Raw genomic sequence first — 56,485 nt, 5'->3', positions numbered from 1 at the left:
GGTGAAGCTGGCCGACGGTATTGCCGGTGGCCGCCTGGACAGCAGCATCGACGCCTCCGGCAACGACGAGGTGACCCAGCTGCTCCGATCAATGCAGCGCATGCAGGCACAGTTGCAGGCGGTGATGGCGGCGCAGGGCGAGCTGGCCCGCCAGCACGATGCGGGTAGCCTCAGCTACCGCATGGATGAGAGCGCTTTCCCCGGCGACTACGGGCGCATGGTGCACGAGACCAATGCGCTGGTCGGCTCGCACGTGCAGGTGCAGAACCGGCTGATCGAAGTGATGAAGCACTACGCCCGTGGCGACCTGTCGGTGGACATGGATCCGTTGCCGGGCGAGAAGGCGGCGATCACCCAGGCCATGGACGAGACCAAGACCAGCCTGTCGGCGATCAACAGCGAGATCCGCCGGCTGGCGACGGCCGCGGCGGCGGGCGATTTCAGCCTGCGCGGCGATGAAGATCGCTTCGCCTATGATTTCCGCGACATGGTGGCCGGGCTCAATCGCCTGATGCAGACCACCGACGAGAACCTGGTGCAGGTGTCGACGCTGCTGCAGGCGATCTCGCGCGGTGACCTCACCGTGCGCATGCAGGGCGACTTCCACGGCGTGTTCGCCCGCATGCGTGATGACTGCAATGCCACCGTCGATCAGCTCAAGCAGATTGTCGGCCGTATCCAGTCCAGCGCGTCCAGCATCAACCTGGCGGCAGGCGAGATCGCCTCGGGCAACACCGATCTGTCGCGGCGCACCGAGCAGCAAGCGGCGAACCTGGAAGAGACGGCGGCGTCAATGGAGGAACTGACCTCCACCGTGAAGCAGAACGCAGAGCACGCACGCCAGGCCAACCAACTCGCCATCGGTGCGCACGGTGTCGCGTCGCAGGGCGGCGAGGTGGTCGGCCAGGTGGTGACCACCATGTCGGCCATCGAAGCCTCCTCGAAGAAGATCGCCGAGATCATTTCGGTCATTGATGGCATCGCATTCCAGACCAACATTCTGGCGCTTAACGCTGCAGTGGAAGCCGCTCGTGCCGGCGAGCAGGGCAGGGGCTTTGCGGTGGTGGCCAGTGAGGTGCGCACACTGGCGCAGCGCTCGGCCGGCGCGGCCAAGGAGATCAAGGGCCTGATCGAGGATTCGGTCGGCAAGGTCGCCGATGGATCGGCGCTGGTCCGCCAGGCCGGCACCACGATGGGCGAGATCGTGGCGTCGGTGCAGCGCGTCACAGACATCATGGCCGATATCTCAGCCGCATCGCAGGAGCAGAGCTCGGGCATCGAACAGGTCAACCAGGCCGTGGTGCAGATGGACGAGACCACCCAGCAGAATGCCGCGCTGGTGGAAGAGGCCAGCGCCGCAGCGCGTTCCATGGAAGAGCAGGCCAACCTTCTGACCGAAGCGGTGTCGGTGTTCCGCACCGGGGCAGCCGTGGCAGCCGTATCGGTCCCGCGCGCGCTTGCGGCGGTAGCGGCCTCGGTCACGCCGGTGAGACGCCCGGCGGTGCTGTCATCGCGCATCGAGCCGACGTTGGCTGCCAATGCGGGTGGTTGGGAAGAGTTCTAGCAACAGCGCATGCCGGTAGGGAGACGGCGCCCATCGCGATGGCTGATCGCGATGGGCGCAACTTTCTTCCTGAACGCGCGATGGCCGATGAGGCGGCGGACACGCGTATTTCACTTCAGATTGCCAGCCCCGGGAGGAGACTTGCGCCATACCGGACCTCAGGAGATGGCCATGAAGACCTCGACCCGACTGCTTGTGCTGGGCACCCTGCTGGCAGCAACGTCCGTTGCCGGCGCGCAGACCTACGGGCCGCGCGACGAAGGACGCAAGTTCAACGATGGCAGCCGAGTGGTCTGCAAGAACGTGGAAGTGCAGCGCAACTCGCGCGATCCCAACCGTATCGCCGGTACCGCTACCGGCGCGGTGATTGGTGGTCTGCTGGGCAACCAGGTGGGCGGTGGCAATGGCAAGAAGCTGGCCACCGTGGCCGGTGCCGTAGCTGGCGGCGCGGCCGGCCGCCAGATCCAGGGCAACAGCCAGCAGAAGAACGGCGACCGCGTGGTCGAACGCCGCTGCGAACGCGTCTACCGCTGATCGGTTACAGCCAGACCTCGTTTCCCCTTCCACACCGCAGTACGTATTCCCCGAACGCCGGCCCCGTGCCGGCGTTCGGCGTTGAGCGGCCCCGTATCGCGGAGCGCAGCCCGGTGTCTATACTGCGCGGACTTCAACGGATGAACGCCCAGTGAACGAATCACCCCTGGCTGAGTCGCGCGCGCCGGCTGTCGAGGTCGATCCAGCACCGGAAGCTGCAGCGCGCTTCGGCCGACTGCGTGAGCGTACCGACGAGCTCGAACTGTTCATCTCTGGCCTGCTGGCGTTCGCACTGTTGGCGGTACCAGGCTACCTGTTCGATGCGTGGGCACGCAGCAGCCTGCACACGGAAGGCATGTACTTCCAGGTTCTGTGGTTTGGTTTCAGCATCAGCGTGGGCATGTGTTACGTGCTGGCGGTAGCGCTGATCGCGCACCTGACCGTGCGCGGCTACTGGATAGGCCTGATCGGGCTGAAATCGCACTTCCCCAAGGGCATCGACTGGGAACGGCTGCCGCAGATGGGCCCGGTATCCCGCGCCTTCCTCAAGGCCCGCGACGGCGGCCTGGACGGCAGCATCGAACGCGCTGATCGTTTGGCCACCATGCTCTTTTCCACCACGCTGCTGGCGGTGCAGACGCTGGCCGGCACCCTGGTGATGGCCGTGCTGACGTTGTGCGTGGCGATGGCGATCAGTGCGCTTGCCGGCGGTTCCGACCGTGTGGCCATGATCGTGGTCGGTACCGTGCTGGCCAGCCTGCTTGTGCTCGCACTGGTTCCTGCACTGCTGGAGCGTGTCATTGCGCGCCGGCAGCGGCGCGACCAGGCCTATCACGGCCTGCAGCGGTGGCTGCAACGCTTCCTGGCGGGCCTGCAACGGATTCCCCTGCTGCGCCTGATGCAGACCATGCAGCTGACCCTGCAGAGCAACCTGCGCTCGCGTTCGTTCATGGCGGTCTATCTGCTGGCGGTGATGGTGGCCATGGTGCTGGGCGCGGTGCAGGTGCTGGGCTCGGTGAAGTTCTCGCTGTTCAACCGCTACCAGGTGATGACCGACGAGGCCGTCGAACACGGCATGTTGAGCGCGCACTACGAATCGATGCGTTCGGCGCACGATCAGCTGCTGCCGTATCCGATGATCCCTTCGGACACGATCAGTGGTTCACGCCTGCGTGTGTTCATTCCACACCGCCCCCAGCGCGACAACCCGCTGGCGCGCCAGCACTGCACTGCCTCGCCCGCCGCACGCGATGAAGCGACCGGCGCAAAGGCCGCCAGCGCAGCGGTGGAGTGCCTGTCGCGGTTGTGGCGGGTGCAGCTGGATGGCACGCCGGTTGACCTGCACGACTTCATGCCGATGGAGCGCCGCGATCTCGACATGCGTGGCCTGGTGGGCTATCTGCCCATGGCGACGCTGGCACCCGGACGCCATGACCTGAGCCTCGTCTGGAATGCCGAAGGGGGCGAACGCGGCCCGGAGCGACGCCGCGAGTACCGCATTCCGTTCTGGTACGCGCCCGACCCCTGAATAGGGGACGGAGGGGATCAAGTCGCAATCCCTCAACCTTGCCGTTTACGACTTAATCCCCTCCGTCCCCGTTGGGGCGAGGAGGCGCCAGGCGGCGAGGCTGCCGTAGAGCAGCAGCAGGACGGTGAGGGTGATCAGTTCGTGGCTGACGTCGGCCAGGCGGGCGTCCATCTGGTTCAGGCGCACCATCAGGTTGATGCCCGAGGTGGTCGGCAGCAGCTGTGCCAGCCAGACCAGCGGTTGCGGCGTCATCACCGCCGGCCATGACAGGTTGGCCAGGAAGAACAGCGGGATCGAGGTGGCGATGATGTACTGGAAGGCGCGCTCGCGGGTGCGGAAGAAGCTGCCGACGAACAGGCCGAAGGTCACCGTCGCCGCAATGAACAGCGTGCCACCCAGCAGCTGGCCCAGCGGGTTGCCACCGCGTGGATAGTCCTGCACCCAGGCAGTGAAACCGGCATACCAGAACAGGCCGAACAGGCCGATCAGGCCGAAGCCCAATGCCATGCCCGCCAGCGTCGGCAGGTCGAAGCGCAGGCGCCGGCCGAGTGCAAGGCGGCGGCCGCCGAGCAGGACGCCGATGCCCATCAGCAGCGTCTGGTGCACGATCAGTTCGGCCACGCCGGGTACGATGGCGCTGCCATAGCCTTCTTGCGTGTTGTACAGCGGGCGCTGCACAAGCGTGACCGGCGGTGCCTGCGGTGGACCCATGAAGGCGGCCTGGCCGACCACGGCATCACGCCCGAACGCACCCAGCGCATCAGCTACGCTGCCCAGCACCCAGCTGGCGCGGCCCAGGTAGGCACCGTTGCCAAGCAATACCAGCTTGGCCGGATGGCCGCGCAGGATGTCGCGCTCCAGGTTGGCCGGGATCACGACGATGCCTTCGGCATGGCCGGCTTCGAGCTGCCGGCGTGCGCTGTCGACGTCCGCCGGTTGCCCGACCACGCGCGCGACGCGCAGTGCGTCGAGCTTGCGCAGCAGCTCGCGGCTGGTCGCGCTGTGGTCTTCGTCTACCACCAGCACCGGCAGGTTGCCGGCCACCTGGTGCCGGTAGGCGGCTGGATAGAAGAACGAGTACAGGATCACCGCACCGACCATCACCACGATCGCGTAGCGGTCGCAGAGCACCGCCATCAGGGTCTGCCGCAGGCTGCGCCAGAGTGTGCTCATGCGTCCGTCCCCGCAGGCTGCGCGGCTTCGGGCGTGCGCGCGAAGGCGATCAGGCGCAGGCCGCCGATGCCACCGGCCACCGCCGTCATCAACAACAGCGTGGCCAGCGGCCATGCCGAAACCTGCAGCGGCGAACCGATGAACTGCTGCTGGGTCTGCAGCTTGATGTAGGCGCTGAGTGGCAGCAGTTGATGCCAGATGCGGGTGAACAGGGGGCCATCCAGCACCGGGAAGGTGGCGCTGGAGAATGCCAGCGCGGTGCCGATGCTGAGGCCGACCGCCGACAGCGCGGTACCCATGTCGCGGGTCACGCCGACGAAGAACAATGCGTAGGCGGCGGTGGCCAGGTAGAACAACGGTTGCGCGAGCACCAGCAGAAGTACGCTGCCGGCCACGCCATCACCGCGCAGCCAGGCGAGGTAGCCGATGCCGAGCGCGCCATACAGCGAGAACAACAGGATGTACGGCGCGACCTTGCCGGCAATCGCAGCCCACGCCGTGCGGTCCAGCCAGGCGGGCAGGGTGCCGTCGCGGATCTCGCGGCCGATGCTGCCAGCCACGGCAAGCGCCAGCACCAGCGACAAGACTGCCGGGAAGATCAGCGGCAGCAGGAACAATTCGTAGCTGCGCGCCGGGTTGTAGAGGATGTCCGACTGCACCGCGATCGGTGCCGCACGCAGCTTGCCCGGACCGACCTGCAGGCCGATGCGCTCGCGCAGCAGGCGCGCGTTCCAGGCCGATACCGCATCGCCGATATCGCGCGCCGCAGATTGGCCGGTGGTCATGTAGGTGGCGTTGTAATAGGCGAACACCGTGCCCTGTCGCCCACGCAGCGCCTGCCGGGTGACATCGCGCGGCACCAGCACGATGGCGAACACGTCCAGCCTGCGCAGCTGCGAACGGGCGTCTTCCAGGTCCACCGGCTGGCTGGCGATGCGCACGCCGGGGCTGGCATCGAGCATGCGCAGCAGCAGGCGGCTGTCACTGCTGTGGTCGAGGTCGACCACGGCGATCGGGATGTCGCGCATCACTGAAGGCGTGAACATCCACGCCATCACCGCAAGCATCAGCAGCGGCAGCACGGTGACCAGCAGCAGGTCAGCGCGGTTGCCGCGCAGTGACTGCAGCTCGCGCCGCCAGCTGGCGGCGAAGCCGCCGCGGCCCGGGCTCAGTGCTGGGCCCATGCGAACAGCACGCTCATGCCGGGGCGGAAGCCCTCGATGCGGCGTACCGGGCGCACCCGCACCTCGAAACTGCGGACGTCGTAGCCGGACGACTGGCGGGTGGTACGCCAGGTCGCATAGTCGCCGGCAGGGTTGATGAAGTAGACCTCGAACTCGCCGTCCAGGCCGAGTGCCGGCACGTTGCCCTGCAGCTTGCTGCCGACCTTCAGGCCCTGCATCTGTGATTCGCGCAGGTTCATCGCCACCCACATGCGATCGATGTCGACCAGGGTGAATACCGGGTAGCCGGCCGGCACCAGTTCGCCCGGGTCGGCCATGCGCTTGTTGATCTCGCCCGCCACCGGCGCGCGTCCTTCGACTTCGGCACGGGCGGCGTTGACTTCGGCCACCGCGCCCTGCGCCTGCTGCACCTGGCCCTGCGCGGCACGCTTGTCTTGCTCGCGTGCGCCGGCCAACGCCATGTCGTACTGCGCGCGTGCGGCACGCGCCAGTTCGCGCGAGCTGGTGGCCTGGGCCTGCGCTTCATCGCGCTTCTGCCGGGTCATCACCCCTTCGTTGAACAGGTTCTGCACGCGCTGGTAGGTGGCCTCGGCCAGCGTCGCACCGGCTTCTGCGCGCTTCCAGTTCGCTTCGGCGGCGCGGATGTCTTCGCTGCGCGCGCCCTCGTCGGCCTTGTCGGCCACTGCCTGTGCGGCGGCCAAAGCGCCGTGCGCCTGCTGTTCCTTGGCGGCCACTTCGGGGCTGTCGAGCAGGAACAGCACCTGCCCGGCCTGCACGCGGTCGCCCTCGCGCACCTTCAGTTCGGCCACGCGCGCGGTGATCTTGGCGGCCACGTTGATGGTGTCCGCATCGGCCATGCCCTGGATCTGATCGGCCGGGCTGCGCCAGGCCAGCCACAGGCCGAGCACCACTGCGACCAGCAGGACCACCAGCAGGATCGGTCCCAGCCGTCGCTTGCCCGGGGGCGTTTTCGCTTCGTCGTGCAGCACATCACTCATGGTCGATCACCTCGTCCGCACGGCGCCGGTATTCTTCAAAACGGTCCATCTGTCCACTGACCTCCAGCAACTGTGCCAGCGCAATATCGTATTGGTAGGCGGCCTGCGCGCGCTCGACACGGGCACCGCCCAGGCCGAGCCGTGCGTCGATTACATCAAGCGAAGTAGCCTGGCCCTCGCGGAACGCCAGCTCCTGCAGGCGCAGGTTTTCCTGTGCCTGGGCGATGCTGCTGTCGAGCAGCACGTACTGCTGGCGCGCAGTCTCCAGTTCATTCCAGGCCTTGCGCACGCCTAGTGCGACCTGGTTCTCGGCTTCGCGCAGGCCGGCTTCGGCCTGCTCCTGCTGCGCGCGCGCGGCGCTGATCTGCGCCGGCCGAGAGTTCGGCGACAGGAAGGTGTACTTCAGGCCGATGCCGAACGCCCAGTCCGGATCGGTCAGCATCTCGTCGCGGCGGCGGAAGTCGTATTGGCCGAAGGCGAAGATCTGCGGCTTCAGCTTGGCCTGCTGTACACGTACGCCTTGTTCGGCCTGCGCCACCATCGCTCGCAGGCGCGCGATCTGCGGCTGGCGCGCCTGCGCCGTGCGCTCGAAGCTGGTCACGGGTTCCAGCGGCACGCGCTGCACGAACAGCGGCGACACCGGCTGCACCTCGCCGCCACTGCGCAGCAGCGTGGCCAGCGCGGCCTTCAGCGTGGCCAGGTCGTTCACCGTCTTCTGGTACTCGCGCTCGGCCTTGTCACGGGCCACGGTGGCCTGCAGGCGCTGGGCACGGGTGGCGAAGCCCTCGCGTTCCAGCTTTTCTGCGTCTGACAGGTGGCGATTCAAGCCATCGCGCACATCACGGCGTACGTCCACCGCCTGCTCGGCAAGGCGCTGGCCGAAATAGGCCTGTGCCAGCTGCACGGTCAGCGATTGGCGCTGTGCCTCGCGCTCGGCACTGGCCTGTTCGTGGGCCGCGCTCGCGGCACGTTGAGCGGCCGGAATCACGCCGCCGGTGTACAGCGGCAGCACCGCGGTGACGACGGGACGGGTACGCCAGTCGCGCTCGGTGAACGACAGTGGTGAATCGATGCCGAAGGCTTCAGCCACGGGGGCCAGCGAGCCCAGTGGCAGGGTGAGGGTCTTCTGGAACTGCAGGCGGCGCACTTCACCGGTGATCTCCGGCAGGCGCAGCAGGCGGGTGGCGTCCTGCAGGTCCTGCTTGTTGCGTACCGCTGCATCAGCGGCTGCCAGTGCATCGGAGACCTGCTCCAGGCGTTGCCGCGCCTGTTCCCAGTCCAATGCAGGTGCGTCGTTGTTGTTCTGCGCGGACGCAGCAATTGGCAGGCAGGTCGCCAGCGCCAGCGCCAGCGCCAGCGCGGCATTCGCCCGGTGCATCCTTGTACGTCGGCCGATCACGCCCATGCCGTCCCAGTGGTAAAGAAGTGCGCAAACGGTAGTGCGCGCGGCGTGAAGCCCGGGTCTGCGATCATCGGATTGTCCTCAACGAAGGATGGCGCTGGCCGCAGTGCGCAGCGCCTGGGTGATGTGCTGCAGCGTACTTGAGCGCACGGCGGCATGCTGCCAGTACAGCGGCACATCGAGCCAGCGGCGGGGTTCCAGTACCACCACCCGGCCGGCGCGCACGGCGGACGCGACCAGGGTTTCCGGGGCCATGCCCCAGCCGAGTCCGCACGCAGCGGCTTCGACGAAACCGGTGGAGGAGGGCAGGTAGTGTAGCGGCGGCTGCAGGCGGGCGCGGGTCAGCCGTCGCACGAAGCGCCATTGCAGTTCATCTTTGCGGTTGAACACCAGCATCGGTGCGTGCGCCAGGGTTGCGGCCTGCATGCCATCGCTGAAGTACCGGCGGGCGAAGCCGGGCGAAGCAATTGCCTGGTAGCGCATGGCGCCCAGCGGGTGCACGTTGCAGCCCTTCACCGGTCGGCCTTCGGCCGTGACCGCACCCAGCACGCTGCCATCGCGCAGCAGTTGCAGGGTATGGTCCTGGTCGTCCATGCGCAGGTCGAACAGGTAGCCATGGCGCTGGTGGAGGTCGGCGACGGCCGGCACGAACCATGTATCAAGCGAGTCATCGTTGACCGCCAGAGGGATTGGCATGCGTCCGGTGTCGCTGCCGCGTTCGGGCAGCAGCTCGGCCAGGGCCTCGGCTTCCAGGGCCTGCATCGGTCGCACGCGGCGCAGCAGCGCCTCACCGGCGGCGGTAGGCCGGCACGGGGCCTGGCGCACCAGCAGCACTTGGCCGAGCCGGTCTTCCAGTGCCCTGATCCGTTGCGACAGTGCCGACGGGCTGATCGACAGGCGGCGTGCCGCAGCCTCGAAGCTTCCTTCTTCCAGCACGGCTGCGAATGCGGACAGTTGCGGATGTACCAGGTCCACGCCGGCGCCTCTTCAGTTTTTCTGTACAGGATAAAGAAAAACAAGATTGCCTGAAGGTGGCCATCGGCCGCACCCTGCGCATCCTCCTGCTGCCTGGCCCGTTCTTGATGTGGATCACCGCTTTCGCTGCCGGCCTGTTCGCAGGCGCCGGTCTCATCATCGCCATCGGTGCGCAGAACGCCTTCGTGCTGCGCCAAGGCCTTCAGCAGCGGCATGTGGGCAGGGTGGTGCTGGCCTGCGCCGGCGCGGATATCGCGTTGATCCTGGCCGGCGTGGGCGGCATGGGCGCACTGGTGCTGCAGTGGCCGCTGCTGCTGCAGGTGCTGCGCTTCGGTGGCGCGGCGTTCCTGCTCTGGTATGGCGTGCAGGCCGGGCTGCGCGCGTGGCGCGGTGGCAGCGTACTGGCCGCCGCCGAGGCGCAGGCCGGCAGTGCGCGCCAGGTGCTGCTGACCTGCCTGGCCTTCACCCTGCTCAATCCGCACGTCTACCTGGATACCGTGGTGCTGCTGGGCAGCCTGTCCACGCGCTATCCGGGTGACCTGCGCTGGGCCTTCGGCGCCGGGGCGTGCCTGGCCAGCGTGGCCTGGTTCTGCGCGCTGGGCTATGGCGCGCGACTGTTGCAGCCGGTGTTCCGCAGGCCAGGTGCCTGGCGGGTGCTGGATGCCGCCGTGGCGGCCTTCATGTTCTGCCTGGCGACACTGTTGCTGGTGCGCCCGCTCTAGGCCGCGTCCACCGCGCACAGAGGCGCTTCGCCGGGGCGCAGGGTCAGCACGCGCACGCCGTTGCGGGTTACCGCCACCGTGTGCTCGAACTGCGCCGACAGCTTGCCGTCGCGGGTGTAGACCGGCCACTCGTCCGGCTGCTGGCGGATCGCCGGCTTGCCCTGGTTGAGCATCGGTTCGATGGTGAACACCATGCCGTCTTCCAGCACCATGCCAGTGTTGGGATGGCCGTAATGCAGGATCTGTGGTTCCTCGTGCATTTCCTGACCAATGCCGTGCCCGCAGTATTCTTTCACCACGCTGTAGCCGTGGCTGCGCGCGTGGCGGGCGATGGCGTGGCCGATGTCGCCCAGCCGCGCGCCGGGGCGCACCGCGGCGATGCCTTCCCACATCGCCTGGTAGGTGGTCTGTACCAGCCGGCGTGCGGCGTAGTCGACCTCGCCGACCAGGTAGGTGGTACTGGAATCAGCGATGTAGCCGTTCTTTTCCAGGGTGATGTCGAGGTTGACGATCTGGCCGTTGCGCAGCACGTCGGTGGTGCTGGGCACGCCGTGGCAGATGACGTTGTCGATCGAGGTGTTGAGCACGTACGGGAAGCCGTACTGGCCCTTGCTGGCCGGCCGCGCCTGCAGCTCGTCGACGATCATGCGCTCGACGAAGTCGTTGATCTGCATCGTGCTGCGGCCCTGCAGCGGCAACCGGTCGAGTGCGGCGAACACCTGCGCCAGCAGGCGCCCGGATTCGGCCATCAGCTCAACTTCTTCCGGCCGTTTGATGATGCCCATGGACTCAGGCCTGACCTGGCGCCAGCAGCGGCGGCTGCACCCCGGCCGCGCGCAGTTCGCTGGCGACGATGTCCTGGAAACTCAGCGTCGGGTTCATTTCGCACAGCATGCCGACCCGGATCCAGAAGTTGGCCTGGGCGTTGATCGAGCGGCTGGAGACGGTGCAGGCACGGCGCAGCTGGTCGTGCAGGGTGTCATCGATGTTGACGATGCCCATGGGCGGTCCTCGAGGAGTGGATATACGAAGCGTATATGTTTCGTATATTCATCTCAAGCTCGCGTCGTTCAGTCCACGTGGGTGGCGAAGCGCAGCCGGTTGCCGTCAGGGTCGCGCAGCAGCATCTCGCGGCTGCCCCATTCGGTGTCATGCGGCGGCTGTTCGATCGGCACGCCGGCCGCGCTGAAGGCGCGGTACAGGGCGTCGACATCCTCGACGATGAAGTACACCGCGCCGCCCACCTCGCAGTCGCCGCTGTGTTCGGTGAGGAAGATCGTCTGGCCATCGCGGGTGAGCTGGGCGAACAGCGGGAAGCCGGGCTCGAAGCGGTGTTCCCAGTCGACCACGAAGCCCAGCCCCTGCACGTAGAACGGCAGGGTGGTGTCGGCGTGGCGCATGCGCAGCTGCGGGATGACGGTCTGGGGCATGGCGGCGGCTCCGAGGTGGGAACCCAGTGTAGAGCCGAGCCATGCTCGGCTGCTGCTCGCGGTCCCCTCAGTGGAGCATGGCTCGACTCTACAGAAGGCGCCAGCCGAGCGTGGGCTCGGCTCTACCGGCTCTGGTAGTTGCCAACCTTGGTTGGCATTGCCGGCCAGCGGTCAGCAGGCCATCGGGACCGAAGCCATCGCGGCCAGCAGTTCGCGGTTCACCTGCTGGTGACGCGCCTGCCAGGCGGGAAGATCGTCGGCGCTGATGTCCGGCTGGCCATCCAGCGACGACAGCCAGCGCTTGAAGCGGCTCTGGTAGTTGGCCAGCGAGACTTCGCCGGTAATGTCACTGCCAACCAGGCCGCCGGCGCGCAGTGCCTCGATCACCACCAGCGCGTCCTCCAGCTGGAAACGGCCCTGGTCCCAGTTGCTGCGCGCGACGTCCTCGGCGAACACGTCCTTGTCGATCGACAGGTAGGTGGGTTGTGGCGACTTGGCCTGTTCGGCAGCGAACGCAGCCACCAGCGCTTCGGGGTGCTCGAAGCGGCGGAACGCATGGCCCATGCCGAGGCGATGGCCCCAGCCCACACCCACGTCCATGCACCAGTAGGTCAGGCGACCGCCCATCAGCGGGCGCCAGTGGTTCTCCCAGGCATGGCAGAGGCCGATGTCGCTGGAGGTGATGCCGAGCACATGGATGTGCGAGATCTGCGGCAGCTTGCTGGCGGCGTTCACCCACGAACCGCAGTGCATGCCGAACGGAAACCGCATGTTGTCCGGATGGTTGTCCAGCACCACCAGCTGGAACGGCGTCTGTGCACGCATGCGACGCAGCAGCGGCAGGCTGAGGTGATGGAAGTCACCACTGCCGAGCATCACTGTGCCGAGCTGGGCCGGCAGCGGCGCAAGCACCTCGGTGCTGAAGCGATCCAGGGTGCCGTTGCTGCAGGCAAATCGCAGCGGGTCGTGCCACTGCGGCAGCGCCAGGGTCTGCGCCTGGGCCAGTGGCAGCACGCCACCGTCCAGGTTGAGGATCAGCGGGGAACGCAACGGCATCGCTCAACCGCCTCCATCAGGTTCGCCCTGCAGATGCGGGGCCAGCCTGCGCAATGCGGCGCGCAGCAGCGGTGAGCGGGCGTGGATCGCGTGCCGGGTGGAGGTGAAGCTGGCCCCCAGCTCGGCCTTGATCCGCGAGTCGGTCCAGCCGGCCACGTAGTGGCTCAGGCCGTGCTGCAGGGCGTACTCGAGGTTGTGCATCCAGCTGACCGCGTACAGGTTGTGCTCGCGCGACTGCGGGTACGCCAGGCCGATGTACTTGTCCACCAGCTTGCCGGCATGCACGTAGCACAGGTTCCAGCCGATCAGCTGGCCCTCGTGGCGGTACAGGAACATCCGGCCCTGCCCCTGGCTGTCGGCCAGCAGGTGCTGCAGGTAGGGCAGGTCGAGCTGGTCGAAGTGCACCGCGCTCTGCGCATACACGCCCAGGTACAGCGCATGCAGTTCGGCCTGCAGCCGTGGGTCGGCCAGGGCCGGATCACCGGTGGCGATGCAGTCGATCTGCAGGTCGTCGCGCGAGCGCAGCTTGCGCCGGATGTTCTTGCGGCGCGAGGACGACAGGCGGCCGAGATAGCCGTCGATCGAATCGAAATCGATCGCCACCCAGGCCAGCGGCATGCCTTCCAGTTCAACGAAGCCGCGTGCCAGCAATGCCTGCAGGAAGGCGGCGCTGTGCGCATTGGCCGCGTCGTCCAGCAGCGGTGAATCGATGGCCAGGTCCTTGACCACCAGCAGCCGGGTATCGCCGATCGCGTGACGCGTCACGTCCTCGGCCAGCGCCTCCGGCGCGACGTGTGCCGGCAGCGGGGTGTACTCGGTGCTGGTGGCACCGACGAAGCGGGTCTTCCAGGTGATCCACGGCCGCCACAGGCGCGACAGCGGCAGGCCGAGCAGCTTGCTGCGCAGCGCGTCGTCCATCGTGGTGGTCAGGTCGAGCGGTGCACGGAAGGTCGGCAGGCCGCTGGGAAGGCGGCCTGCCTCGAATCCGAGCGGCGGGTGGGCCAGGAAGCCCTCCAGCAGCGCGGCCGGTTCCAGCGCGGTGCTGGACGCACGTGACGTCATTTCCATCGGCACGGGAACCGGCAGCGCATCCGGCCTCAGCCCTTGGCCTTGGTCAGCGCCTGGTCGAGCAGGGTGATCGCCAGGTCGATCTCTTCGTAGCTGATGTCCAGCGACGGCGCGAAGGTGATCACGTTCTTGTACCAGCCACCCACGTCGAGCACGAGGCCCATGCGCTTGCCGTCATGCAGCAGGTCGCCGGCCAGGCCGATGTCGACCATGCGGTCCAGCAGTTCCTTGTTCGGCGTGTAGCCGTCGGCCTGGCAGATTTCCGCGCGCAGGGCCAGGCCCAGGCCGTCGACGTCGCCGATTTCCGGGTGACGCTTCTGCAGGCCACGCAGGCCGTCGAGGAAGTACGCGCCCTTTTCCGGCACGGTGCGCTCGTAATCCATTTCCTTGCCCAGCTTCAGCACTTCCAGGCCCAGGCGGGTGCCCAGCGGGTTGGAGTTGAAGGTGGAATGGGTGGAGCCCGGCGGGAATACGGTCGGGTTGATCAGCTCTTCGCGTGCCCACAGGCCCGACAGCGGGTTCAGGCCGTTGGTCAGCGCCTTGCCGAACACCAGCACGTCCGGGGTCACGCCGAAGTGCTCGATCGACCACAGCTTGCCGGTGCGCCAGAAGCCCATCTGGATTTCATCGACCACCATCAGGATGCCGTACTTGTCCAGCACGCGCTTGAGGCCGGTGAAGAAGTTGCGCGGCGGGATGACGTAGCCGCCGGTACCCTGGATCGGCTCGACGTAGAACGCGGCGTACTCGGCCTGGCCGACCTTGGGATCCCACACGCCGTTGTACTCGCTTTCGAACAGGCGCTCGAACTGCCACACGCAGTGGTCGGAGTACTCGTCCGGGGTCATGCCCTTCGGGCGGCGGAAGGGATACGGGAACGGGATGAACATCGCGCGCTCGCCGAAGTGACCGTAGCGGCGGCGGTAGCGGTAGCTGGAGGTGATCGACGAGGCACCCAGGGTACGGCCGTGGTAGCCGCCTTCGAAGGCGAACATCAGGCTCTTTCCGCCGCGCGCGTTGCGCACGATCTTCAGCGAATCCTCGATGGCCTGTGCACCGCCGACGTTGAAGTGCACGCGGCCATCGAGGCCGAACTTCTCGTGCATGTCCACGGCAATGGTCTTGGCCAGCTGCACGCGGGTCGGGTGCAGGTACTGGCTGGCGACCTGCGGCAGGGTGTCGATCTGGTCCTTCAGCGCGTCGTTCAGGCGCTTGTTGCTGTAGCCGAAGTTGCAGGCCGAGTACCACATCTGCAGGTCGAGGTAGGGCACGCCCGCACCGTCGAACATATAGCTGCCTTCGCCACGCTGGAAGATCTTCGGCGGGTCGACGTAGTGGACGGTGTCGCCGAAGGAGCTGTAGCGGGCTTCGTCGGCCAGCAGCTGCGCATCGGAGGCAGCGGCGTCGGCGTTCTTGTCAAAAATGTTCATGCAGTTCGGTTCCGTGAAGGACGTTCGAAAAGGGGGCAACGGGGGAGCGTGGCTGGAAGGGAGTGCTCAGGCGGTGGCCAGCAGCAGGGGCAGTACGTCGGGCTGCGGGCTGGCGTCGATGCGACGTGGCTGCAGCAGGCTGCCATCGAGCAGGCGCGGCAACAGCGCGATTGCATCGTGGAAGGTGTCGATGGCGGCATGCTCGATGCCGGCATTCGTGCAATGGGTGATCAGGCGGCGCTTGGCGAACACGAAGTCGGCTTCTTCGGACACGCAGAAATCCGAGCTGCCGTCGCCGATCATCAGCACGCGCGGTGCTTCGTTGGCACGTGCCTGCGCGGCGCAGGTGCACTTGCAGGTGCCGCTGCGGCAGCCCTCGGCCTGGTAGGGTGATTCCAGTTCCCAGTGGTCTTCGCACCAGCGCAGGTGGTTGGCCACCACCGGCAGCCGCGACAGGCCATGGTTGGCGAGGATGCGGTGGATCGCATAGTCCAGGCCGTCGCTGACGATGCGCAGCGGCAGGCCCAGCTGCTCGGCGCGGGCGACGAAGGCGACGAAGCCCGGGTCGATCTGCACCTGGTCCAGGTGCGCATCAAGCGTGGCCGGGTCCAGCTTCAGCAGCCGCACCTGGCCCTGCATGCATTCGCGCGAACCGATCTTTCCGGCCTTCCACTGGTCTTCCAGCGCCTGCCAGCCCGGCTGGCCGTACTTCTCCAGCAGCGAGTCGATGACATCTTCGAGGCTGATGGTGCCGTCGAAGTCACACAGGATGCTCCAGTGCATGGGCAGGTCCGTCGATGAAAGAAGCGACCGGCACGATGCCGGGGCAGACTCAATGTAGGCAGGCCGCCTTTCTCGTTCCTTTCCTGTTGAAAGGCTTCATCGACGGACTGGGAAAACGTTCAGGAAGGTGCATGGATGAATGCGCGGAGCGCAGGCCACGCATGCACGTGCGGGTCAGGCGCGGGCCAGGACCTGCAGTATTTCGGCCGTCTCTTCACGGGTCTGCCAGGCGCTGTTGCCAAGGGTCAGCATGCGTGCGGCGAAGTCGCGTGCGTTGGGCACTTCGGCGGCCGGCACGATGCCGCGCAGGTACGCGTAGTCGGGCAGGGCATGGATGAACATGCGGCTGGCGCCGAGTCCGCGTGGCCACAGGTCTTCCAGTACGGCATCGCGGGCCCGCTGGCTGGGCAGCAGCAGCATCAGCATCGGCCAGGTTCCGCCGGTACCGGCCAGCCCATCGACCACTTCCACCGCCGGCAGCTGTGCCAGCTGCACGCGCAGTTGCAATGCACGCAGGCGACCTGCCTGCAGGAATGCAGGCAACCGCCGCGCGGCATGGGCTCCGATGTTCTGCCGCCACTGGCTGACCCGGTGCTGCGGAATCTCCAGCGGGAAAATGTCACCGACCGCTTCTTCCAGGTCGCCACGCTGCAGCGCACTGCGCAGTGGATTTCCATACACCATCGATAGGAGCGATGGCCGATAGCAGGCGGCCAGGCCGAGCAGCTGCACGCTGCGCAGCAGTTCCCAGCGCAGGCTGGAATGCACCTGTTCGGCGGCATGTGCGGCCAGCGCGGCACGCAGCTCGTCATCGCGGCTGACCAGCAGGCCGCCTTCGTGCAGGCTCAGGCCCTTGCCGGCGGCCATGCTGAAGAATCCGATATCACCGCGCAAGCCGACACTGGTGTTGCCGACGCGTGCACCGAGCGCCTGCGCGGCATCTTCGATCACCCACGCGCCAGCGCCGCGTGCAACCTCGCAGGCCAGCTCGACATCGGCGATGCGCCCGCCCAGGTGGGTGGGCAGGATCGCCAGCGTGCGTGCATCGGCCAGGCGGCTGAGCTGGCCAGGATCGAAATCGAAGTGGCCGGGGCGGGTGTCGCACAGCTGCACGCGCAGGCCCAGGCTGTGCACCGCGATCGGCACAAGCGGGCAGGTGTAGCCCGGCAGGATCACGGTGTCGCGCTTGGGCGCGCGTCTGCGCAGCGTGCGCAGGGCGATCAGCAGCGCGTGCGTGCCGGAACAGGTCAACTGCAGCGGCGGTGTGCCGAGCTGGCTGGCCAGGATCGCGCGAAGGTCGCCACCGCCGGGGAGGAAGTCGCTGGCCTGCATGGGCAGGCCGGCGGTGGGCGGCAGCTCGCGCGCGAACAGGCTCATCGCAACGCGCTCATGCGGTACTTTCGGCAGGGCTATGCGGATCGTCCGCTTCGGCACGGCCCAGGCAGACGATGCCGGCCACGATCAGGACCGCACCGACCAGGTGATGCAGGGTCAGCGGTTCGTTCAACAGCCAGGCCGACAGCAGCAGCACGCTGATCACTTCCAGGTGCGAAGCCGCGAATGCTGGGCCGATCGGCGCATGCCGCAGCAGGCTCATCCAGGTGAAGAATGCACCGACGTAGCCAAGGATGGCACCGTACACCCACGGCTGCGACAGCACGCGCAGCAGCCATGCCGTGTTGGCCTCGACCGGCAGCGCGGCATCGCCGGCGTACTTGAAACACAGCTGGGCCAGCGTGTCGAAGGCCATCAGCAACGGGAAGCCGATCACATACAGGCGCCTCATGAGCCCGCTCCCACCACGGCCACGCCGGCGGTGACCAGCAGCATGCCGGTCACCCGCAGCGGGGTGAGCTTCTCGCGGAACAGGATGCGGCCGGCAATCATCAGTGCGACGATGTTGATCGAGCCCAGCAGCACGCCCTTGGACAGCGGAACCAGTGACAGGAACGCGATCCAGGCGACGAACTCAAGCACGTAGCAGGCGATGCCGATCCACAGCCACGGGCGGCTGAGCATGTGTTTCCAGCGTTGCAGTCCTTCGCCGTCCTGCGGGTCGCTGGCGGCGGCCTTGAAGGCAAGCTGGCCACCGGTATCGAGCACCACGTTGGCCAGCCACAGCAGCGTGGCAAGTGCCCCCATCTCAGGCCACCGCCTTGAGCACACCCGTACGCTCACCGATCTCGGTGAAGAAGCGGGCGCTGCGGCGGATCACGTCGCGGCGTTCGCGGTCGATGGTGATCATGTGGTAGCTGTCTTCCAGTACCACCAGCTCCTTCGGGCCGCTGACCCGCGACATCACCAGCTCGGCGTTGCCCATGCTGGCCACGTCGTCCTCGCGGGCGTGCATCACCAGGCACGGCGCGGTGACCTGGTGCAGGTGGCGGCGGGTCCAGTGGCTGAGCGCGCGCATTTCGGCCAGTGCGTGCCAGGGGTTGCCCGGCAGGCCAGCGGCGGCGCTGTCGCCGGACAGCATGGCGGCGCTCACCTGCGCACGCAGGCGCTCGTCACGCAGGCCGTACGGTGGTTCTTCCATGAACATGCGGTCGCGGCCGATGTTGAAGCGCTTGAACCACGGCAGCAGGAACGAGAAGCGGGCCACGGCGGGAATGTTCCAACCGTCGTAGCGGAACGTGGCGCCGTATACGCCCACGCCGGACACCCACTCCGGGCGACGTGCCGCCAACGCCAGCGAAAGTACCGCGCCCATCGACAGGCCACCGACGAACAGCTGGTCGACCTTGCCGCGCAGGTTTGCCGCCGCATCTTCCACGCCCTGGTACCACTGTTCCCAGGTGGTCGCCAGCAGGTCATCCACGGTGCCGCAATGGCCGGGCAGCTGCACGCCGTGCACGGTGAAACCGGCGTTGTTCAACCCCTTGCCCAGCATGCGCATTTCCGCCGGGGTGCCGGTCAGGCCGTGGACCAGCAGCACGCCCTGCGGGCCACCGGGGAGGAAGAAGTCGTGCGATTCGGTCACCTGGCGGCTCCGGGACGGCAGTGGGGATGGCAGGATCGCAAGCGCGATTTTCACCAGCCTTTCAGCGCCCCTGGCCGGGTCAGGGGGCCTTCAGCAGCGGCAGCGTGATGGCGACCTTGAGCCCGCCACCCGGGCGGTTGAGGAAGCTCAGGCGACCGCCGAAGTGCTCCACCGCCTCGTGCGCGATGGCCAGGCCCAGCCCGGTGCCGCTGGCAGTGGTGCCAGGGGCGCGGAAGAAGCGCTCGCCGAGGCGCGGCATCACGTCTTCCGGGACGCCTGGGCCGTTGTCTTCCACATAGAGTTCGACATCATTGTCGTCCAGTGCGTGCACGCCGACTGTGACGGTGGCTTCACGGCCCGCATAGCGCAGGGCGTTGTCGATCAGGTTGTCCATTGCTTCCTGCAGCATGGCACCGTTGCCCAGCACGCGCAGCGGCTGGGGGCTGCCGCGGTATCCGAGATCGATGCCATCACGGATCGCTTCCGGGACCCGCATGCCGACCCACTGCGGTATCAGTTCGCACAGGTCGAGTGCTTCCACGGTATCCGGCACGGTCTGTGCTCGGCTCAGCGCCAGCAGCTGGGTGCTGACCCGCGCGGTGCGCTGGTTGAGCCGGCGGATGTGCTGCAGTGCCTCGCGCACCGTGTCCGGGTCGCCGTGCGCCAGCGCCTGGTCCACGTGCAGGGCCATTCCGGCCAACGGCGAGCGCAGCTGGTGTGCAGCGTCGGCGATGAAGCGGTTCTGCAGGGTGATCATTTCCGCCTGGCGCGCGAACAGATCGTCGATGGTGCTGATCAGCGGCTGGATCTCTTCCGGCACGTCGGCATCGGAAATCGGCGCCAGCTCGCCGCGGCGCTGCGCCAGCCGGGTCCTCAGCGGGGTCAGGATGCGCAGGCCGTAGGTCACGCCGAACCAGACCAGCGCGGCGGTGCCCAGCGCCAGCATGGTCATCAGCGGAATGATGATCATCAGGATCTCGCGTGCGCGCTGGCGACGGTCGGCCATGCTCTCGGCCACGGTCACTGCCAGCTGGTCCTGCGGATCATTCATCGCCTGCGTGCAGACAGTGGCCATGCGTACCTGCTGGCCGTTGAGGTGACCGTCGTACAGGGCCGGATGCACGCCGGTGCAGTCCTGCGAAGGGGCGTACGGGCTGAAGTCTGCATTGCCGCTGAGCGTACCCTTGCGGCTGCTGTCGACGTTGAAATAACGATGGCCGTCGGGGTCGTACTCGATCAGGAAGCGCGCCTGTGGTGACAGGTCGCTGGTCACCGGCATGGTGCTCAGCATCTGCGCGAACGAGTGGGTGTCGTCGATCAGGTTGCGGTCGTGGATGCGGTTGGAATAGTCCAGCGCAACGTAATAGGCCAGGATCGTGTTGAAGGTGAGCAGGCCCAGCATCGGCAGCGCCAGGAAGGCGAGCAGGCGCCGGCGCAGGCTGGGCGGTCCACTGATCACGGGGTGCTGTCGTCCTGCGCGTCTTCCAGCATGTAGCCCAGCCCGCGCACGGTGCGTATGCCCATCCCGCCGGGTTGCAGCTTGCGGCGCAGGCGGTGCAGGGCGATGTCCAGGCCGTTGTCGGTCAGGTCCTGGCCCCAGTCGCACAACGCTTCCACCAGCTGCGCGCGCGATACGATGCGCTCGGCGCGTACCGCCAGCGCTGACAGCAGGCCGAATTCGCGCGCGGTCAGTTCCAGCGACTGGTCGTCGATCCACACCCGGTGCCCGGCCAGGTCCAGGCGCAGGCGGCCGATGCGCAGGTCCGGGTTGCCATTGCTGGTGACCCGGCGCAGCTGGGCACGCACGCGTGCTTCGAATTCGTCCAGCGCGAACGGCTTGACCAGGTAGTCGTCGGCACCCAGGTCGAGCACGCGCACGCGTTCGGCCAGGCCGTCGCGGGCGGTCACCACCAGCACAGCCAGGCCATCACCGCGCTGGCGAAGGCGCTGCAGCACGTCGCGGCCATCCAGCTGCGGCAGGCCCAGGTCCAGCACCAGCAGTGCGTACTGGGTCGAGCCCAGGGCAGCGTCGGCGTGCGCGCCATTGTCGACGTGGTCGACCACGTGCCCCTGCCGGCGCAGCGAGGCGCACAGGCCGGAGGCGATGTCCGGGTCGTCTTCAGCAATCAGAACGCGCATGCGCGGGGCTCCTGTAACGGTCAGGCCCACCGGATGGACGGGGTGGGCCTCTCGGCTGCCGAGGGTAGCCGCAAACCGGGTGAAGGTGGAACGCGGCGGCGGCGCCGTACGCCGTCGCGCTGTCCGTCCATTCAGTCCTGAAGGCCGGGCTCGCCCTGCGCCAGCGGCACCCGCGAACCGTCCAGCAGGCCACGGCTGAGTTTGCCATCTTCGATGAACAGCAGTTCGCCGTTCTCGCCGTTCTTGATGCTGCTGTCGATCGCGATCACGCGGTCGCCATGGAAGCTGCTGACGTGCGGCATCGAGGTGTGGCCGACCACGATGCGCGAGAGCTTCAGGCGGTCGAGCACGTTCTGCACCCCTGCGGTGTCGAGGCGGCCATCGAAGTAGCCGCGGTACCAGATCGGGCTGGTCTTGCCGTCATACAGCGGAGCGGTGGCCGGATCGGCTTTCACTTCGGCCTTGGGCAGGCCCAGCGAGGCCTGGTAAGCCGCGTTGGTGCGTGCCGGGTCCAGCGCCAGCTCGACGGCTTCGGGCGAGATGCCGCCATGCAGGAACAGGGTGTCACCGATCTTCAGCAGTACCGGGCGGGTACGCAGCCACTGGCCGATCACCGAGTCGGGACCGTACAGCTGCGGGTAGCTGCGACCAAGCAGCTGGGCGCTGCGCAGGTACTTCGGGTTGACGTAGCGCAGGTCGTCGTACAGCACCATGGTTTCGTGGTTGCCGAGCACGAAGTGCACCGCGCCACCGGCCGCAGCTGCCTGCTGCTGCAGGCCGTACAGCAGCCAGAATGCCTCGGTCACCTGCGGGCCGCGGTCGAAGACGTCGCCGGCGATGACCAGGGTGTCCTTGCCCAGCGCCCAGCGGTCCTGTGCGTCGATGACCCGGTTGGCGCGCAGCAGGCGCACCAGCAGCCCATATTGGCCGTGGATGTCGGACAGCGCGACGATGCGAGGGACCGCCGGCAGTATGGAGACCGAGGCGGCATTGGGTGCGTCTACGTGCACGGTATGCTCATAGCCGCAGCGTGCTGCGATATCGGTCCCCGCCTTGCTGATGGGCAGGGTGCGCGACTCGACCTTGTCCGCACAGATCCACTTCGCCTGCAGTTGCTCGCCCTTGCGGAACACATACGGTCCATCGGCCTGTACATGGTCGGCCGGTGCGGCGACCTCGCGGGCCTGCGTGGTTCCGGCCGCGCAGGCCAGCAGTGGCGCCAGCAGGGCGGTCAGCAGGGAAGGGTGATAGCGCGACATCGGCGGCATCCAGCAGCGGAAAGATCCGATGCTACCCGGCGCTGGCGTTCCCTGGTGTGCGCGAGTGGGCGGGTCAGGCCCCGCCGCCAGCATCCTTGAGCTTGCGCACGTGGGTGTGGGTGGCCTGCAGCGGCTCGCCGTTGCGGCCGTGTGGCTGCATGTAGGGCAAGGGCCGCCGCGTACTCGATTCGATCAGTTGGGAATGGGGCTCACCGGCCTCGAAGCAATGCCGCTCGCCCCACTGGCGCAGCGCGACCAGCAGCGGAAACAGTTCCAGTCCGGCGGCAGTGAGCACGTATTCCTGGTAGGCCGAACCGTCGGAGGCCGGTTGCAGCTGCAGGATGCCGGCATCGACCAGCCTGCGCAGGCGGTCACTGAGGATGTTGCGTGCCGCGCCGAGGCTGCGCTGGAAGTCGCTGAAGCGGGTGACGCCGTCGAACGCGTCGCGGATCACCAGCAAGGCCCAGCGATCACCGAGCAGGTCGGCGCTGCGGGCGACGGGGCAGGGGCTGTTGGCGTGCATGGGTGTATCTCCAAATGTGGTTGCAGTTTAAAACCTTTGGCGCTAGCCTGCATGAGGTTTCAAATTGCAACTACATTATGAGCCCCGCTCCGATGCCCCGCTCCCTGCTGGTGCTGCTGGCAATCGCCGCCGGCGCCAGCGTCGCCAATGTCTATTACGCGCAGCCGTTGCTGGACCAGCTTGCGCGCACCTTTGCACTGGACCGTGCAGTGGCCGGTGCGGTGCTGGCGGCTACCCAGGCGGGCAGTGTGCTCGCATTGCTGGGGCTGTTGCCGCTGGCCGATCGCGGTGATCGGCGACGCCTGCTGCGGTTGCAGCTGATGGTGCTGGTGCTGGCCTTGCTGTGGCTGGCGACGGCCCGCACGGCGACCTGGCTGTTGTCGGGCATGCTGCTGACCGGGCTGCTTGGCACGGCGCTGACGCAGGGGCTTATTGCCTACACGGCAACACTGGCTCCGCCCGAGCAACGCGGACGCATCGTGGGCGTGGTGCAGGGAGGTGTATTCATCGGGCTGCTGATGGCGCGTGTGGTGTCGGGTACGGTGGCGGCAGCATTGGGCTGGCAGGCGGTGTATCTGCTGTCGGCGCTGGTGATGGCAACCCTGGCGGTGCTGTTGTGGCGGCGCCTGCCCGCAGTGCCGGTGCCGGAAGTCCCCCCACGCTGGCGCGAGCTGCTGGGCTCGATGCTGGGCATGCTGCGTACCGACCGAACGCTGCGCGAGCGTGGGCCACTGGCACTGCTGCTGTTTGCTGGGCTCAACGTGTTCTGGGCGGCCGCCCCGTTGCCGTTGTCGGCCCCGCCTTTGCATTGGTCCACCGCAGCCATTGGCTGCCTGGGCCTGGCCGGCGTGGTTGGTGCGTTGATGGCGGCGCGGGTCGGGCACTGGATGGACCGTGGATTCGCACATCGGGTCAGCCTCGGAGCGCTGCTGCTGATGCTCGCCGCGTGGTGGCCGCTGCTGGGCCTGCCGCAGTCGCTGGCGTTGCTGCTGCTGGGCGTGGTGGTGCTGGATCTGGGCGGTCAGGCACTGCACGTCGCCAACCAGGCGCTGCTGCTGCGCGCGCCCGGTGAACAGCATGGACGCCTGGTGGCGCTGTACATGCTGTTCTATGCCGTGGGCAGCGGTGCGGGCGCGGCGGCCGGGCCCTGGATGCAGGCGCGCCATGGCTGGTCGGCGGTCTGCATGCTGGGGGCCGGCATCGCGTTGCTGGCGCTGCTGTGGTGGGCGGCGTGGCGAGTGGTGGCGCTCAATGCATCGGCCGCGGTGCGAAGCGGTAGAGTCGACTGTTAGTCGACTGCTCTTCCGTCACTTTGCGAAAAACCCCGCGCTGCGCGCGATAGTCGACTGACAGTCGACTCTACACGCCACCGGGATGTTTCATTTCCGCCGGTTCACCGCTGCAGCGCACGCCGTCCCGGCGCATCCTGCAGGGCGTCGCTGGCTACCACCACCCGGTTGCGGCCACTGCGCTTGGCCTCGTACATCGCAGCGTCGGCGCGTGCCATCAGCCGCTCGTAGTCCGGGTGGCCGTCATGGCCCGCCACGCCGATGCTGGCGGTCAGTTCCAGTACCTGCCCGTTGGCCAGCGCCACCGGCGAGTGCGCGATCTGCCTGCGCAGGCTTTCGGCAATCACCCCGGCCTGTGATTCGCTGGCCGCAACCAGCACCACCACGAACTCCTCACCGCCATAGCGGAACAGATAGTCGCTGCCGCGTGTCAGCTGTCCCAGCAGGCCAGCCACGTGCTGCAACGCTCGGTCGCCGGCATCGTGGCCGTGGCCGTCGTTGATCGCCTTGAAATGGTCCAGATCGAGCAGCAGCAGCGAGAAGGGCGTGCGATTGCGCGTGGCCAGCTCGATTTCCCGGCGCAGCACGGTGGGCAGGAAGCGTCGGTTGAGCAGGTTGGTCAGTGCGTCGCTGCCGGCATCGAGCTCGCCGATGCGTTCGAACAGCAGCGTCATCAGGGTGCGAATGCTGGCGAGATCCTCGCGGATCGACGGCAATGTCGCCAGGCGCTGCGCCGGAGTATCGCCGCTCGCGCGCTGCAGGTGGCTGTCAATGCGGGCCATCAACTGGCCCACCTGCTGCGTTTCGCTGCTTTCGCCGAAGCTGGGGATGCCCTTGTGGGTGAACCACAGGCCGAATTCGGAGGTGGCCAGGCTGGCGCTGTCGCTGCCCTGCACATGGCCGGCCAGCGCGTAGAGCAGGGCGTTTTCCCAGTCCAGCAGCAACGCGCGCTGGCGCTCGCGTTCGGTGCTGACGTTCTGCACCAGCGAGAACAGCCGGTACGCCGCATCGGCACGGCTGGAGCGTTCGCGCGCGTGCGTGTAGGCCAGGGTCATGCCTTCCATGGCGATGTCCATGATCGCACTGAGGCAGTCGATGGCGGCGAACGCGGTGGCACTGTCCGGTGCATCGTCGCGCAGGCGGACGAACAGCTCGTGCTTGAGCACGCGCGCGCCACGAGTCACCAGATCGACCGGGATGCCAACCCGCGCATGCACGTCGCCGATCACCCGCTGTGAGGCGACGGTGGCGGCGATGCCGGCGGCGTCGGTGGTCAGCAGCTGCACCAGCCAGCGCTGCATGGCCGGCTGCAGGCGTTGCTTGACCTGTTCGTGGGACAGGAAGCGGCGCGCGCGGCCATCCTGCAGCAGCACTTCATAGAAGCGCCCGGCGAGCGCCGGTGGCGCGTCCGCGGCGGCGGCGTGCAGCAGCGCAGTGGCGGCGGGGCCGGCCTGCTGCAGGCACAGCTGCCACGCCTCGGCCAGCGGTTGGCTGGCTTCATCCAGTTGGGGTGTTTCCACGTCGATCTCTGACTGCGTACGACAAACCACGGGTATCGGCCGCGGTGGCGTGCGGTTGATGGCGGGTTAGCCGGCCAGTTTACGCGCGGTGCAGGGTTGCACGGTGCGCAAACCACATCGGGGCCGCTGCGGCAATGAGTGAACGCATTTGAGAATCAATCGCATTGATGGGAGAATGCGCGCACGGAGCGGGGTGCAGGTGCCTGCAGCAACGTTCCGCGCCTCCCCCTCGTCGTTGCCTCAAGCCCTTTGCCAGAGGCCCCGTTGCCCTGCCAGAAGGTTCAGACCATGTCCCCTGCCGTTGTCCTTTCGCCGCGCCCGCTGGCGCTCGCCGTTGCCGCCCTGTTGGCGGGCGGTGCCCTGACCGCCCATGCCGAAACCGACGCCACCGATATCGACACGGTGCATGTCACCGCCTCGCAGATCGCGCGCCAGGCGCTGGGCACCTCGACCATCACCGCCGAGGACATCGCCAGGCGCCCGCCGGCCAACGATATCGCCGAACTGCTGCGCACCATGCCGGGCGTCAACCTGACCGGCAACAGCGCCTCGGGCCAGTACGGCAACAACCGCCAGATCGATCTGCGTGGCATGGGCCCGGAAAACACCCTGATCCTGGTCGATGGCAAGCGCATCGGTGCCCGCGATGCAGTACGCATGGGCCGCAGCGGCGAGCGCAATACCCGTGGCGATACCAACTGGGTGCCGGCGGAGATGATCGAGCGCATCGAAGTGCTGCGCGGTCCGGCGGCGGCACGCTACGGCTCCGGTGCTTCCGGTGGCGTGGTCAACATCATCACCAAGCGCCCGACCGGTGATCTGACCGGCGCGGTCGACATGTACGGCCTGGTGCCCGAGCACAGCGCCGAGGGCGGCAGCGAGCGCGTCGGCCTGCAGCTGAGCGGGCCGATGACCGACACGCTGTCGTTCCGCCTGTACGGCAACCTCAACAAGACCGACGCCGATTCGCTGGATCTCAACCGCCAGTACGCCACCAATCCGAACGCGGTGCCACCGGCCGGTCGTGAGGGCGTCAAGAATCGTGATGTCAACGCGCTGCTGCGCTGGGACGTGACCGCCAACCAGGTGGTCGAGATCGAAGCCGGCACCAGCCGCCAGGGCAACATCTACGCCGGCGACCGCGCGGTCAGCACCACGGGTACTTCGACCGGCATCGATCTGGCTGCGCTGGCCGACGGCAAGGCGGAAACCAACCGCATGTACCGCAACACCGGCGCAGTCACCCATCGTGGCCGTTGGGGCGATGTGACCTCGCGGGTGACCGCTGCGGTGGAGGCGGTGAACAACTCACGCATCAATGAAGGCCTGGCCGGTGGCCCGGAAGGCAGCTTCAACGGCACCGACTGGTCGACTTCGCGCCTGCGCAACTACCAGCTGGATGGCGAAGTGAGCTTCCCGACCACGCTGGGCGGCGCCGAGAACATCTGGACGCTGGGCTTTGAATACCTGGACAGCCGCCTGACCGACCCGTACTCGATGAGCCAGTCCAGCACCAGCGGCGGCGGCTTCCCGGGCCTGTCGGCCGATCGCGCGCGCGGCAAGTCCGATGCGCAGACCACCGCCGTGTTCGTCGAAGACAACATCTACCTCGGTGAGCGCTGGATCGTTACCCCGGGCCTGCGTTTCGACCACCACAGCCAGTTCGGCAACAACACCAGCCCCAGCCTCAACGCGCAGTTCCGCATCAACAGCGACTGGGTGGTGAAGGGCGGTGTCGCACGTGCGTTCAAGGCACCGAACCTGTACCAGTCCAATCCGGACTATCTGTACTACACCCGCGGCAACGGCTGCCCCAATGCGCTGCCGAGCCTGGGCGCCGGTTGCTACATGCGCGGCAACGCGGACCTGAAGGCAGAAACCAGCCTGAACAAGGAGCTGGGCATCGAGTGGGCACCGCAGAGCGGCTGGCAGGCGTCGTTGACCTACTTCCACAACGACTACAAGGACAAGATCCAGGCCGGCTACACCCAGATCGGGCTGACCGCCGACACCAAGGGCCGCATCTTCCGCTGGGAGAACGCGCCGAAGGCGATCGTGCAGGGGCTGGAAGGCAACCTGGTGATCCCGCTGCTGGGCGAGCAAGGCAACCGCCTGAAGTGGAGCAACAACTTCACCTACATGGTGGAGAACGAGAACAAGACCACGCGCCAGCCGTTGTCGGTGATCCCGAAGTACACGATCAACACCATGCTCGACTGGCAGGCCACCGACAAGCTGTCGCTGCTGCTGACCGGTACGTTCTACGGCAAGCAGGAACCGGCTACCACCAACATCAACAACGACCCGCGCTGCACCGGCACGTGCGATCCGTCGGTGGCGCTGCAGGACCGTGGCGCCTACAACATCTGGGGCGTGAGCGCGCGCTACAAGGTGACCGACACGGTCAGCTTCGGTTTCGGTGTGAACAACCTGGCCGACAAGCGCCTGTTCCGCGAGGCCAACAGCAGTGATGCTGGTGCGGCGACCTATAACGAGCCGGGCCGCGCGTACTGGGCCAGCCTGCGCTTCGGGTTCTGACCCGATGAGACCTGCGCCGGGGCGTTCCCCGGCGCAGCCTGAAGCCTACTTCACCTGCCGGCAATCGCGCAGGTGGACGCCACCGGTGTCCATCTTGTCGACCACGCCTTCCAGTTTCACCCAGTCGTTCTCGCGCAGGGTAGCGCCCAGTGCCATCTGGTCCGGCGCAAGCGCACAGTGCACGGTGAAGTTGGCGTTGTTGTCTTCGTTCGACTGGCGCCCGCCGATGCCACCGATGCCTTTCATCTTGGTGACCAGATAGCCCACCTCGAAGGTCTTGGCGAAGCGGTTGGGCTGGGCGGTGTAGACCTGGCCGTCAATGATGAAACGACGGCCGAAATACTTGACGAGCAACGGCTGGTACATCGCATCGGTATCCGGCGGGGTACTGGTGCCGGAGAACAGTGCCCTGAGCGGTGCGGTGTTGATTTCCCGCTGCAGCCGCTTGGCGTCCTTGCCCATTTCGGTGGACATGCCGACCGCGGTGGCCTGGATCGGCTTGTCGAAGCCGCTGGAGACACGTACGGCTTCGGCGATCGCCTCGCCTTCGGGGCCGGTCTTGAGCTTGTCCAGCCAGCCGCACAGCGCGCTGCGTGCGTCCTCTTCCTTGGCGGTCTGTCCGCGGGACAGCTTGGTGCCGACCACCACGTTGCCGCCATTGGAAGCGGTGATGATGCTGACCAGCGGCATCTTCGTGTCGGTCTGCAGCACGTACATCTGGCCTTCGGTCTCGGTGATGACATCACCGCTGACGAAGTTGTTGCCCTCATCAAGCGCTGCCTTGCGGAGCTGGCCCAGGGCACTGCGGGGCTTCAGGCCGGGAAGGGTGACTTCGGAGGTGAAGAACTGGCCATTGCGGGGATCGCCTACCGCCTGGAAGTTCTGTTGGCAGGTCTTGGCCGAGGCGCCTGCGGCCATACCCAGCGCGCAGGCCACAGCGACGGCGACCCAGGGGGTCTTGGTAGTCCACATGTTCCAGATTCCTTGTGCTTGGGTGTCCATTGCGGGCAGCAACGCCGAAGCGATCTGGCCGCCCGTTCCCCGTCCAGAGGGGCTACGGCCATCATAGTGTGGCCCGGCGCAGGCGCAACCTTCAGCGACCGGCGCCGTGGATTCTGCAATGTTATAAACACCGTGATAGTTTCCCCACGGTCGCCAGCGTAGCCTGCCTCCATCGCAAAGGAGCTGTTGCCATGGGCCACGACCACGACCACCTGCCGTCCGAGATCCGCCACGAGAAGCCCTTGTGGTGGGCGCTCGGCCTGACCTCCACCTTCCTCGTCGTCGAGGTGGTGGGCGCGTTCTGGACCAACAGCCTGGCGCTGTTGTCCGATGCGGCCCACATGGCCACCGACGCATTGGCGCTGATGATCGCACTGATCGCGGTGCGGCTGAGCCGGCGCCCGCCGGATGCGCGCCGCACCTATGGCTACGCGCGCCTGGAAGCACTGGGCGCGATGATCAACGGCGCGATGCTGTTCGTGGTTGCCGGCTACATCCTGTGGGAAGCCGTCGGGCGCTTCAGCAAGCCGCAGGAGATCGCCTCCACCGGCATGCTGGTGATCGCGGCTGCGGGCCTGGTCATCAACCTGATCTCGATGCGCCTGCTGCAGGCCGGCAGTGGCGAGAGCCTCAACGTGAAGGGCGCCTACCTGGAAGTGTGGGCGGACATGCTCGGCTCGGTGGCAGTGATCGCCGGTGCGTTGCTGATCCAGTTCACCGGCTGGAAGCCGATCGATCCGATCCTGGCCGTGCTGATCGGCCTGTGGGTGCTGCCGCGCACCTGGGTGCTGATGCGCGAGGCGATCAACGTGCTGCTGGAAGGCGTGCCCAAGGGCATGGACGTGGCCAAGGTGCGCGACAGCCTGTCCGGGCATGCCGCGGTGCTGGACGTGCATGACCTGCACGTGTGGGCGCTGGCCTCCAGCACGCCAGCGCTGACCGCGCATGTCGTGATGCGCGACGGCACCGATGCCGATGCGCTGCGCCGTGAGCTGGGCGCGCGCCTGCACGATGATTTCGGCATCGAGCACGTGACGCTGCAGATCGAGGCCGACCACTGCGGCGAGGCCTGCGGTGAACCGCCGCCGGCCAAGGGCGGCGAGCACGAGGGCCATGAAGGTCATGACCACGGCGAAGACGCACAAGGGCATCGCGGCCACGTGCATCGCTGATCGAAGATGACGCGCGCGCCGGGAGAGGCCCGGCGCAGCTATTCGTCCCGTCGCGAGGCCAGCCGGTCCGCCAGCCGGGTCGGCTCCGGCAGCCGGTAACCGCGCAGGGTGCGCTGCACCCAGTCCAGCGCGGTATCGGCACTGACCCGATGGCCGCCGGCCACGAACAGCGGCTTGCAGCGCACCTTGCTGCGCAGCACCCAGCCCAGTTGTTCATCGCCATCCCGCAGTGGCGCATGCGCGCCGGCCTCGGCGCCCGGCTCGATGAACCGGCCCACCAGTTTCGACTTTGCGACGCCGATGCTGGGCAGGTCGGTGACCACGCCCAGGTGCGCGGCCACGCCCAACCGGCGTGGATGGCTGATGCCGTGGCCGTCGACGAACACCAGGTCCGGCGTGCGCGGCAGCAGCGTCAGCGCGGCCAACAACGCTGGCAGTTCGCGGAAGCTGAGCAGGCCGGGGATGTACGGCATCACCGTTGGAATCCGCGCGATCTCCTGCGCCACGGGCTGCAGCGTATTCGCGTCCAGCAGCACCGCTGCGGCGCGGGTGGTGGCGCCGTTGTCTTCGAAGCCGACATCCAGCCCGGCCAGCCAGCGCACATCGCGGGGCAACCGGTCCTTGCGCTCCACGCGGCTGGCAAGCTGGGTCTGCTGCGCGCGGGCAGTGGCGACGCTGCCTTCCCAGCGTCCGGGGTCGATCACCGTATTCATTGGCCACAGCATGGCATGGGCAACGCCACGGCCCGGTGAGCGGCGCCCGGGGCTACAATGGTGGCCTGCCTTTCCTCGCGTTGGAGACCCTGCAGTGACCCGTAAACTCGTACTGTTGCGCCATGGCCAGAGCCAGTGGAACCTGGACAACCGCTTCACCGGCTGGGTCGATGTCGACCTGACCGAGCAGGGGCGCCGGGAAGCGGCCGCCGCCGGTCGCCTGATGCGCGAGGAAGGCCTGCAGTTCGACGTCGCCCACACCTCCGTGCTGAAGCGCGCCATCCACACCCTGCAGGGTGCGCTGGCCGAGCTGGAGCAGGACTGGCTGCCGGTGAACAAGTCCTGGCGGCTCAACGAGCGCCACTACGGCGGCCTGCAGGGCCTGGACAAGGCCGAGACCGCCGCCAAGCACGGCGAGGACCAGGTCAAGGTGTGGCGCCGGTCGTACGACATCCCGCCGCCGGCCATGGACCTGGAAGATCCGGGCCACCCGATCCATGACCGCCGCTATGCCGGCCTCGATCGCAACGCGTTGCCGGGCACCGAATCGCTGGCCACCACCCTGGACCGCGTGCTGCCGTACTGGCATGACGCCATCGCGCCGCAGCTGAAGGACGGCAAGACCGTGCTGGTCACCGCCCACGGCAACTCGCTGCGCGCGCTGTACAAGTACCTCAACAACGTCTCGCGCGAGGAAATCCTCGAGCTGAACATCCCGACCGGAATTCCGCTGCTGTTCGAACTGAACGACGATCTGACGGTGAAGTCGTTCCGCTACCTGGGCGACCCGGAAGCGGCGCGCAAGGCCGCCGAAGCCGTGGCCAACCAGGGCAAGGCGAAGTAAGGCAGAAGGCCGGCGCAAGCCGGCCTTCTTGTTTTTGTAGAGTCGAGCCATGCTCGACTGCTTTTTGGGCCTCTTGCCACAAGTGGCATGAAACCGGAACGGAGAGCAGTCGAGCATGGTTCGACTCTACAGAGAGGCGTCCTGTGACCTTTGGCCGGTCCCCGCGCTGGGCCTTCCCGGCTACCCTGTGAAATTACCCGCAGGAGAGCCTCATGAACTTCCGCAACCTGGCCCCGCTGGGCCTGACCATCGCCATTGCTGCCTCGCTGGCCGCCTGTGGCAAGAATGAATCCGCGCCGGCTGCCAACGCCGACGCCAAGCCGGCCTTCGACCAGTCGCAGATCAAGACCCCGCTGATCTCGCTCAACAGCGCCGACCTGGATCCGGCCATTTCGGCCTGTACCGACCTCAATGGCTTCGTCAACAGCAAGTGGCTGAAGGCCAACCCGGTGCCGGGCGACCAGACCACCTGGGGCAGCTTCGAGATCCTGCGCGAGCGCTCGCTGGAAGTGCAGCACGCGCTGGTGCAGCAGGCCGCCGCCAGCCAGGCCAAGGCCGGTTCGGTGGAAGCCAAGATCGGTGACATCTGGAAGACCGGTAACGACGAAGCCAAGATCGAAGCCGCCGGCCTGGCGCCGCTGCAGCCGCAGCTGGACAAGATCACTGCACTGAACGACACCGCCGCCATCACCCAGTACCTGCGCGACAGCCAGGCCGAGGGCAAGGGCGTGCTGTTCTCGCTGTTCGCCAATGCCGACTACAAGGATTCGGCCAACGTCATCGCCTACGTGGGCCAGGGTGGCCTCGGCCTGCCGGAGAAGGGCTACTACTTCGACGACGCGCAGGCCAAGATCCGAGACGCCTACGTGGCCTACATCGCACAGGTGCTGACCCTGTCCGGCGTGGACGCGGCACAGGCCGCCGAGCAGGCCAAGGCCGTGATGGCCTTTGAAACCCGCCTGGCCAAGGCCTCGATGTCGCGCATCGAAATGCGTGACCCTGCCAAGCGCTACAACCCGCTCAGCGCCGCCGACGCCGACAAGCTGACCCCGAACTTCAGCTGGACCGCGCTGTTCGACACCCTGAAGGTGCCGGCCGCGCAGAAGTTCTCGCTGGCCCAGCCGGGCTTCTTCGGTGAAATGGACAAGATGCTGGCCGACGTGCCGGCCAGCACCTGGCAGGCCTACCTGCGCTTCCACACCATCGACGATGCTTCGCCGTACCTGAGCAGCCAGTTCGAGAAGGCCAATTTCGATTTCTACGGCACCACCCTGCGTGGCCAGAAGGAAATGCAGCCGCGCTGGAAGCGCGTGCTGGAGTCGGTCAACGGTGGCATGGGTGAAGCCCTGGGCCAGCTGTATGTCGACGCCGTGTTCCCTGCCGAATCCAAGGTGGCCATGCAGCATCTGGTGGAAAACCTGTCGCAGGCGCTGAAGGCGCGCCTGGAGCAGCTGCCGTGGATGGGCGAAGAAACCAAGAAGAAGGCACTGGAGAAGTGGGCCAGCTTCACCCCGAAGATCGGTTATCCGGACAAGTGGCGTGAGTGGACCGGCCTGCAGACCAACGGCGACAGCTACCTGGGCAACATGCAGGCCGCGCGCGCGTTCAATTACCGCTACATGCTGGACAAGATCGGCAAGCCGGTGGACAAGACCGAGTGGGGCATGACCCCGCAGACCGTCAACGCGTACTACAACGCCACCAAGAACGAGATCGTGTTCCCGGCCGCCATCCTGCAGGCGCCGTTCTTCGACGCCAAGGCCGATCCGGCGCTGAACTACGGCGGCATCGGTGCGGTCATCGGCCACGAAATGATGCACGGCTACGACGACTCGGGCAGCCAGTTCGCCGCCAACGGCAACTTCGACAACTGGTGGACCGACGCCGACCGCAAGGCCTTTACCGAGCGTACCGACCAGCTGGTCGCGCAGTTCGACGGCTATGAGGCGGTGCCGGGCGTGTTCGTGAAGGGCAAGCTGACCCTGGGCGAGAACATCGGCGACCTGGGCGGCCTGACCGTAGCCTACGACGCGCTGCAGATGGCGCTGAAGGAAGACCCGAAGGCGAACGTCGAAGTTGATGGCCACAGCCAGGACCAGCGCTTCTTCATGAACTGGGCCACCGTGTGGCGCCGCAACTTCACCGACGGTGAGCTGCGCGTCCGCCTGAACACCGACCCGCACGCCCCGGCCAACTTCCGTGCCAACGGTGCGCCGTCGAACATGCCGTCCTATGCCGCTGCATTCCAATGCAAGGCGGGCGATGCGATGGTGCGTGCAGACGACAAGCGCGTGGTGATCTGGTAATCGATCGCACGTGATGCGTGGTGCGAAAGGCCCGGCGAATGCCGGGCCTTTTGTTTTTCACGGCCGGTAGTGCCGGGCCATGCCGGGTTGGCATCTCATGCCAGCTCGGGCTCCCGCGCCAGCATGCGATGGAAGCGCTGCAGCACGTAGGGATCCACCAGCCCGCCGGACTGCGCTTCGATGATCCGCAATGCGGTTTCATGCTCCATCGCATCGCGATACGGGCGCGCGCTGGTCATTGCATCGTAGGCATCCGCAACGGTGACGATGCGTGAGCCCAGCGGAATGCTCTCGCCTCGCAGGCCGTCGGGATAGCCGCTGCCATCGAAGGCCTCGTGATGGGCGCGGATCAGCCGCGCAACCGGCGCCGCGTCGCTGCGGCCGGTGGCCAGGAAGATGTGTTCGCCGCGTACCGGATGCTCGCGCATGATCGCGCGCTCCTCATCGGTATGCCGGCGCGGTGCCAGCAGCACATCGTCGGGAATTCCGATCTTGCCGATGTCATGGAAGCGCGCGGCCAGGCCGATCTGCGCGCAGCCGTCGTCGTCAAGATCGCAGTGCGCGGCCAGGCGATGCGCGAGCAGGCCGACGCGGTCACAGTGGTGGCGGGTGTAGGCATCGCGCATCTGCAGCGACATCGAAAGGGCATCGATCAGGCAGGCCTGCGCGTGCAGCAGGTCGGGGGCGGGTACGGCGTCAGGAAACATGGTCATCCGCCCGCACCGGGTGGGGACCGGTGCGGGGTATTCGGGGGCGATCAACCCGGGGCGAGGGTGGTCAGAAGGGCGCGGGCCGCATTGAAGCGGTCTTCCGGCAACGGCAGCGGGTGCTTGATGCGCAGCTTGTCGGGCCCTTCCATGGCGTACAGGTTCGGTTGTTTCTGGATCAGCTGGATCACCGCCATCGGGTCGATGTTCGGCTTGGATTCGAACACGATGCGGCCACCGTTCTCGCCCAGGTCGAGCTTGCGGATGCCCAGCGTATTGGCCTTGAGCTTCAGCTCGGCGATGGCGAACAGGTGCTTGGCCGCATCCGGCAGCAGGCCGAAGCGGTCGATCATTTCCACCTGCAGCTCGCGCAGCGCGTCGCTGTCGCGCGCGCTGGAAATGCGCTTGTACAGGGTCAGGCGGGTGTGCACGTCCGGCAGGTAATCTTCCGGAATCAGCGCCGGCACATGCAGCTCGACCTCGGCGCCACGCACTTCTTCGCCGGCATCCAGGTCGGGCAGCTTGCCCTGCTTGATGCTGCGCACCGCGCGCTCCAGCAGCTCGGTGTACAGGCTGAAGCCGACCTCGGCCATCTGCCCGCTCTGGTCCTCGCCGAGCAGTTCACCGGCACCGCGGATCTCCAGATCGTGCGTGGCCAGGGTGAAGCCGGCGCCGAGCTCGTCCATCGAGGCGATCGCTTCCAGGCGCTTCTCGGCGTCCGGGGTGATCGATCGACGGTCCGGCGCCACCAGGTAGGCATAGGCGCGATGGTGCGAACGGCCGACGCGGCCGCGCAGCTGGTGCAGCTGGGCCAGGCCGAAGCGGTCGGCGCGGTTGATGATGATGGTGTTGGCGTTGGGGATGTCGATGCCCGACTCGATGATCGTGGTCGACAGCAGCACGTTGAAGCGCTGCTTCTGGAAATCCAGCATCACCTTTTCCAGCTCACGCTCGGGCATCTGCCCGTGGGCGATGCCGATGCGCGCTTCCGGCACCAGCTCGGACAGCTCGCGCTGCATGCGGCCGATGCTTTCCACGTCGTTGTGAAGGAAGTACAGCTGGCCACCGCGCGCCAGCTCGCGCTGGAAGGCTTCGCGCAGCAGTGCGTTGTCCCACTGGGTGATGAAGGTCTGCACGGCCAGCCGGTTCGGCGGCGGCGTGGCGATGATCGACAGGTCACGCAGGCCGGCCATGGCCATGTTCAAGGTGCGCGGGATAGGCGTGGCGGTCAGGGTCAGCAGGTGCACGTTGGCGCGCAGCGCCTTCAGCGCTTCCTTCTGGCGCACGCCGAAGCGCTGTTCCTCATCGACGATGACCATGCCCAGGTCCTTGAACTTCACGTCCGGCTGCAGCAGGCGGTGGGTACCGACGATGACGTCGATGGTGCCGGCGGCAACCTTCTCCAGTTCGGCCTTGATTTCCTTGGTGGTCTTGAAGCGCGACAGCACCTCGACCTTCAGCGGGTAATCGGCGAAGCGGTCGCGGAAGTTGCGGTAATGCTGTTCGGCCAGCAGCGTGGTCGGCACCAGCACCGCCACCTGCTTGCCGGCGCTGGCAGCGGCAAATGCCGCGCGCACCGCCACCTCGGTCTTGCCGAAGCCGACGTCGCCGCAGACCACACGGTCCATCGGCTGGCTGCTGGCGAGGTCGCGCAGGGTGGCGTCGATCGCGGCCAGCTGGTCTGGCGTTTCCTCGAACGGGAAGCCGGCCGCGAACGGCTCATACATCGCGCGGTCCACCTGCAGTGCAAGGCCGGCACGCGCCTGGCGGCGGGCCTGGATCTCCAGCAGTTCGGCAGCCACGTCGCGCACCTTCTCGGCGGCCTTGCGCTTGGCCTTGCTCCACTGCTCGCCACCCAGCGAATGCAGCGGCGCGGTTTCCGCGGAGGCGCCCGAGTAGCGGCTGATCAGGTGCAGCTGGGCGACCGGTACATACAGGCGGTCGCCCTTGGCATATTCGATTTCGAGGAACTCGCCGGGCATGCCGCCGACGTCCATCGCGATCAGGCCCCGGTAGCGGCCGACGCCATGGTCCTCGTGCACGATCGGCGCGCCCTCGGTCAGCTCGCCGAGATCGCGGATGATCGCTTCCGGCTCGCGGCCGGCACGGCGCGTACGGCGGGTGCTGCCGGCGCGCTCGGGGAACAGCTGGCGTTCGGTCAGCACCGCAATGCGCGGATCGTCCAGCGCGAAGCCATCCTCCAGCGGCGCCACGGCGATCGCGAAGCGCGCATCGTCGGCGAGGAACGCGGGCAGGTCGGCCACCACCGGTGGTTTCAGCTCGGCGGCCTGCAGCACTTCCAGCAGGGCTTCACGACGGCCGGGCGAATCGGCGGCGATCAGCACGCGGCCCGGGTAGTGGCCGAGGAAGGATTTCAGTGCGTCGCCGGCCGGTGCGTCGCGCGCGGCCACCGGCAACGGCGGCAACGGCTGGTCGCCCAACGGGTGCGCGTCGGCGATGCGTGCGTGGTCAGCAGCCCACACCTCGATGCGCGGTGCATCGTTCAGGCGCTCGCGCAGCAGCTCCGGCGACAGGTACAGCGCCGACGGCGGCAGCAGCGGCCGTTCGACGTCGTGGCGGCGCTGTTCGTAGCGCTCACCGGTCTGCGCCCAGAACGCTTCGGCGGCTTCGCCAGTGCCGGCGCAGACCACCGGCAGGCTGCCGTCGGGCAGGTAGTCGAACAGGGTTGCGGTGCGTTCGAAGAACAGCGGCAGGTAGTACTCGACGCCGGCCGGGGCCAGCCCGGACTTCAGGTCCTGGTACAGCGCGCTGCGCCGGGTATCGACATCGAAGCGCTCGCGCAGCGTGGCCAGCACGCGGGCGATGCTGGCCTCGTCCATCGGGACTTCGCGGCCGGGCAGCATGTGCACCGCTTCGACCTTGTCCAGCGAGCGCTGGCTTTCCGGGTCGAAGGCGCGGATCGAATCGATGTCCTCGTCCAGCAGTTCCACCCGCAGCGGCTCGTCGGCGCCCATCGGGAACACGTCGAGCAGGCCGCCGCGCACCGCAAAATCACCCGGATCCATCACCTGCGGCACGTTGCGGTAGCCGGCGCTTTCCAGGCGGCGCTTCTCCGTTTCCAGGTCCAGGCGCTGGCCGACCTTCAGGTCGAAGCTGCCACCGATCACGTAGCTGCGCGGGGCCAGCTGCTGCAGCAGGGTCTGCACCGGCACGATCACCAGGCCGCGCTTCAGCGTGGGCAGGCGGTGCAGGGCGGACAAACGCTGCGAGATGATGTCCGGATGCGGGCTGAAGCGGTCGTAGGGCAGGGTTTCCCAGTCCGGGAAGGCGACCACCGGCAGGGCCGGGTCGCCGCCGAGCAGGGTGTGCAGGTCGGCTTCGAGCTGGTTGGCGCCGTGGTTGTCACGGGCGATCACCAGCAGCGGAGCGTCGTGCGCACGCGCGGCCTGGGCCAGGTACCAGGCCAGGGCGGTCGGCGAGGTGGGGGCGCGCCACCAGGCGCGGAGCTGGCCGGCACGCGGCAGCGGCGGGGCGGGATATGAGGTACGCGACATGGACCCCGGATTTTAGCAGAAGCCCCTGCCGGGCCCATGATCGTGACGTGAGCGGGTGTAGCGCCGGGCCAAGCCCGGCGAGCGCAGCGGTTGAATCAACGTCGCCGGGCATGGCCCGGCGCTACCTTCAGTTGTCCAGCTCCAGCACCATCCGCACCAGGCCTTCGGCACCGGTCGGGTGCGGCACCGGCTTGAAGCCCAGCGAGGCGGCCAGCTGCTTCATCGGCTCGTTCTCGGCGGCAACGTCGCCGTACAGGCGGTCCAGGTACTTGCCGCGGCCCCACTTCACCAGCTTGCGCATCAGCTGCCGGCCCAGGCCCTGGCCGATCAGGAAGCGGCTGATCAGGATCGCGTACTCGGCTTCACGGGTACCGGGGATGATCGAGGCCCGGGCGACCGCGCCGACCACCGCTTCGCCAGCGGGCAGGGATTCGGCTGCGACCAGGGTGATCTCGGTCTTGGGATTGGGGTGGGTCAGGCGCTGGGTGGTTTCCGGCGACAGCTCGGTCACCGCCTGCAGGAAACGATCACGGATTTCTTCCGGCCCGAACAGGCTGAACGCCGCTTGCAGCGGTGCGCCATCTTCCGGGCGGATGGGGCGGATCAGCAGCTCGTGGCCGCTGGGAGCCTTGAAGATCTCATGCCAGGGCGGCATGCGGTTGCGAGTGGCCATACCGGGTGATTCCTTGGTGGTCCATCGATTGTGGCATCACCGGGGCTGCATTCCGTGAACGAAAGGCTCACGGCGGTACAGCCTCGTGAAGGCCGTTATTCGGGCGCTTTGAGCCAATCCAGGCGGGTGCTGGCACCGGGTTCGCCCAGGTGCTGGCGCAGTGCCGGCAGGGCCGGGCCGACCACCCGGTCGAACTGCCAGGGCGGGTTGAGCAGCAGCATGCCACTGCCGTTGAGGCGCAGCGGCGAGTCGTCCGGGCGCACCAGGAACTCGATCGTCATCGCCGATTTCACCGGCAGGGCGGTGGCCTTGCGCAGGAAATGCAGGATGGTGCGGCGCTGCTTGATCGGGAACCAGACCGCGCAGGTGGCCTGCGGCCAGCGTGCCAGGGTCTCGGCCAGCGCGGCCAGGACGGCCTGGTATTCGGCGTCCTGCGCCTCGTAGGGCGGGTCGATCAGCACCAGGCCGCGGCCGATCTTGCTGCCGTTGAACTTCGGCGGCAGCAGCGAACGCAGCAGTGCGTAGCCATCGCCCGCACGCACGTCGACGCGGCTGTCATGCGCGAACAGCGCCTTCAGCGTGGCCGTTTCGGCTTCCTGCAGCTCGCATACCGCCATGCGGTCCTGGGCACGCATGGCCTGTGCGCTCAGCAGCGGCGAGCCGGGGTAGGTGGTCAGCGCGCCGATCGGATTGTCGGCCTGCACCGCCTTCAGGTAGCGCTCGACCACCTCCGGCAGCTTGGGCTGGGCCATCAGCCGCATGATCCCGGATTCGGCCTCCAGGGTCTTGCGGCTTTCTTCGCTGGCCAGCAGGTAACGGCCGGCACCGCCGTGGGTGTCGAGCACGAAGAACGGGCTGTCCTTGCGCTTGAAGCTGTCGATCAGGGCCAGCTGCACGATGTGCTTGAGCACATCGGCGTGGTTGCCGGCATGGAAGGCGTGGCGATAGTTCATGGGCGGCAGTGTACGGGGCGGCGGCCGCAGCGGCTATGCTGCGCGCCATGACAGCTCCTGTTGCCCATGTCCTGGTGGTCGAGGACGAAGCCGCCATCGCCGAAACCGTGCTCTACGCGCTGCGCAGCGAGGGCTATGCCGCCAGCCACTGCCTGCTGGGCGGCGAGGCCCTGCAGCGGCTGCAGGCCGGCGATATCGACGTGGTGGTGCTGGACGTGGGCCTGCCCGACCTGGGCGGGTTCGAGGTCTGCCGTCGGCTGCGCGCGCACCCCGGGCCGGAGGCACAGCTGCCGGTGATCTTCCTGACCGCCCGCAACGACGAGGTCGACCGTGTGCTCGGCCTGGAACTGGGCGCCGACGATTACATGACCAAGCCGTTCTCGCCGCGCGAACTGGTGGCGCGGGTGCGTGCGCGCCTGCGCCGCGCGGCACCGGTCGTGGCAGCACCCGGTGCCGATGCGGGCTGGCAGGAATACGGCGCCTTCGCCATCGACCGTGAAGGCCGGCGTATCCGCTTCCATGGCCAGGCACTGGACCTGACCCGTTACGAGTACGCGCTGCTGGAGGCGCTGCTGCAGCGCCCCGGCGCCATTCTCAGCCGTGCCCAGCTGATGGACCGTGGCTGGGACAGCAGCGCCGACAGCGCCGACCGGACCGTTGATACGCATGTAAAGACGCTGCGCGCCAAGCTGCGTGCGGCAGGCGCCAGCGACGACCCGATCCGTACCCACCGTGGCCTTGGCTACGCGCTGGAGGTCTAGCCGATGCGCCTGGTACTGAAGCTGTTCCTGGGCTTCTTCCTGATCACCGGCATCGCCGCCTTCTTCGTGATGCGCGTGTTCGTCAACGAGGTGAAGCCCGGTGTGCGCCAGGCGATGGAATCGACCCTGGTCGATGCGGCCAACGTGCTGGCCGAAATGGCCGCCGCCGACGTCAAGGCCGGCACCATCCGCAGCGGCAGCTTCACCCGCAGCCTCGCCAAGGCACGACAGCGTGACCTGAAGGCGATGGTCTGGCGCTTCCCGAAGCGTTCGCTGGATTACCGGGTGACCATCACCGATGCCAAGGGCATCGTCATCTACGACTCGCTGGGCCGCGACCTGGGGCGCGACAACTCGCGCTGGAATGATGTGTACCGCACGCTGCGCGGCGAGTACGGCGCCCGCTCCAGCCCGGAAACACCGGGTGAGGAAGGCGATACAGTGATGCACGTGGCAGCGCCGGTGTACGACCCGGCCGATGGACGCACGCTCATCGGCGTGCTCAGCCTGGCCCAGCCCAACCGCAGCATCGATCCGTTCATCGCTGCCAGCCAGCGCGCCATCATCGAGCGCGGCGCCTGGCTGATCGGGCTGTCGGCGCTGGTCGGTGTGCTGGTGACAATGTGGCTGACCACCGGCCTGGGCCAGCTCAGCCGCTATGCGCGTGCGGTCAGCGCCGGCGAACCGGTGCCACCGCCGCGCCGCCGCCGCGACGAGATCGGTGACCTGGGCCAGGCGCTGGAAACCATGCGCCGCAAGCTGGAGGGCAAGGCCTACGTCGAGCAGTACGTGCAGTCGCTGACGCATGAAATGAAGAGTCCATTGGCGGCGATCCGCGGTGCGGCCGAGCTGCTGCAGGAGCCGCTGCCGGAAGCCGATCGCATGCATTTCGCACGCAGCATCGTCGATCAGCAGGAGCGGTTGACCGAGACCATCGACAAACTGCTGGCGCTGGCCGAAGTGGAACAGCATGGCTGGCTGCAGACCCGTGATCCGATCGCGCTGCCAATCTTGTTGGCCGATGCCGCCGCGGCCGCGCAGGTGCGCGCGCAGGCGGCGGGCGTGCAGGTCCGCATCGGCAGCGTGCCCGACCTGCAGGTGCAGGGCGACGGCTACCTGTTGCGGCAGGCGCTGCACAACCTGATCGACAACGCGATTGCGTTCTCTCCGGCCGGCGCGGAGATCGCGCTGCAGGCCGAGGTGGATGGGCAGGGCGTACGCCTGCAGGTGGCCGACCGCGGTGCCGGCATTCCCGACTATGCGCGTGAGCGGGTGTTCGAACGCTTCTATTCGCTGGCCCGCCCCGGCAGCGGACGGCGCAGTTCCGGCCTGGGCCTGCCGTTCGTGCAGGAGGTCGCTCGCCTGCATGATGGCCGCGCCAGCGTCGATGCCCGCGACGGCGGTGGCACCGTGGCCAATCTGTGGTTGCCGCTGGGTACGCCGGGCCAGCGTCCGCGGCGCTGACTTCACACTCGCTTCAAATTCGCCACAAACCCTGCTCACTGCAGCGGTCCATCCTGCAGCCCTCTCCAACGAGGATGGACCATGAAATCCCTGAAGATGCTGCTGCGGTTCGCCATTGTCGGCGGGCTGATCCTGCTGCTGCTGGTTCCGCTGACGATGATCCGCGGGGTCATCAACGAACGCAGTGCGTACCGCGACGAGGCCTTCGCGCGGGTGGCCGACAGCCGCGCCGGTGCACAGCAGCTGGTCGGCCCGGTGCGGGTGGTGCCGTGGGTGGAGCGCAAGCAGGTTGAGCTGGTCGACCCGCTGGGCGTCAAGAAGACCGAGGTACAGGTCACCGAAGGGCACTGGCTGCAGATGCCGGCGTCGCTGGAGGTCGGCGGCGAAATGCTGCCGAGCCAGCGTGAGGTCGGCCTGTTCAAGGTGCCGGTGTACAGCTGGAACGGCCAGATGAAGGCAACCTTCGCCGAAGACGATTACCCGGTGAAGGCCGGCCGCAGCTACGGTCAACCGTACGTGGCGGTGGGGGTTTCCGATGTGCGCGGCCTGGTCGGTACGCCCAACCTGCGCGTGGATGGCAAGCAGCTGCGCCTGCTGCCGGGCGTCGGCGCCGCCAGCGAAGTCGGCCGCGGCCTGCATGCACCGGTGGCCGGATTCGCCGAAGACCATGGCGGCACGCTGGCCGCCAGCACCGTGGAGCTGGAGCTGCGCCTGGACGGAAGCCGCATGCTGTCGGTGGTGCCGGTGGGCGATGACACCCACATCGCGCTGCGTTCGAGCTGGCCGCACCCGTCGTTCAGCGGTGCCTTCCTGCCCAACGAGCGCCGCGTCGATGCGCAAGGCTTCGATGCGCGCTGGGCGGTGTCCTCGCTGGCCTCCGACGCACAGCGCCAGCTGCGCAATGACGGTGCGGTCGAATCGCAGGCGGTGACCGTTTCGCTGGTCGATCCGGTCGATGCTTACACCCAGGCCGATCGCGCCTCGAAGTATGGCGTGCTGTTCGTGCTGCTGACGTTCGTGGGCTTCATCCTGTTCGAGTTGATCAAGTCGCTGCGCATCCACCCGCTGCAGTACCTGATGGTGGGCCTGGCGCTGGCGATCTTCTTCCTGCTGCTGATCAGCCTGTCCGAGCACATCGCATTCTGGAAGGCCTACCTGGTGTCGGCGGTGGCCTGTATCGGCCTGCAGGCGGTGTATCTGGCCAACGTGCTGGGGCACTGGAAGCGCGGCCTCGGCTTCGCCACGCTGCTGACCGTGCTGTATGGCGCGCTGTACGGCCTGCTGGTGTCGGAGAACAATGCGCTGCTGATGGGTTCGCTGCTGCTGTTCGTGATCCTGGCACTGGCGATGTGGGTGACCCGCCGGGTCGACTGGTACGCGCTTGGCGCGGAACTGAAGTAAGGAGTACACCATGGGCTGGCGCGAGGGATTGCGGCAACGGGCACGGCAGGGCATTCCGGCCCTGCTGGAAGTGGATGCACTGCTGCAGGCGCATGGCGTGCTGGCGGCCCTGCCGGGGGCACGGATTGCGCCCGGCCTGGTCCCCTTCCAGCTGGCGCCGGTCACCTGCGAGGGATTGCAGGGCAAGGGGCTGGCCTGGCTGCAGGGCGCGCGGCAGGGACGCGGCGCGGTGGCCGGCCGGGTGCCGCGCTACCGGCCATGGAAGGCCGGGGCAGAGGCGCTGGCCGAGATCGGCATCGGCGGCCTGCCGGATGACTGGCCGGCGCATGCGGCGGTGTTCGGCTGCAGCAGCATCGACCGGCGGCATTGGTTGCTGTTGCTGCCGGAGCGGGCGCAGTTGTGGTTGGGGTGGAATGGATGATTCGGCTGTTCATCCACGCATGGCGTGGACCTACAGCTGTCCATGACCGATGGGACGGTATCGCCGCGCCCCTGCTGGCTAGACTCGATGGGTTGATGATCGAGCCGAAGGGCAGGGGTGCGATGTGTTGAAGTGGGGCGTGCTGGCCGCAGCGCTGGTGATGGGTGGCAATGCAGGGGCGCAGCAGCGCGAAACGGTGGACCTGGACATGGTCAGCCGCATCCGCCAGGAGGCCTTCCATCGTTCGCAGGTGATGGACACCTTCAGCTATCTCACCGAGCGCATCGGCCCACGCCTGACCAATTCGCCGGCGATGGGCCGCGCCAATGCCTGGACCCGCGGCAAGTTCAACGAATGGAAGCTGGACAACGTCCACGACGAAGCCTTCGATGATTTCGGCCGTGGCTGGGAGTTCACCTCGGCCAGCGTGGAAATGCTGGGTGACCGCGTGCAGCCGCTGCATGCGCTGCCCAAGGCCTGGACGCCGGGCACCAAGGGCCCGGTCGAAGGCGAGTTGGTCCAGGTCGAGATAAAGAAGCCGGAAGACATCGAGAAGTACCGCGGCAAGCTGCGCGACAAGATCCTGCTGCTGGGCGAGGCGCGCGAGTACAAGCGCGGCACCGAGCCCGATTCGCACCGGCATGACGCCACCTCGCTGGAGGGCCTGCAGGAGTTCACCCTGCCCAAGGACAAGGACGCCACCGCCGAACGTGCCAAGCGGGTCAAGGAGTACCAGGAACGCCAGCAGCTGGCGACCAAGGTCAATGCGTTCTTCGTGGAAGAGGGCGCGCTGGCCTCGATCAGTATCAGCAGCTGGGACAACGGCATCATCCGCGTTGCCGGTGGTGGTTCGCGCAAGGCCGGTGAATCGGTGGGCATCCCCGAGCTGGCGATGATCAGCGAGCACTTCAATCCACTGGTGCGCGCGCTGGAGGCCAAGCAGACCGTGCGCCTGCGCGTGGATGTGGCCGCGCGTTTCACCGACCAGGCCGACCAGCCGGGTTACAACACGCTGGCCGAGATCCGCGGCAGCAGCAGGCCCGACGAAGTGGTGATGATCGGCGCGCACCTGGATTCGTGGCACAGCGGTACCGGTGCGGCCGACAACGCGGCCGGCGTGGCAGTGATGATGGAGGCGATGCGCATCCTCAAGGCCACCGGCGCCAAGCCGAAGCGCACCATCCGCGTGGCGCTGTGGAGCGGCGAGGAACAGGGCCTGATTGGTTCGCAGGCCTATGTGGCCAAGCACTTCGGTCGTTTCCCGGAACCCACCGACGCGGCACAGAAGGCACTGCCGGCCTCGCTGCGCGAGCCGACCGGTGCATTGCAGAAGACCCGCGACTACGACAAGTTCCAGGTCTACTTCAACATGGACAACGGCTCGGGCCGGTTCCGTGGCATCTATGCGCAGGAGAACCTGGCGGCGATGCCGATCTTCGAAGCCTGGCTGGCGCCGTTCCATGACGTGGGCGCCACTACCGTGGCCACTCGCAACACCGGCAGCACCGACCACATCAGCTTCGACCGCATCGGCCTGCCGGGCTTCCAGTTCATCCAGGACCGGCTGGACTACTTCACCAATGTCCACCACAGCCACCTGGATACCTGGGACCACGCCGAGCCGGAAGACCTGAAGCAGGCCGCCGCCATCGTCGCCTCGTTCGCCTACAACGCGGCGATGCGCGAGCAGTCGTTCCCGCGCAAGGCTGAACCGCAGCCCTGAAAAACCGGAAGGGGAGGGGGCGATGCATCCGCCCCTCCTTGCCTTTCCGGGGCTGGTGGTAAAATCAGGGGATTCCCGTTCCTCGAGCCGTCCATGACCTGCCGCACCCGCTTCGCCCCCAGTCCCACCGGCTACCTGCACATCGGTGGTGCCCGCACTGCGCTGTACTGCTGGCTGGAGGCCCGCCACCGTGGCGGCGAGTTCGTGCTGCGCATCGAGGATACCGACCGTGAACGCAGCACCCAAGGCGCGATCGACGCGATCCTGGAGGCGATGGAGTGGCTGGGCCTGGACTACGACGAGGGCCCGATCTACCAGACCGACCGCGTCGCCCGCTATCTGGAAGTGGCCGAGCAGCTGGTGGCCGACGGCAAGGCGTACTACGCCTACGAGACCCGCGAAGAGCTGGACGCGATGCGCGAGGCCGCCATGGCCAAGCAGGAAAAGCCGCGCTACAACGGCGCCGCGCGTGACCTGGGCCTGCCGCGCAAGGACGACCCGAATCGCGTCATCCGCTTCAAGAACCCGCTGGAAGGTACGGTGGTGTTCGACGACCTGATCAAAGGCCGCATCGAGATCGCCAACAGCGAGCTGGATGACATGGTCATCTTCCGCCCGGACGGCTACCCCACCTACAACTTCGCAGTGGTGGTGGACGACTGGGACATGGGCATCACCGAGGTCATCCGCGGCGACGACCACATCAACAACACCCCGCGCCAGATCAACCTGTACGAAGGCATCGGTGCGCCGGTGCCGAAGTTCGGCCACATGCCGATGATCCTGGACGAGCAGGGCGCCAAGCTGTCCAAGCGCACCGGCGCGGCCGACGTGATGCAGTACAAGGACGCCGGCTACCTGCCCGATGCGCTGCTGAGCTACCTGGCCCGCCTGGGCTGGTCGCATGGTGACCAGGAGCTGTTCAGCCGCCAGGAACTGATCGACCTGTTCGACGTGAAGGACTGCAATTCCAAGGCCTCGCGCCTGGACATGGCCAAGCTGGGCTGGGTCAACCAGCACTTCCTGAAGACCGAGGACGTGGCCGCCATCGTGCCGCACCTGGTGTACCAGCTGCGGAAGCTGGGCCTGGACGTGGCCGCCGGCCCGGCCCCGGAGGACGTGGTGATCGCCCTGCGTGAACGCGTGCAGACCCTGAAGGAAATGGCCGAGAAGGCCGTGGTCTGGTACCAGCCGCTGACCGAGTACGACGAAACCGCCGTGGCCAAGCACTTCAAGGCCGGCGCCGAGGTGGCGCTGGGCAAGGCCCGCGAGCTGCTGGCAGCCCTGCCGGAATGGACCGCCGAGTCGGTGGGCGTGGCCCTGCATGATGCCGCCGCGGCGCTGGAGATCGGAATGGGCAAGGTTGCCCAGCCGCTGCGCGTGGCCATCACCGGCACCCAGGTCAGCCCTGACATTTCCCATACCGTGTACCTGGCCGGCCGCGAGCAGGCCTTGAAACGCATTGATGTGGCCATCACCAAGGTAGCAACGGCCTGAGGCATCCTTGCCAGGCCCGAACCGGAGAACACGCATGCCCGCCAAGACCGCCACTGCCTGTACCGCCCCGCACCACCACGTCCATGACGCATCGGATTTCGTGGCGGTGGTCGAGCGCGTCTCGCGCGAACGCGGGCTGCGCCTGACCCCGATCCGCGCCAACGTGCTGAAGCTGATCGCCGAGGCCGGCAAGCCGGTCAAGGCCTACGAGCTGCTGGAATGGGTGCGCAACGGCAAGGGCGTGGGCGCTGATGCCCCGCCCACCGTGTACCGCGCGCTGGACTTCCTGATGGCCAATGGCTTCGTGCACAAGCTGGAGTCGGTGAATGCATTCGTGGCCTGCCATCACCCCAGCAGCGCCGCGCATTCGGTGCCGTTCCTGATCTGCAACAGCTGCCACAGCGCAGTGGAACTGGAAGACCGCGAGATCGTCACCCAGCTGGAAAAGCGTGCCAAGGAGCTGGGCTTCCAGCCGCAGGCACAGACCCTGGAAGTGCACGGGCTCTGCGCGCGCTGCGCGGGCTGATCGTGTCGGCGGTAGAGTCGGTCGGCGGTAGAGTCGACTGTTAGTCGACTGCTCTTCCGTGAAGCCCACGAGTACCCCGCGCTGCGCGATAGTCGACTGACAGTCGACTCTACCAAGCCGTCTCTACCAAGCCGAGTCCTGCAGGGTCGCGTCCTAGTCCATCGGCTTGCTTGCGGTATCCACCCGCACGATCACCGACATGCCAGGCCGCAACTCTGCGGCCAGCTTCTGGCCTTCATTGATCGAAATCCGTACCGGCAGCCGCTGCACCACCTTGGTGAAGTTGCCGCTGGCATTGTCCGGGCGCAGCACGCTGAATTCCGACCCGGTGGCCGGGGCGATCTCCTGCACGCGGCCACGCAGCACCTGGCCCTGGAACGCGTCCACAGAGAACGTGGCCGGCTGGCCGATGGCCATTCCCCAGGTCTGGCCTTCCTTGTAGTTGGCCACCACCCACAGCGTGTCAGGCACCAGGAACAGCAGCTGAGAACCGGCCGCGACGTACTGGCCCACGCGCACGCTGGCTTCACTGATCTGCCCGTCGCGCGGCGCGTGGATCACGGTATTGGCCAGATCGATGCGCGCCAGTTCCAGCTGCGCCTGTGCGCTCTCCACCTGCGCCTCCAGGCTCTTGCGCGCGACCTGGGTCGATACCAGGGTTTCCTCGGCAATGCGGATCTGCGCCTGTGACTGCTGGACGCTGGCCTGTGCCGACGCCTGGGTGGTGCGGAACTTGTCGCGGTCATTGATCGACACCAACTGCTGCGCGGCCAGTTCCTCGTAGCGCTTCAGCTCGTTGCGCGCGCGCTGCAGTTCGGCCTGGCCGGCCGACAGCGTTGCATGCGCGGAGGCGATCTGTGCGCGGTTCTGGGCCTGCGACTGGTCGGAGTTGGCGAGCGCCGCGCGCGCGCTGTCCAGCGTTGCCTGTGCCTGCGCGACACGCTGTGCGTAGATGCGGTCATCGATGCGCAGCAGCGGCGCGCCCTCCTTCACGTGCTGGAAGTCCTTCACCAGCACCTCGGTCACATAGCCGTTCACCTGCGGCGCCATCACCGTGATCTGCCCGCGCACATACGCATTGTCGGTCACCATCACCGTGCTGGTGAACGGCCACAGGTGCCACGCGCGCAGGATCAGCGCGATGCCCAGCAGGGCCACGACCACCATCACCACCACGCTGCGCGCGCTGGGCTTGAGGTACTTCGGCGCCACGGCAGGTTCGACTGGCGTGGGCGCGGGAGCGGCGTCCGTCGGTGGCGGTGGGGTGACGTTGTCGTCGTCGGTGCGGGGCGGAACGGGAGGCATGGGGTTGGACTCAGCGGGGCGCGGCCGGCGTGGCCACGGCAGGGGACGTGGGATGGCGCTTGCGCCATTGCTTGAGCACGGCGGTGCGCACCGACAACAGCAGCAACCAGCACAGGAAGCCGATGGCCAGCCAGCCACTCAGCGTGAACACATCATTGAAGCCGCGCACGTTGGCTTCGCGGCGCGTCGTCTGCGCCAGCTGCGCGCTGCCCTGCGCGCTGCGCAGCACCGGATCGGTGATCTGGGCAGCGTACAGCTGCTGCTGGATACGCAGGCGCTGCGCCACCACAGGATCGGCCGGGTCGAGCTGGCTGGTCAGCGCGCTGGAGTACAGCTGTTCGCGATGCAGCTGGAAGGTACCCAGCACCGCCGATCCGGCCAGGCCCCCCAGGGTCTGCGTGATCGACAGCGTTACCAGGAAGGTGATCATGTGATCCACGCCCTGTTTCAGAGCGGCGGAAATGCCGAGCATGATCAACGGGCCCATGAACATGCCGGCGCCGACCGAGGCCAGGAACTGGCTGGCATAGAAGTCGTGCGGCCGATCCATGCTGGTGCGATGCTGGTCGAAGAAGGCGGCGGCGCCCAGCAGCAGGATCGCCATCAGCAGCTGGGGGATCAGCCGCTTCGGGCCGAAGGTAAGTGATGCTCCGGCGATGCCAGTGACCACGCCCGCCAGTATCACCACGAACAGCGGGCGCATCTGGTCAGGCCCCATGCCCAGCGTGCGCATCAGGTTGACGACGCCATAGGACTGCTCGGTGGTGAGGAAGCGGATCAGAAAGGCACCGACGATGAAGTGCAGTACCGGCAGCTTCGACAGCCAGCGGATCTGCAGCAGCGGATTGCGCCGGTAGTGCTCGATGATGAAGGCGGTGGTGGACAGCACGATCGAGGCGACCAGTGCCCAGCCCAGCCATGGCGTGTTGAGCCACCAGCGCGTGTAGCCCTGCGCCAGCACGATCACCAGCAGCGCGACCGCCGGTGCCAGCAGCGCGAAGGTGAGGAAGTCCAGCGGTTCGAAGGCCTTGATCTGGATGCCGGGCGGCAGCTTCAGCACCACCACGGCTGCAAATGCACACAGCGCCAGGCCGGCTTCGAAGGAATACAGCTGGTGCCACTGGCCGGTATCGACCAGGCCTGGCGAAACGATCCAGGCGATCGGCACCGCCAGCTGCGAAAGGCCGACCCCGACCACCAGCAGATTGCCGGTGAACCGCCGCGGCAGCGCCTGCAACATGTACAGCGTGCCCAGGGTCGAACAGGCCGCGCCAGCGAAGCCGCTGGCGGCACGGGTCAGCATCGTGGTCTCGAAGCTGCCGACGAACAGGTGCAGCACCGCCAGCGCCGCATACAGGCCCAGCCCGATCTCTGCGAACAGGCGGATGCCGTACTGCTGGCGGAACTTGAAGGCCAGCAGGTTGGCCGTGACGTTGACCATTGCATAGGCCGCCACCAGCCAGCTGCCCTGGGTCGGGGTCAGCGCCAGCTGGCCCTGCAGGAACGGCAGGTTGGCGGTCACCAGCGCATTGCCGAGGCCGCCGGTGATCGCCACCAGCAGCGACACCAGTGCATAGGCCACGCGCCGATACGGCGGATGCCAGGGCATCGATGCCGAACCGGGCATGGTCGGCTTCTCGTGCTCCTCCCAATCCGGAACCGGCTTCAGATACGGCTGGACCATCAGCGGGCCTCGCTGGCTGCTCCCTGGAGACCCCCGCGCAGCAGCTGCAGGGCACGCCCGGCCAACTGGGCACGCTCGTCGCGGGTTTTGCCGCGCAGGGCCGCCCCCAGCATGCCCGAGATCAGTGAAATATCCGTCTTTTCCAGATCGGCCCGGCACAGGCCGGCTACCTTGGCGCGGGCGATCGGCACCTCCAGCAGGTCGCGCACGGTTTCGCGCGCGGTGCGCATGGCTGGCACATCCGAATCGACGGCGCGCCAGTAATCGGCCAGCGCCGGTGAATCGATGATGCGCTGGGCCATGCCCTCGAACACCTCGAACAGGGCATCGTCGCGGTCGCCGAGCTGTTCGACCTGGCGCCGGATCCGGTCGACCGTGCGTTGCAGCAACGCCTGGATCAGCGCGGTGCGGTCGGGGAAGTTGCGGTACAGGGTGGCGCGGCCTACCTGGGCACGTTCAACCACCAGGTCCAGAGGGGCGGTGACACCGTGTTGGCCGAACACATGATCGGCGGCGTCGAGGATGAGGGCACGGCGGGCAGCAGCATCGGCACGTTGGGCGGTCATGGGTATATTTTCGGACATTAGTGTCCGGTTGGCGAGACATTGAGTGACGGGATTGTCCGCTTGTTGTCGTACGCACATCTTTGTGACGGATACGTGATGGTGGGAATCTGAACGAAAACGGGGGCCCGAAGGCCCCCGTAGGATCACGTGGGGTCAGAGCCCTTTCCTGCGGAAAGGGATCCGACCCCGCCTACGCGATCAGAAGAACGCGCGGATGCCGAATGCGACACCACGGCCCGGCAGCGGCGAGTAGTCACGCAGCAGCGACGTATGCGGACGCACTTCGCGGTTGGTCAGGTTGCTGCCATCCAGGAACACCTCGTAGCTGTTGCTGGCGTTGCGATCCCAACGGTAGGCCAGGTGCGCATCGACCAGGGTGTAGCCGTTGCTCGGCTCCTCGTTCTGCGCGACGTCCTTCTGGCGGCTGTAACGCACCGCACCGACCGAAGCGCGCCAGCCATCCTTCGACCAGCGCAGGTCGGCACCGATGCGGGCCGGGGCGATGCGGGGCAGGTAGCCGGTGTTGGCCAGTTCCACGCTGTAGTTGTGGGTGTGGTCGCCATGCGGCACGGCGATGTCCAGGTTGCGGCTGCCGCTGCCATCCAGCTTGGCCTTCACGTAGTCACCGAACAGGCGCAGATCCCAGTCACCGGCGCCGCCCTCGAACAGGTGTACCAGCGCTTCGGCCTCGGCACCGCGGAACACCGCGTCCTGCTGGGTCCATGCACGAACCGGCAGGCCTTCGGTTACGCCGGTGTCGGCCAGGTAGATGAAGTCCTTGAACTTCGTCTGATAGACCGACGCCGAGAAGTCCAGGCGTTCGCTGTGGGTGTGGATACCCAGTTCCACGCGCTGGCCGCGCTCGGTCTTCAGGTTGGCATCGCCGATTTCCAGCGAGCGGGTGGCGATGTGCGCGCCGGCGGCATACAGCTCTTCGTTGGTCGGTGCACGCTCGGAGCTGTCCACGCCGATGCGCAGATCAACGGCATCGTTGAGCTTCCAGATGCCAGCGGCAGACAGGTTGGTGGCGCCGAACGTGCGACGGCGGTAGTCACCGGTCGGGTCCAGCTTGACCTGATCGTGGCGGCCGCCCAGTTCCAGCTTGAACGGGCCGAACTGCTTTTCCTGCAGCACGAACAGGCCGATGTTCTTCGTACCGGTATCCGGTACGAACGCCTCTTCACCCTTGGCGCCGAAATCACTGTTGCCGAACTGCAGGCCGAACGCGCCATCCCAGCCGCCGATCTGCTGTTGCACCGCTTCCAGGCGTGCCTCGATGCCACGGTTGGTGAAGCGGGTGGAGGGCGTGCCGGCCTCCAGTTCCACGTGCTCGTAGTCGGTGTAGGCCACGCGTGCGTTGATGTTCTTCAGGAAGGAGACCGGGTTGTAGATGCCAGCCTTGGTCTCGAAGCGGTTCTGCACCATGTCGATGCGCACGTCATGCTCGTCGCCGCCTTCCTCTTCGTCGCCATGGTCGTGGCCGTGGTCATGGCCGTGATCGTCGCCATCGGCGTGCACGTGCGCTCCGTTGGGAATGCCGTAGTTGGTGCGGTAGGTGCTGGCCGACACGCCGAAGTAGCCGCCGTCGCCCAGCCAGGTCGCGCCGACGCCACCGGCGCGGGTACGGATGGAGCTGTTGTCGAGGCGGCCGCGGCGCGGCTCTTCGCCCTCCTCGCCCGCGTGGTCGTGGTCGTCGTGGTGGTCTTCCAGGCTGTCGATCACCGCATAGCCGGGAATGCGGTAGTCGTCGCCATTGCGTACCAGGCCGTCCACATGAAGCACGACATTGCCGGTGACGCCATCGAGGCGGAACATGCCGCTGCGCTCGTTGTTCACCGAATTGCCACGCAGCTCGGCGCGGCCGCTGAGCGGGCGCTCGGGCAGCTCACGCGCGATGCGGCCGTCGACCACATTGACCGCACCACCGATGGCACCGCTGCCGAACAGCAGCGTGGCCGGCCCCTTCAGCACTTCGATCTGGTCAGCGAGGAACGGCTCGATGCTGGTGGCATGGTCCGCACTGACGGTGGATGCATCCATGTTGCCCATGCCGTTGGACAGCACGGCCACGCGCGGGCCTTCCTGGCCGCGGATGATCGGGCGGCCGACGCCGGGGCCGAAGAAGGTGCTCTGCACACCCGGCAGCTTGGCCACGGTGTCGCCGAGGGTACCGGCCTTCTGCTCGTCCAGGCGCTCGCCAGCCAGCACGTCAACCGGGCGTGCCAGGGATTCTGCATCGCCCTGAAGCGGCGAGGCGGTGACCTGCACCGACGACAGTTCAGTCAGGTGGCGGTCACGATGGGAGGTGTCCTGGCCGGCTGCAAAGGCAATGGACGGCAGCAGGGTGGCCAGAGCCAGGGCCAGGGCCAGGGAATGCGGCTTGAGCCGCGGGGTGTGGGTGGGCATGAAGAAGTCCTTTGTTACTGTATATCAATCGCTGGGCGCACGAATCCCGTCAGCGGGACAGGGGGAGGGAAACCGTGCGGGTCGGGAATGGATGTTATATTATTCCATAACGATTCGCCGACCCTGCTGGAAGTCATGTCCCTGTCCTCACGCCTGCGCCACCTGCTCGACCGTTTCGGTGCCACTGGTTCGATGCTGTGCGCGGTGCACTGCGCGGTGATCCCCGTGTTGCTGGCGGCGGCGCCGTCGCTGGGCCTGTCGTTCTGGCTGAGCGACGGCGTGGAGCAGGCTCTGGTGGTGTTCGTGACCCTGCTGGGTCTGTTCAGCCTGGTCTGGGGCTACCGCCGGCATGGTGCGTTGCGCGCCCTGGGCTTCCTGATTCCCGGCCTGGTCGCGCTGTGGGCGGGCGTGCTGTACGACCCGCTGCACCACAACGCGGTGCCGCATGCGGTGGTGATGACCATCGGCGGCCTGCTGGTGGGCGTGGCCCACCTGGTCAACCTGCGCCTCAACCACGGTCACGTGCACGACGGCAGCTGCGCGCACTAGGCGCTCCGTGATAGGATTTTCGATCGTGCGCGGGGGCGCCCAGCAAGGCGGCCCCGCCGAACCCGTGTCAGTACGGGGTAACCAGATTTCACACTTGAGGAGTTGAAGACATGGGTAAGGGTGACCGCAAGACCGCCAAGGGCAAGCGTTACAACGCCAGCTACGGCAACGCCCGTTCGCATACCGCGAGCAAGGTCGCCGTAGGCGCCGCCGCCCCGGTTGCCAAGAAGACCGTGGCCAAGGCTCCGGCGAAGAAGGCCGTGGCGAAGAAGGCCGTCGCCAAGGCCTGATCCGGCCGGTGATGAGTCCAAAGAAAACGCGGCGCCTGGCGCCGCGTTTTTTTATGCGTGTCGTCCGGGCCGCCGCGTCCGCCGGCCGTGGGCCGGCACTACCCACATTGGCGCGGTAGCGCCGGGCCATGCCCGGCGGAGACATTCGATCAACGCAGGGTCTGCTTCAGCGTTTCCGGATTGCCATCATTCGGTGCAGCCGGCACCTGCAGCAGGTGGGCCAGCAGCGGGTAGACATCCACGTTGTCGAAGCCCTCGATCACCAGGCCCTGGCGGAACGACGGGCCGCCGGCCACGAACACCGCACGCATCGACGGCAGCGCATTGTCGTAGCCATGCGAACCCCGCTCCTGCTTGGCGCGCTTGGCGATCTTTTCGCGGTGCAGCGCATCCCAGCCTTCATCCATGGCGCAGACGATGTCCGGAACCCGCGGGTGCGTACCGTAATGCCAGCGCGGTGGCAGGCTTTCCTTCTTCCAGCATTCGTAATGCGCATGGCGGCCAAGCAGCGCGCGCTCGGCATCCGTTTCACGGCCGGGCAGAGGGGCGAACCCTACGGATTGGCCCTGGCTGACATTGCGCGCGATGGCCGGATCGACCATCGATTCGGTCGCGATCACGTGGCCATCGGCCACGCTGGCCATGCCATGGTCAGACACCACGATCACGTTGGTGGTGGATGCCAGCCCACGCTGCCGCAGGCCGTCCAGCACCTGCCCGATGATCTGGTCGGCACGCACGATGGCGTCGGCGTACTGCTTCGAATCCGGGCCGTAGTGATGGCCGGCCTTGTCCACGTGTTCCATGTACAGCGTGGTCAGTCGCGGCGCATCGGCATCGGTCTGCGCCAGCCAGTCGAGCACGACGCCGGCGCGCTGCTCCAGCGGCTCCTGCCCGTCATAGACGCGCCACTGGCTCGGGCGCACGCCGCGGATTTCCGACTCGCTGCCCGGCCACGAGGTGGTGGCGGTGCGCACGCCGACGTTCTCGGCGCTGACCCAGATCGGCTCACCGCCCCACCAGCCACTGGTGGTGACCGCCTCGCGGTTGCTCAGTTCGAAACGTCCCAGTGCTGCATCGTCCATGCTGTTGTTGACGATGCCGTGGTGGTCCGGGCGCAGGCCGGTGGCGATGGTGTAGTGGTTGGGGAAGGTCAGGGAGGGGTACGACGGCGTCATCCAGCGCGCGCGTACCCCGCCGTCGATCAGTCGCTGCAGGTTCGGTGTCAGGCCGCGATCGAGCGCATCGGCGCGCAGGCCGTCAATCGAGATCAGAAGCAGCTTCGGCGGTGCAGCTGTTGCAGCAGTGGTGGGAACAGAGGCAGAAGGGGCGGGCGCGGTGGTGCAGGCGGCCAATGGCAGCAGCAGCGCCAGCGCGCAGGTCAGGCGTACGGAAGTCATCCACGCATGATAAGCCGGTGCAATGACCGGCCCAAGACACGTTGCGCCGAAGGACGCAGCGTGTCCGCGCATTTTTCCTTATCCCCGCGCCTGTCGACGCGCCCCGTTCAACAACAAGGGGGCTCTTCTCCAGACAGATTACAGATGCTTCCATCCACGCATGGCGTGGATCTACCGTGTCGACCAAGGTCGACACCTACCAGCCACCGCTCAGTAGGCCATCCCGACGGATCGCAGGAACCTGTCGAAGGCGTGGTGGGGGGGGGGGGGGGGGGGGGGGGGGCGGCGGGGGGGGGGGGGGGGGCGCCCGGCGGGGGGGGGGGGGGGGGCCCGCCCCCCCCCCCCCCCCCCCCCCCCCCCCCCCCCCGGGGGGGGTTGGGGGGGGGGGGTGGGTGTTGGGGGGGGGGGGGGGGGCCCCGGCCCCTAAAACACACCCCAAAACCCGTGTGGGGCTGGTTTAAACCCCCAAACCCCGCCGCGGTTTTTCATCACCCCCCCCCAAACCACACACA

The 56,485-nt window shown here is 67.2% G+C and carries 50 protein-coding genes (1 of these 50 cut by a window edge); 18 read left to right on the top strand and 32 right to left on the bottom strand.

What is annotated here, in order from left to right; all coding sequences use genetic code 11:
- The 3 genes from QRO91_RS03665 to QRO91_RS03655 form a co-directional block, all read left to right on the top strand.
- Positions 1-1,564, top strand: partial view of a methyl-accepting chemotaxis protein gene (locus QRO91_RS03665; protein ID WP_197650408.1) — the 3' portion only. It extends 659 nt beyond the left edge of the window; the window shows 1,564 of its 2,223 coding nt (coding positions 660-2,223); its start codon lies off the left edge, out of view; the stop codon is at positions 1,562-1,564.
- A gap of 165 nt (positions 1,565-1,729) precedes the next feature.
- Positions 1,730-2,098 (top strand): glycine zipper 2TM domain-containing protein, encoded by a 369-nt coding sequence (locus QRO91_RS03660; RefSeq protein ID WP_049426710.1) that lies wholly within the window; start codon positions 1,730-1,732, stop codon positions 2,096-2,098.
- Between the two features lie 151 nt (positions 2,099-2,249).
- Complete coding sequence (locus tag QRO91_RS03655) at positions 2,250-3,626, top strand: hypothetical protein (protein WP_197632039.1); 1,377 nt, start codon at positions 2,250-2,252, stop codon at positions 3,624-3,626.
- A 45-nt stretch (positions 3,627-3,671) separates the two neighbouring features.
- Here the strand turns inward: QRO91_RS03655 and QRO91_RS03650 are convergent, their stop codons facing one another.
- From QRO91_RS03650 to QRO91_RS03630, 5 genes are all read right to left on the bottom strand, one after another.
- Positions 3,672-4,799, bottom strand: coding sequence for an ABC transporter permease (locus QRO91_RS03650; protein WP_049426712.1), 1,128 nt, complete (start codon positions 4,797-4,799; stop codon positions 3,672-3,674).
- Positions 4,796-5,983: an ABC transporter permease gene (locus tag QRO91_RS03645; protein ID WP_197619970.1), complete on the bottom strand. Its 1,188-nt coding sequence runs from the start codon at positions 5,981-5,983 to the stop codon at positions 4,796-4,798. Before QRO91_RS03645 ends, QRO91_RS03650 begins: the two co-directional genes overlap by 4 nt.
- Complete coding sequence (locus QRO91_RS03640) at positions 5,968-6,981, bottom strand: HlyD family secretion protein (protein WP_197619969.1); 1,014 nt, start codon at positions 6,979-6,981, stop codon at positions 5,968-5,970. The genes QRO91_RS03645 and QRO91_RS03640 overlap by 16 nt, the downstream gene beginning before the upstream one ends.
- Complete coding sequence (locus QRO91_RS03635) at positions 6,974-8,386, bottom strand: TolC family protein (RefSeq protein WP_197650406.1); 1,413 nt, start codon at positions 8,384-8,386, stop codon at positions 6,974-6,976. Before QRO91_RS03635 ends, QRO91_RS03640 begins: the two co-directional genes overlap by 8 nt.
- A 78-nt stretch (positions 8,387-8,464) precedes the next feature.
- The gene (locus QRO91_RS03630) at positions 8,465-9,358 is read right to left on the bottom strand and encodes a LysR family transcriptional regulator ArgP (RefSeq protein ID WP_197619967.1); all 894 of its coding nucleotides are present in this window, start codon (positions 9,356-9,358) and stop codon (positions 8,465-8,467) included.
- A 107-nt stretch (positions 9,359-9,465) separates the two neighbouring features.
- On the opposite strand from QRO91_RS03630, the gene QRO91_RS03625 reads away from it, so the two are divergent.
- Positions 9,466-10,080 (top strand): LysE/ArgO family amino acid transporter, encoded by a 615-nt coding sequence (locus QRO91_RS03625; protein WP_049429603.1) that lies wholly within the window; start codon positions 9,466-9,468, stop codon positions 10,078-10,080.
- Here the strand turns inward: QRO91_RS03625 and map are convergent.
- The 15 genes from map to QRO91_RS03550 form a co-directional block, all read right to left on the bottom strand.
- Positions 10,077-10,859, bottom strand: a complete 783-nt coding sequence (map, locus tag QRO91_RS03620) for a type I methionyl aminopeptidase (RefSeq protein WP_197619972.1) — start codon at positions 10,857-10,859, stop codon at positions 10,077-10,079. The genes QRO91_RS03625 and map overlap by 4 nt on opposite strands.
- 10 nt (positions 10,860-10,869) lie before the next feature.
- The gene (locus tag QRO91_RS03615) at positions 10,870-11,082 is read right to left on the bottom strand and encodes a ParD-like family protein (protein WP_019659200.1); all 213 of its coding nucleotides are present in this window, start codon (positions 11,080-11,082) and stop codon (positions 10,870-10,872) included.
- Positions 11,083-11,150: 68 nt separating this feature from the next.
- Complete coding sequence (locus QRO91_RS03610) at positions 11,151-11,510, bottom strand: VOC family protein (RefSeq protein ID WP_197619966.1); 360 nt, start codon at positions 11,508-11,510, stop codon at positions 11,151-11,153.
- A 171-nt stretch (positions 11,511-11,681) separates the two neighbouring features.
- The gene (locus QRO91_RS03605; protein ID WP_049429584.1) at positions 11,682-12,566 is read right to left on the bottom strand and encodes a hypothetical protein; all 885 of its coding nucleotides are present in this window, start codon (positions 12,564-12,566) and stop codon (positions 11,682-11,684) included.
- Between the two features lie 3 nt (positions 12,567-12,569).
- Positions 12,570-13,634, bottom strand: coding sequence for a GNAT family N-acetyltransferase (locus tag QRO91_RS03600; RefSeq protein ID WP_197619965.1), 1,065 nt, complete (start codon positions 13,632-13,634; stop codon positions 12,570-12,572).
- A gap of 29 nt (positions 13,635-13,663) precedes the next feature.
- Positions 13,664-15,064, bottom strand: coding sequence for an aspartate aminotransferase family protein (locus QRO91_RS03595; RefSeq protein WP_005408663.1), 1,401 nt, complete (start codon positions 15,062-15,064; stop codon positions 13,664-13,666).
- Positions 15,065-15,130: 66 nt separating this feature from the next.
- Positions 15,131-15,847 (bottom strand): MtnX-like HAD-IB family phosphatase, encoded by a 717-nt coding sequence (locus tag QRO91_RS03590; protein WP_049429586.1) that lies wholly within the window; start codon positions 15,845-15,847, stop codon positions 15,131-15,133.
- Positions 15,848-16,021: 174 nt separating this feature from the next.
- Positions 16,022-17,224: a DegT/DnrJ/EryC1/StrS family aminotransferase gene (locus tag QRO91_RS03585; protein ID WP_197619964.1), complete on the bottom strand. Its 1,203-nt coding sequence runs from the start codon at positions 17,222-17,224 to the stop codon at positions 16,022-16,024.
- A gap of 10 nt (positions 17,225-17,234) precedes the next feature.
- Complete coding sequence (locus QRO91_RS03580) at positions 17,235-17,633, bottom strand: multidrug efflux SMR transporter (RefSeq protein WP_049429588.1); 399 nt, start codon at positions 17,631-17,633, stop codon at positions 17,235-17,237.
- Positions 17,630-17,989, bottom strand: coding sequence for an EamA family transporter (locus tag QRO91_RS03575; protein ID WP_014646430.1), 360 nt, complete (start codon positions 17,987-17,989; stop codon positions 17,630-17,632). Before QRO91_RS03575 ends, QRO91_RS03580 begins: the two co-directional genes overlap by 4 nt.
- Position 17,990: 1 nt before the next feature.
- Entirely contained in the window at positions 17,991-18,827 is an 837-nt protein-coding gene (locus QRO91_RS03570; protein ID WP_164136816.1) for a carboxylesterase, read from the bottom strand.
- A gap of 79 nt (positions 18,828-18,906) precedes the next feature.
- Positions 18,907-20,286: a sensor histidine kinase gene (locus QRO91_RS03565; RefSeq protein WP_049429590.1), complete on the bottom strand. Its 1,380-nt coding sequence runs from the start codon at positions 20,284-20,286 to the stop codon at positions 18,907-18,909.
- Positions 20,283-20,966, bottom strand: a complete 684-nt coding sequence (locus QRO91_RS03560; RefSeq protein WP_088025290.1) for a response regulator — start codon at positions 20,964-20,966, stop codon at positions 20,283-20,285. The genes QRO91_RS03565 and QRO91_RS03560 overlap by 4 nt, the downstream gene beginning before the upstream one ends.
- A gap of 131 nt (positions 20,967-21,097) precedes the next feature.
- The gene (locus QRO91_RS03555) at positions 21,098-22,225 is read right to left on the bottom strand and encodes a metallophosphoesterase (RefSeq protein WP_197619963.1); all 1,128 of its coding nucleotides are present in this window, start codon (positions 22,223-22,225) and stop codon (positions 21,098-21,100) included.
- Positions 22,226-22,298: 73 nt separating this feature from the next.
- Positions 22,299-22,748 carry a helix-turn-helix domain-containing protein gene (locus QRO91_RS03550; RefSeq protein WP_049429593.1) on the bottom strand — a complete coding sequence of 150 codons (450 nt, stop codon included), beginning with the start codon at positions 22,746-22,748 and terminating at the stop codon, positions 22,299-22,301.
- A 77-nt stretch (positions 22,749-22,825) separates the two neighbouring features.
- Between QRO91_RS03550 and QRO91_RS03545 the strand changes: the two genes are divergently transcribed.
- Positions 22,826-24,040, top strand: coding sequence for an MFS transporter (locus tag QRO91_RS03545; RefSeq protein ID WP_197619962.1), 1,215 nt, complete (start codon positions 22,826-22,828; stop codon positions 24,038-24,040).
- 101 nt (positions 24,041-24,141) lie between these two features.
- Here the strand turns inward: QRO91_RS03545 and QRO91_RS03540 are convergent, their stop codons facing one another.
- The gene (locus tag QRO91_RS03540) at positions 24,142-25,557 is read right to left on the bottom strand and encodes a diguanylate cyclase (protein WP_197619961.1); all 1,416 of its coding nucleotides are present in this window, start codon (positions 25,555-25,557) and stop codon (positions 24,142-24,144) included.
- A gap of 288 nt (positions 25,558-25,845) precedes the next feature.
- Between QRO91_RS03540 and QRO91_RS03535 the strand changes: the two genes are divergently transcribed.
- Positions 25,846-28,095: a TonB-dependent siderophore receptor gene (locus QRO91_RS03535; RefSeq protein WP_049429596.1), complete on the top strand. Its 2,250-nt coding sequence runs from the start codon at positions 25,846-25,848 to the stop codon at positions 28,093-28,095.
- A 45-nt stretch (positions 28,096-28,140) separates the two neighbouring features.
- On the opposite strand, the gene QRO91_RS03530 is transcribed toward QRO91_RS03535, so the two are convergent.
- Positions 28,141-29,067 (bottom strand): hypothetical protein, encoded by a 927-nt coding sequence (locus tag QRO91_RS03530; protein WP_049429597.1) that lies wholly within the window; start codon positions 29,065-29,067, stop codon positions 28,141-28,143.
- 221 nt (positions 29,068-29,288) lie between these two features.
- Between QRO91_RS03530 and QRO91_RS03525 the strand changes: the two genes are divergently transcribed.
- Positions 29,289-30,269, top strand: a complete 981-nt coding sequence (locus tag QRO91_RS03525) for a cation diffusion facilitator family transporter (RefSeq protein ID WP_197619960.1) — start codon at positions 29,289-29,291, stop codon at positions 30,267-30,269.
- Positions 30,270-30,307: 38 nt separating this feature from the next.
- On the opposite strand, the gene nfi is transcribed toward QRO91_RS03525, so the two are convergent.
- Positions 30,308-30,982, bottom strand: a complete 675-nt coding sequence (nfi, locus tag QRO91_RS03520) for a deoxyribonuclease V (protein WP_049429599.1) — start codon at positions 30,980-30,982, stop codon at positions 30,308-30,310.
- 94 nt (positions 30,983-31,076) lie between these two features.
- On the opposite strand from nfi, the gene gpmA reads away from it, so the two are divergent.
- Together gpmA and QRO91_RS03510 are read left to right on the top strand one after the other, a co-directional pair.
- Positions 31,077-31,826, top strand: a complete 750-nt coding sequence (gene gpmA, locus QRO91_RS03515; RefSeq protein ID WP_004150217.1) for a 2,3-diphosphoglycerate-dependent phosphoglycerate mutase — start codon at positions 31,077-31,079, stop codon at positions 31,824-31,826.
- Between the two features lie 212 nt (positions 31,827-32,038).
- A complete protein-coding gene (locus QRO91_RS03510; RefSeq protein WP_197619959.1) occupies positions 32,039-34,132 on the top strand; it encodes a M13 family metallopeptidase in 2,094 nt (697 codons plus the stop codon).
- A gap of 95 nt (positions 34,133-34,227) precedes the next feature.
- On the opposite strand, the gene QRO91_RS03505 is transcribed toward QRO91_RS03510, so the two are convergent.
- From QRO91_RS03505 to QRO91_RS03490, 4 genes are all read right to left on the bottom strand, one after another.
- Positions 34,228-34,845: an HD-GYP domain-containing protein gene (locus tag QRO91_RS03505; RefSeq protein ID WP_049429601.1), complete on the bottom strand. Its 618-nt coding sequence runs from the start codon at positions 34,843-34,845 to the stop codon at positions 34,228-34,230.
- Between the two features lie 44 nt (positions 34,846-34,889).
- The gene (gene mfd, locus QRO91_RS03500) at positions 34,890-38,354 is read right to left on the bottom strand and encodes a transcription-repair coupling factor (RefSeq protein WP_197650401.1); all 3,465 of its coding nucleotides are present in this window, start codon (positions 38,352-38,354) and stop codon (positions 34,890-34,892) included.
- A 127-nt stretch (positions 38,355-38,481) separates the two neighbouring features.
- Positions 38,482-39,027, bottom strand: coding sequence for a GNAT family N-acetyltransferase (locus QRO91_RS03495; protein WP_004150340.1), 546 nt, complete (start codon positions 39,025-39,027; stop codon positions 38,482-38,484).
- Between the two features lie 95 nt (positions 39,028-39,122).
- On the bottom strand, positions 39,123-39,980 hold the full coding sequence (locus tag QRO91_RS03490) for a 23S rRNA (adenine(2030)-N(6))-methyltransferase RlmJ (protein WP_049432781.1): 858 nt from the start codon (positions 39,978-39,980) through the stop codon (positions 39,123-39,125).
- Positions 39,981-40,015: 35 nt separating this feature from the next.
- On the opposite strand from QRO91_RS03490, the gene creB reads away from it, so the two are divergent.
- The 7 genes from creB (at position 40,016) to QRO91_RS03455 (ending at position 47,773) form a co-directional block, all read left to right on the top strand.
- Positions 40,016-40,741 carry a two-component system response regulator CreB gene (gene creB, locus QRO91_RS03485; RefSeq protein WP_285310259.1) on the top strand — a complete coding sequence of 242 codons (726 nt, stop codon included), beginning with the start codon at positions 40,016-40,018 and terminating at the stop codon, positions 40,739-40,741.
- A gap of 3 nt (positions 40,742-40,744) precedes the next feature.
- Positions 40,745-42,205, top strand: coding sequence for a two-component system sensor histidine kinase CreC (creC, locus tag QRO91_RS03480; protein ID WP_197650399.1), 1,461 nt, complete (start codon positions 40,745-40,747; stop codon positions 42,203-42,205).
- 81 nt (positions 42,206-42,286) lie between these two features.
- A complete protein-coding gene (creD, locus tag QRO91_RS03475; RefSeq protein WP_197619953.1) occupies positions 42,287-43,606 on the top strand; it encodes a cell envelope integrity protein CreD in 1,320 nt (439 codons plus the stop codon).
- 10 nt (positions 43,607-43,616) lie between these two features.
- Positions 43,617-44,027, top strand: coding sequence for a hypothetical protein (locus QRO91_RS03470; RefSeq protein ID WP_285310258.1), 411 nt, complete (start codon positions 43,617-43,619; stop codon positions 44,025-44,027).
- Between the two features lie 124 nt (positions 44,028-44,151).
- A complete protein-coding gene (locus QRO91_RS03465) occupies positions 44,152-45,750 on the top strand; it encodes a M20/M25/M40 family metallo-hydrolase (protein ID WP_197619951.1) in 1,599 nt (532 codons plus the stop codon).
- A 93-nt stretch (positions 45,751-45,843) separates the two neighbouring features.
- On the top strand, positions 45,844-47,247 hold the full coding sequence (gene gltX, locus QRO91_RS03460; protein ID WP_197619950.1) for a glutamate--tRNA ligase: 1,404 nt from the start codon (positions 45,844-45,846) through the stop codon (positions 47,245-47,247).
- A gap of 34 nt (positions 47,248-47,281) precedes the next feature.
- Entirely contained in the window at positions 47,282-47,773 is a 492-nt protein-coding gene (locus QRO91_RS03455) for a Fur family transcriptional regulator (RefSeq protein ID WP_004150412.1), read from the top strand.
- Positions 47,774-47,926: 153 nt separating this feature from the next.
- Here the strand turns inward: QRO91_RS03455 and QRO91_RS03450 are convergent, their stop codons facing one another.
- The 4 genes from QRO91_RS03450 to QRO91_RS03435 all read right to left on the bottom strand — a co-directional run bounded on the left by QRO91_RS03450 (position 47,927) and on the right by QRO91_RS03435 (position 53,734).
- Positions 47,927-49,078 carry an HlyD family secretion protein gene (locus QRO91_RS03450; RefSeq protein ID WP_197619949.1) on the bottom strand — a complete coding sequence of 384 codons (1,152 nt, stop codon included), beginning with the start codon at positions 49,076-49,078 and terminating at the stop codon, positions 47,927-47,929.
- Positions 49,079-49,088: 10 nt separating this feature from the next.
- Positions 49,089-50,762 (bottom strand): MFS transporter, encoded by a 1,674-nt coding sequence (locus tag QRO91_RS03445; protein ID WP_197619948.1) that lies wholly within the window; start codon positions 50,760-50,762, stop codon positions 49,089-49,091.
- Positions 50,762-51,328 carry a TetR/AcrR family transcriptional regulator gene (locus QRO91_RS03440; RefSeq protein ID WP_197619947.1) on the bottom strand — a complete coding sequence of 189 codons (567 nt, stop codon included), beginning with the start codon at positions 51,326-51,328 and terminating at the stop codon, positions 50,762-50,764. The genes QRO91_RS03445 and QRO91_RS03440 overlap by 1 nt, the downstream gene beginning before the upstream one ends.
- A 198-nt stretch (positions 51,329-51,526) precedes the next feature.
- Positions 51,527-53,734: a TonB-dependent receptor gene (locus tag QRO91_RS03435; RefSeq protein WP_197650398.1), complete on the bottom strand. Its 2,208-nt coding sequence runs from the start codon at positions 53,732-53,734 to the stop codon at positions 51,527-51,529.
- A 135-nt stretch (positions 53,735-53,869) separates the two neighbouring features.
- On the opposite strand from QRO91_RS03435, the gene QRO91_RS03430 reads away from it, so the two are divergent.
- Both QRO91_RS03430 and QRO91_RS03425 read left to right on the top strand, forming a co-directional pair.
- Positions 53,870-54,283 (top strand): MerC domain-containing protein, encoded by a 414-nt coding sequence (locus QRO91_RS03430; protein ID WP_197650397.1) that lies wholly within the window; start codon positions 53,870-53,872, stop codon positions 54,281-54,283.
- A gap of 110 nt (positions 54,284-54,393) precedes the next feature.
- Positions 54,394-54,573 (top strand): 30S ribosomal protein THX, encoded by a 180-nt coding sequence (locus QRO91_RS03425; RefSeq protein WP_004150462.1) that lies wholly within the window; start codon positions 54,394-54,396, stop codon positions 54,571-54,573.
- Positions 54,574-54,722: 149 nt separating this feature from the next.
- On the opposite strand, the gene QRO91_RS03420 is transcribed toward QRO91_RS03425, so the two are convergent.
- Positions 54,723-55,973 carry an ectonucleotide pyrophosphatase/phosphodiesterase gene (locus QRO91_RS03420; RefSeq protein WP_197619946.1) on the bottom strand — a complete coding sequence of 417 codons (1,251 nt, stop codon included), beginning with the start codon at positions 55,971-55,973 and terminating at the stop codon, positions 54,723-54,725.
- Positions 55,974-56,485 lie beyond the last annotated feature (512 nt).

This window comes from Stenotrophomonas maltophilia group sp. Smal32 (assembly GCF_030237085.1).
GTDB classification, from domain to species: Bacteria; Pseudomonadota; Gammaproteobacteria; order Xanthomonadales; family Xanthomonadaceae; genus Stenotrophomonas; species Stenotrophomonas maltophilia_Q.
This window is presented reverse-complemented; position numbering and strand designations above follow the sequence as displayed.

Excerpts from the sequence above, each read along its gene's own strand:
- QRO91_RS03660 (WP_049426710.1), top strand. The coding sequence starts at position 1,730 with ATGGCCATGAAGACCTCGACCCGACTGCTTGTGCTGGGCACCCTGCTG.
- QRO91_RS03650 (WP_049426712.1), bottom strand. The coding sequence starts at position 4,799 with ATGAGCACACTCTGGCGCAGCCTGCGGCAGACCCTGATGGCGGTGCTC.
- QRO91_RS03645 (WP_197619970.1), bottom strand. The coding sequence starts at position 5,983 with ATGGGCCCAGCACTGAGCCCGGGCCGCGGCGGCTTCGCCGCCAGCTGG.
- QRO91_RS03640 (WP_197619969.1), bottom strand. The coding sequence starts at position 6,981 with ATGAGTGATGTGCTGCACGACGAAGCGAAAACGCCCCCGGGCAAGCGA.
- QRO91_RS03635 (WP_197650406.1), bottom strand. The coding sequence starts at position 8,386 with ATGGGCGTGATCGGCCGACGTACAAGGATGCACCGGGCGAATGCCGCG.
- QRO91_RS03625 (WP_049429603.1), top strand. The coding sequence starts at position 9,466 with ATGTGGATCACCGCTTTCGCTGCCGGCCTGTTCGCAGGCGCCGGTCTC.
- QRO91_RS03615 (WP_019659200.1), bottom strand. The coding sequence starts at position 11,082 with ATGGGCATCGTCAACATCGATGACACCCTGCACGACCAGCTGCGCCGT.
- QRO91_RS03610 (WP_197619966.1), bottom strand. The coding sequence starts at position 11,510 with ATGCCCCAGACCGTCATCCCGCAGCTGCGCATGCGCCACGCCGACACC.
- QRO91_RS03605 (WP_049429584.1), bottom strand. The coding sequence starts at position 12,566 with ATGCCGTTGCGTTCCCCGCTGATCCTCAACCTGGACGGTGGCGTGCTG.
- QRO91_RS03600 (WP_197619965.1), bottom strand. The coding sequence starts at position 13,634 with ATGGAAATGACGTCACGTGCGTCCAGCACCGCGCTGGAACCGGCCGCG.
- QRO91_RS03595 (WP_005408663.1), bottom strand. The coding sequence starts at position 15,064 with ATGAACATTTTTGACAAGAACGCCGACGCCGCTGCCTCCGATGCGCAG.
- QRO91_RS03590 (WP_049429586.1), bottom strand. The coding sequence starts at position 15,847 with ATGCACTGGAGCATCCTGTGTGACTTCGACGGCACCATCAGCCTCGAA.
- QRO91_RS03585 (WP_197619964.1), bottom strand. The coding sequence starts at position 17,224 with ATGAGCCTGTTCGCGCGCGAGCTGCCGCCCACCGCCGGCCTGCCCATG.
- QRO91_RS03580 (WP_049429588.1), bottom strand. The coding sequence starts at position 17,633 with ATGAGGCGCCTGTATGTGATCGGCTTCCCGTTGCTGATGGCCTTCGAC.
- QRO91_RS03575 (WP_014646430.1), bottom strand. The coding sequence starts at position 17,989 with ATGGGGGCACTTGCCACGCTGCTGTGGCTGGCCAACGTGGTGCTCGAT.
- QRO91_RS03560 (WP_088025290.1), bottom strand. The coding sequence starts at position 20,966 with ATGCGCGTTCTGATTGCTGAAGACGACCCGGACATCGCCTCCGGCCTG.
- QRO91_RS03555 (WP_197619963.1), bottom strand. The coding sequence starts at position 22,225 with ATGTCGCGCTATCACCCTTCCCTGCTGACCGCCCTGCTGGCGCCACTG.
- QRO91_RS03550 (WP_049429593.1), bottom strand. The coding sequence starts at position 22,748 with ATGCACGCCAACAGCCCCTGCCCCGTCGCCCGCAGCGCCGACCTGCTC.
- QRO91_RS03545 (WP_197619962.1), top strand. The coding sequence starts at position 22,826 with ATGAGCCCCGCTCCGATGCCCCGCTCCCTGCTGGTGCTGCTGGCAATC.
- QRO91_RS03535 (WP_049429596.1), top strand. The coding sequence starts at position 25,846 with ATGTCCCCTGCCGTTGTCCTTTCGCCGCGCCCGCTGGCGCTCGCCGTT.
- QRO91_RS03530 (WP_049429597.1), bottom strand. The coding sequence starts at position 29,067 with ATGTGGACTACCAAGACCCCCTGGGTCGCCGTCGCTGTGGCCTGCGCG.
- QRO91_RS03525 (WP_197619960.1), top strand. The coding sequence starts at position 29,289 with ATGGGCCACGACCACGACCACCTGCCGTCCGAGATCCGCCACGAGAAG.
- nfi (WP_049429599.1), bottom strand. The coding sequence starts at position 30,982 with ATGAATACGGTGATCGACCCCGGACGCTGGGAAGGCAGCGTCGCCACT.
- QRO91_RS03510 (WP_197619959.1), top strand. The coding sequence starts at position 32,039 with ATGAACTTCCGCAACCTGGCCCCGCTGGGCCTGACCATCGCCATTGCT.
- QRO91_RS03505 (WP_049429601.1), bottom strand. The coding sequence starts at position 34,845 with ATGACCATGTTTCCTGACGCCGTACCCGCCCCCGACCTGCTGCACGCG.
- mfd (WP_197650401.1), bottom strand. The coding sequence starts at position 38,354 with ATGTCGCGTACCTCATATCCCGCCCCGCCGCTGCCGCGTGCCGGCCAG.
- QRO91_RS03495 (WP_004150340.1), bottom strand. The coding sequence starts at position 39,027 with ATGGCCACTCGCAACCGCATGCCGCCCTGGCATGAGATCTTCAAGGCT.
- QRO91_RS03490 (WP_049432781.1), bottom strand. The coding sequence starts at position 39,980 with ATGAACTATCGCCACGCCTTCCATGCCGGCAACCACGCCGATGTGCTC.
- creB (WP_285310259.1), top strand. The coding sequence starts at position 40,016 with ATGCTGCGCGCCATGACAGCTCCTGTTGCCCATGTCCTGGTGGTCGAG.
- creC (WP_197650399.1), top strand. The coding sequence starts at position 40,745 with ATGCGCCTGGTACTGAAGCTGTTCCTGGGCTTCTTCCTGATCACCGGC.
- creD (WP_197619953.1), top strand. The coding sequence starts at position 42,287 with ATGAAATCCCTGAAGATGCTGCTGCGGTTCGCCATTGTCGGCGGGCTG.
- QRO91_RS03470 (WP_285310258.1), top strand. The coding sequence starts at position 43,617 with ATGGGCTGGCGCGAGGGATTGCGGCAACGGGCACGGCAGGGCATTCCG.
- gltX (WP_197619950.1), top strand. The coding sequence starts at position 45,844 with ATGACCTGCCGCACCCGCTTCGCCCCCAGTCCCACCGGCTACCTGCAC.
- QRO91_RS03455 (WP_004150412.1), top strand. The coding sequence starts at position 47,282 with ATGCCCGCCAAGACCGCCACTGCCTGTACCGCCCCGCACCACCACGTC.
- QRO91_RS03450 (WP_197619949.1), bottom strand. The coding sequence starts at position 49,078 with ATGCCTCCCGTTCCGCCCCGCACCGACGACGACAACGTCACCCCACCG.
- QRO91_RS03445 (WP_197619948.1), bottom strand. The coding sequence starts at position 50,762 with ATGGTCCAGCCGTATCTGAAGCCGGTTCCGGATTGGGAGGAGCACGAG.
- QRO91_RS03440 (WP_197619947.1), bottom strand. The coding sequence starts at position 51,328 with ATGACCGCCCAACGTGCCGATGCTGCTGCCCGCCGTGCCCTCATCCTC.
- QRO91_RS03435 (WP_197650398.1), bottom strand. The coding sequence starts at position 53,734 with ATGCCCACCCACACCCCGCGGCTCAAGCCGCATTCCCTGGCCCTGGCC.
- QRO91_RS03430 (WP_197650397.1), top strand. The coding sequence starts at position 53,870 with ATGTCCCTGTCCTCACGCCTGCGCCACCTGCTCGACCGTTTCGGTGCC.
- QRO91_RS03425 (WP_004150462.1), top strand. The coding sequence starts at position 54,394 with ATGGGTAAGGGTGACCGCAAGACCGCCAAGGGCAAGCGTTACAACGCC.
- QRO91_RS03420 (WP_197619946.1), bottom strand. The coding sequence starts at position 55,973 with ATGACTTCCGTACGCCTGACCTGCGCGCTGGCGCTGCTGCTGCCATTG.